This is a genomic window from Pseudomonas sp. PDM01, assembly GCF_014852325.1.
Lineage (GTDB): Bacteria > Pseudomonadota > Gammaproteobacteria > Pseudomonadales > Pseudomonadaceae > Aquipseudomonas > Aquipseudomonas migulae.
In genome coordinates, this window is the sequence record NZ_JACVBK010000002.1 from 54863 (window position 1) to 111754 (window position 56892).

The following is a 56892-nucleotide window of genomic DNA, read 5'->3' on the forward strand; positions in this document are numbered from 1 at the left end:
GTGATCAATCCTTGGGTCGAGAAGCTGCCGTCCGACGTGAATTTCGTGCGTATTCCTGCAATGTTCGGCGGCCCGTGGGACGCACACGGCCAGATGTTCCTGACCCTGGAAGCCATGGGCGTCGAGAGCAAGGTTCACGCTGCGGTGTTCAACGCGATTCAGAAAGAACACAAAAAGCTGACCGATAAAAACGAAATGGCCGACTTCCTGGCGACTCAAGGCGTAGATAAGGACAAGTTCCTGGCGACCTTCGATTCCTTCGCCATTAAAGGCCAAATCAACAAAGCCAAAGAACTGGCCAAGAAATATGAAATCTCCGGCGTTCCAACCATGATCGTCAACGGCAAGTATCGCTTTGACGTGGGCTCTGCCGGCGGCGCCGAGCAAGCGCTGCAACTGGCCGACAAGCTGGTTGACCAAGAGCGAGCGACTATCAAGGCTGTTGCCCACTAAGCGCGAGGCCTGCCATGCGCCGCTGGGGTACTGAACGCGTCGTTGGCCTGCATGATCCGCAGGTCAACGAGCATCACCTGGAATCGACGGGCCTGCCCGCAGACAGCCGTCTGCGCTTGCTCAGCTTCAATATCCAGGTGGGTATCAGTACCGAGCGGTATCGGCATTACCTGACCCGGGGCTGGCAACACCTGTTGCCGCACACCGGGCGTGCCGACAATCTGCAAAAGATCGGCAATCTGCTGGGCGACTTCGATCTGGTTGCACTGCAGGAAGCCGATGGCGGCAGCCTGCGATCCGGCTACGTCAATCAAGTGGAACACCTGGCGCAACTCGGCGCCTTCCCCTACTGGTATCAACAACTCAATCGCAACCTCGGTCGTCTCGGCCAGCACAGCAATGGCGTGCTCAGCCGCCTGCGCCCATGGGCGATTGAAGATCACCCGCTGCCGGGGCCCAAAGGTCGCGGGGCGATCCTGGTGCGCTTCGGCGAAGGTCCGGAATCGCTGGTGGTGGTCATGATGCATCTGGCGCTGGGCGCACGCACCCGCAGCATGCAACTGGCTTACATCCGCGAGTTGATTGGCGGCTATAAACACCAGGTGCTGATGGGTGACATGAACACTCATGCCAGTGATCTGCTGCAAAACTCCCCGTTGCGCGACCTCGGCCTGCTGGCGCCGCAACTGGAAGCGACCTTCCCCAGCTGGCGCCCGCAGCGCTGCCTGGACCACATTCTGCTGAGCCCGACCCTGACGCTGGAAAAGGTCGAAGTGCTGGCTCAACCCATTTCCGATCACCTGCCGGTCGCGGTAGAAATTCGTCTGCCGGGTTCGCTCACGGCCGATGCATTCCCCGCGTTGAGTCCTGCCCCTCGCGGAACCCCTGAATGAGCGACGAAGCACAGCGCTGGAAAGAGAAATACCTCAAAAGCATCGAACAACAGGAAAAACTCGAGCGTCGCTGGGACGCCCGGCTCGACTTGCTGCGTCGGGGGTTGGTGCGCAGTACGCTGGCGGCCGAGGGCACTGACCGCGCTGTTGACCAGTGCATGAAAGAAATGCGCGAGGTCATCCGCACCAATGACATGGATGCGGGCCTGGCGGCGCTGCTTCCGCGACTGGAAAAAGCCGTACTCGACTCCGAACAGCGTCGTGAAACCCGAGTCAATCAGACCAGTGCCGCGCTGACCTCGCTGGTTGCGCAACTGCAAACGTTGCCGTTGCCCCGGGAAGTGAGCCGGCCACTCAAGAACTTTGCCAAAACCCTGGACGGACGCGTCAGCCAGGCGCGCGAGATCCCGTTGCTGCTCAGCGAACTGAGCGGCCTGCAAGGCAAAGCCTTGAATCAGCTGGAGACCCCGACAGAACCCGGTCGTCCGGGCTTGCTGCAACGACTGTTCGGCAGTCGTGAAGCGGATGAAGCCACTCCGGAAGCTGCGGCTCCGCAGGCCCAGGCGTCCGCTCCAGCGCCTGTAGAAGCCATTGTTGCTTTGCCTGCCGAGTCGCCGCGAGTCGCCGTCGAATCCGCGCCAGTCGCCGCTGAGCCACCAGTAACCGCGCCTGACACGCCCGTGGCCGCCCCCGAGCCGCCGGCGATCGAGACGCCGACAGACACCCCGCCGCCTGCCGTCGTGGCGTTTGTCCCGCCAGTTGTTGAGCCTCAGCCAGCGCCCGAGGTGGAAATACCGGCCCAGCCGCAGGCTCAACAACCGGAACAACCCGCACCCGCCGCGATGACACCGGTTGTCGAGGCTCAACCGCCTGGCAATCCCGACGAACTCACCCCGGTGGTGCCTCTCGACAGCCTGCCCCTGCCCTCGGCCGTGGCCCAGGCGCTGGCCGCCGTCGATCCGGAACAACCTGAACACGATATTCTCTACGCCCTTCCGGACTCGCCCGAGCCGTCCTACAGCTCGGTGGCCAAGCACATCGAAGACACGCTACTGGGCCTGCTCGACGACCTGTCGCTCCCCGAACGTCATCGCCCACAAGCCGAAGCGATGCGTGATCGCCTGCAAAACGGTTTGAATTGGTACGAACTGCTGCCGATCCTCGACGATCTGGCAACTTTGATGTTGGCGATCAACAACAGCGGACAGCACGAGTTCGAAGTTTATTTACAGCAACTCAACGAACGCCTCGAGTCGTTCCAGAGCAACTTGCAAGCCGCCAGCGATGGCCATGCCGACAACCAATCTGCCGCACGGCAAATGGACACGCAGATCCGCGAACAAGTCGATGGCTTGCAGAGCAGCATGCAGGAAGCCGCCGACCTGGACGACCTCAAGCATGTGCTGGAGAACCACCTCGAAGGCCTGTTGGGCACCATGGACCAACACCAGAAGCAGCGCGACGAACGCGAACAGGAAGTGGCCGCCCGCCTGAAAGGCCTGGCCGAACGGGTGGCGCACATGGAGCAGGAAGCCCAGGGTTATCGCGAACATCTCGAAGAGCAGCGCCAGAAAGCCTTGATCGACCCGCTGACCGGGCTGCCGAACCGGGCGGCCTGGAGCGAGCGTCTCGACCACGAAATCCATCAGTGGCAGCAGCACGGCAACACCCTTCTGCTGGCCATGCTCGACCTCGACCATTTCAAACGCATCAACGATAACTATGGTCATCTGGCGGGCGACAAAGTGCTGAAAATCATCGCCACGGTGTTGCGCAAGCGCCTGCGCGGGACAGATTTCATTGCACGCTTTGGCGGAGAAGAATTTGTCCTGTTAATGCCCGGCACAGTGCCGGCCGTCGGCGCAAAGCTGTTGGAAAGCTTGCGAGCGGCGGTAGAAGCCTGCCCGTTCCATTTCAAAAGCGAGCCGGTGACCATCACCATTTCCATGGGACTGACAGCGTTCAAACCCGGCGAACACAGCGATCTGGTGCTTAAAAGAGCCGATCAGGCGCTGTATCGCGCAAAACATGCCGGGCGTAACCGAGTGGAACTGGGCTGACAGCCAATTGTTCCATTTTGTTTAAAAGCTCGCGCCGACCATTCTCGCGCAAGGCAGTACGTTACACTGTTGCATTACTGTCTTGCGCGTACTGTCTCTACCATGAAATTTCTCACCCTCTTCGTGTCGCTGATCCTGTTGGCCGGCTGTGCCAGCGGACCTCGGTTCGACACCAGCCATCCTTCGGCCAATCACGACAGCCGCGTTCAATTCGTGGTGGTGCATTACACCTCGGCATCGCTGGAACGCTCGTTGCAGCTGCTGACCCACGGCGAAGTCAGCAGCCATTACCTGATCGGCGACGACAAAAACGCCACTATCTATAAGTTGATGGACGAAAACCAACGGGCATGGCACGCCGGAGAGAGTGAGTGGCAGGGTCGGACCTGGCTGAATTCCAGCTCCATCGGCATTGAAATCGTCAACCCAGGATTCAAGGAACTCCCGACCGGAGGGCGTTACTGGTATCCCTACAGCGAAGCTCAGGTCCAGTCCTTGATCGTCTTGCTAAAAGACATCAGCAAACGTCACGCCATCAACCCTCACAGCATTATCGGCCATAGCGACATCGCGCCATTCCGCAAGCTGGACCCGGGGCCGCTTTTCCCCTGGAAGCGCCTGGCCGCCGAAGGCCTTGGTGTTTGGCCAGACGAGCAGGCCGTGGCGCGGCAACAAGTGCAGTTCGACTCGAAACTGCCGAGCGTCAGCTGGTTTCAGGCACAGTTGGCCCGCCTCGGTTACGCCACGCCGCAAACCGGCGAGCTGGATGTGGCAACGCGTCACGTGATCGGCGCCTTTCAAATGCATTTCCGGCCGTCGCGCTTCGACGGCATGCCGGATGCGCAGACAGCTGCACTTCTCCAGGTGTTGAATCAGACAAAATAATGACGCCCGCCCGACGGTGCGGGCTTTTTCCCAATCAGCAGCTATAACTCATTGGTAATTCTTCGGATATTCCCATATGCCTGCTGCTCGAGAGACGCTTCGTAGCTGGTTCTATCGCCCATGGTTTTTGGCGATGCTGGCGGCCGCCCTGAGCAGCGTGTTGCTATTGGCGCTCAGCCTGTTCGTGGCCATTCATCAGATTGAGCAAAACGAAAGTCTGGAAATGAACGCGCAAGGCGAACGATTTCTTTCGCGCCTGGAGCAGTTGTTCGGGCAACTGCGCGAAGGCCTTGATGATCTGGAGGCCCAACCGCTGCGAACCTGCGACAAAGACATGATCGCCACTTTGCAGCAGGTCACCTTCAATTACCGCTTCGTTTACGAGGCCGCGTATATGGATGCCTCGAAGATCTGCTCCAACCGACCGAGCCAGGAAGGACTGTCGCTGACACGAGCACCGGACATTCAAGACCCCACTTACAGTTATTGGCTGAACACCACCACCGAACCTGATGAAAACCGCGCCGCGCTCATGCTCGGACGGGGCAACTTCCGAGTCGCGACCTCTCGCGGACATTTGACCGACATGGTCGACCTGTCGCCGGGCAGCAGTCTTTTGGTGATACTCGACAACGGCACCCGCGCGATTCCGGTGCTGGGCTCCCCGCAAGCCTGGCCACCGACCGTGCCTTGGCCACCGAAAAGCAGCGAAGCCTTGCAAGTCACCCCGACTCGCTTGATTTACCTCATGCCGACCAAAAGCCCCGAATACCAATTGGTGCTGATCACCCCGCGCACCGCCGTGAATGTGCCCACCGCCTGGTGGTGGCTGGTGCCGGCCAGCCTGGCATTGGGAATACTGGTGGGCTTCATGGTGTTTCTGCTGGTGCGTCAGCGGCAGTCGCTGGACGCCGAATTGACCGGTGCGATACGACGTGGCGAGTTGCAGGTGTTGTATCAACCGATCTTCGACCTCGACAGCCGCAACTGCGTCGGAGCCGAAGCCTTGCTGCGCTGGCGCCGGCCGGATGGCACCCTGACCAGCCCCGACCTGTTCATTCCGATGGCGGAGAACACCGGGCAGATCCGGCAGATGACCGACTTCGTCCTGCAACGCCTGCTGGAGCAATTGGGGCAGTTGTTGCGGGCCAATCCGCAGCTGTACATCTCGGTCAACCTCGCAGCGTGCGATGTCATGGTGCCGCGAATCGGTCAGGTGATGGCGCGCCTGCTGACCTTGCACCGGGTCGCGGCCAAGCAGATTGCCTTTGAGGTGACCGAGCGGGGATTGATTGACGTGGTGGTGGCCCGGGAAAACCTGCAGGCCTTGCGCGATGTCGGGCATCAGGTGTTGATCGATGACTTTGGCACCGGCTATTGCAGCCTCGCCTATCTGCAAACCCTGCCGGTGGACTGCCTGAAAATCGACAAGGCGTTCATCGATGCGCTGGGGCATGACGCCGCCAGCAGTGGCGTGGCGCCGCATATCATTCACATGGCCCAGTCGCTGCACTTGAAGGTGATTGCCGAAGGCATCGAACATGAAGCCCAGGCCGCATTCTTGAGCAGTGAAGGGGTGAAGTTCGGTCAGGGCTGGTTGTTCGCCCATGCATTGAGCGCCGTACAGTTCATCGAGCTGATTACCCGGGGTCGGCGACTGGCCGGCCGACGCCTGGATGACGAAGCGTAAACGCGCGTTAAACCGCCAACGCCATGTAGAACTGCGTGCCCTGCCCCGGCCGCGAATAAACCCCCATCCGCCCACCGTGCAACTGCACGATTTCCTTGCACAACGCCAGGCCGAGCCCCGCGCCACCCTTCTTGCGCCCGACCTGCACAAAAGGCTCGAAGATTCGCCCCTGCTGGCCGTAGGCGATGCCCTCGCCATTGTCCTCGACGCTGATGATCACCCGCTCCCCATGACGCCGCGCCTGCAAGCGTATCTGGCCGTCAGGGCCGGTATGGCGCAAGGCGTTGTCGATCAGGTTGTCGAGCACACGGTCCAGTTGCGGTTGATCGGCCTGCAACCACGGTAACGGACCTTGCACCTCCACCAGCAGGTTGATGCCCTTCTCTTGCGCTGTATCAGCGAACCGCGACCGGGCCCGCTCGAGCAGCTCCTCGATGGAACACGGCGCCAGCGAGAGTTTCTGCAGACCGTTCTGGTAGCGGGAGAAGTTCAGCAAGTCGTTGATCAGTTGCATCAAACGCTGCATCTCTTCATTGACGGTGTCCAGCAGGTCCGCTTCTCGCGAGTCCTGCGCAAAGTGCGTGCGCTCCCGAAACAGGCCGAATGCCATGTGCATCCCGGTGACCGGCGTTCGCAGCTCATGAGACGCACGCAACACAAACTCGCTGCGCACTCGCTCGAAAGCACGCTGCTCGGTGACGTCATGCAACACCATTACCGCGCCCAGAATCTGGGCCTGGGTATGACTGACCGGCGTCAGGCTGTACGTGAGCAACCGCGACTCGCCATCGACCTCGATACTCAGGTCCTCCGGCGCCCGCTCCAACGTGCCGCCACGCAGCACCAGTTGCAGCTGTTGATCCAGCTCGGGGCGTTCGAGCGCGGCACCCAGCCCCTGACCAAGACGATCGGTGTCCCAACCCAACTGGCGCTGCGCCACCGGGTTGAGGTGTTCCAGATGGCCGTCGCGGTCGATCATCAGCAGCCCGTCATCAATGCTGTCGAGCACCGCCTGCAAACGCTGCTGGCCGGCGAGCAATTCGTCGATATTAGTGGCCTGATGCTGACGCAAAGCCTCGGCCATGATCCCGAAACGCTTGGTCAGCAGATTCATTTCCACTGCCGAGGAAATCGGCAGGGTTACCTCGAAATTGCCTTGGCCGATGTTATCGGCGGCCTGGGCCAACGCCTCGATCGGTTCACCGAAACGACGTGCGATCGCATGAGCAGTGATGAAACCGATGATCAGCACCGCCAACCCGACCAGACCGAGCAGGCCGGCAATCAGCAGCGCTCGCTCCCGCGCCTGACGTTGCGTTTCATTGATGGTATCCAGCGCTCGCTTTTGCTCGGTAATCAGCCCGTTGCGCAACACGTTGAGTTTTTCGGCGAGGTCTTCGTTGCCACTCAGTACATGGGACGGATCGTGTGCCTGGTCCAGCGCCTGAAGAAACCGCAGGTAATCGTCCTTGGCCTGCCTGAAACCGTGTTGGCCGCTCTCTTGATTCTGCTCATGGGCGATGCCTTCATCCACCAACTGAAGATAATGCAGCCTGGACGTTTCAAACGCCGCTGGATCCGATTTTTCGCCCAGCATGAGGATCAGTTGATCGCCCAGGGTCTGGCGCATCTTCAGGCCCAGGTCCAGGGTGACGAAATTGTTGCGAATCAGCGCTTCCTGGGTTCCCGCCATCTGCATCACGCTGACCAGACCGAGCAAAAGCCCCAGCAGCGCCACGGTGATCAAGGCGGAAATACTCAGAAAAAGCCGAGTACGCAACTTCATCGCCAGTTTCATCGCGCAGGGCTCACAAGTTGTACTGCTTGCGTTTGCGGTAGAGCGTCGAAGCGTCGATGCCGAGCGTCTTGGCGGCCTGATCCAGGGTGTCGGCGGTGGCGAGGACCGCACCGATGTGGGCCTTCTCCAGTTCATCCAGGCTCAGCGCAGCGCCGATGCGTGGCGCATTGTTGACGGGGGTTTCGGCCATGCCCAAGTGGCTGATTTCAACCCGTTCCTGTGGACAAATAATGCTTGCTCGCTCGACCACGTTGCGCAGCTCGCGGATGTTCCCGGGCCAGCGATAGCTGAGCAGCGCTTCACGGGCTTCTTCACTGAAAACCCGCGCCGGACGCGCGTATTCCTTGACGAACCGGGCCAGAAAACGCTCAGCCAGGTTCAGAATATCTTCCCGCCGTTCGCGCAGCGGTGGCAGGTGCAAGGTGATGACGTTCAGGCGATAGAGCAAATCTTCACGGAAGCGGCCGTCGCGGACCATGTCTTCAAGATTGAGGTTGGTCGCCGCGAGGATGCGCACATCGGCGCGGCGGGTGACCGGATCGCCGACGCGTTCATATTCTTTGTCCTGGATGAAACGCAGTAATTTAGGCTGCAACGTCAGGGGAAAATCGCCGATCTCGTCGAGAAACAGCGTTCCGCCGTCAGCCTGGTTCACTCGCCCGAGCGTGCTTTCACTGGCGCCGGTGAACGCGCCACGGCTGTGACCGAACAGCTCGCTTTCCATCAGTTCGGCGGTCAGCGATGGGCAGTTGATGGTGACGCAGGATTTTTTCGCACGCTTGCTCCAGCCGTGAATGGCCTGGGACAGTTCACCCTTGCCGGTACCGGACTCGCCGAGGATCAGGATGTTGGCATCCGTGCTGGCCACCTGGCGGGCGGTTTCAAGCACCACTTTCATCGCCGGGCTGTGGGAATCCAGACCGTCCTTGGGTTTGCGCACTTCACCTTCCAGCGCCTCCAGACGGGCCGACAGTTGCCGCACTTCCAGTTGCTTGGCGGTGGCAAGGCGCAATTGATCGGGGCTGCACGGCTTGACCAGATAATCAGCGGCGCCGGCCTGAATGGCATCCACCGCGGTGTCCACAGCCGAATGTGCGGTGACAATCACCACGCGCATCCACGGCGCCTGAATGCGCATCTGCGCCAACACGTCGAGGCCATTGTCCTCGCCGAGGCGCAAATCGAGGAAGCACAGGTCGAACACCTGGCGTTGCAGCAGCGCATCGGCCTGCGCCGCGCTGGTGGCGGTAGCGACGCTGTAGCCTTCATCTTCGAGGCAGTATCGGAACGTTCGCAGGATGGCGGATTCGTCATCCACCAGCAGAATGCGGCCTTGATGCTCAGTGGCTGATTCCATTTTCCTACGCTCCTTAAAGAATGATCTTGGTTTAGTCCCGGAATAATCGGGCAAGTTGCATGGTTGATTCTGGTCGATTCCGGCTACAGCAGGGTAGCTCGCCCCTCACCCTACGGCTAATCACCTGATTTTGTTGTTTTTTTATCAGATAGCCGGTTTTCAGTTGATTCCCCATCTTTCCTTGTGACATCCGCGCCCTCCCCGCAATTCAAAAAAAATGAAAGTTCCTACAAATCCATCGTGCATTACGCACGACTGTGGAAGAGCCATCGTGCAGGATGCGTCCGGCATGAATTTCATAGAAATCATAACTAGCTGATTTTATTGATATTTATCGTCGTTAAAAGCTGGCATGCAGGCTGCAACAACCTGATTAACCAGGGCATTCAGAAACGAGGCCCATAACAAGATCACTACAGAGTGGGAGGAGCTTCAGGATGAATCGCCAACGTGCCGCCCAATTGCGTATCTCGCCACTGCATATCCAGCAAGGCCTGTTTGCTGTTCTGGCGCTTTTGATCACCTTGATCGGCGGCCAGCAGTTTCAGCGTTGGGAGCAGAGCCAGCAGCAAGAAGCGCCACGCGTGTCGATTCAGCATCCGACCCAAACCCACTTCAGCGCCGTCAGCAGCAGCTTCGCTGACAGCGCCCCGACGCGAATGATGGATGTCGACCAGGCTCAGCCTGCGGACGAGCTGACACGTCAGGAGCGTTGGGTGTTCTAGACACACGAACTTGGCGCGCTCGCGGCGCCGGGAAACGCACCACAAGTAGCCTCTCTAAATAGAAGCGTAAGGAGAATCACCATGTTGAGCTGGGCAATCACATTCTTGATCATTGCCATCATCGCTGCAGTACTGGGCTTCGGTGGTATCGCGGGCACCGCCACGGGTATCGCCAAGATTCTCTTTGTCGTGTTCCTGGTGATGTTCATTGCTTCGTTCTTCTTTGGCCGTCGCGGTCGAGGTTGAAGATGAGCGTTTCACCCAAAACGTTGGCAGCCGCCCTGCTCCGGGGCGGCAGTGCCATCGCGATGGCGGCCAGGCACGGCGAAGAAAACAACTGAAGAATGATCCGGGCTGGTACCGAATTTGTCACACGAAAGAAGCAACATTGCTTCTCTCCAATGCGCTACCTGAGGAAGGTAGACGCATGACCAAGGGGTCGGGACGTTCTGCCTGTTTCAGGGGCGGAGTGACCTACGGGTACAGGGAGTACCTGCGAAAGGGCCGGGTCAGGAAAAAGCTGCGACGCAAGTTCGTCGTCCCTCCGTGGCTCGACGGGCTTGCGAAGAGCTTGCGCGCAACGCTTTGAAATAGAGCGATCCATCCGGTTTCGCTGTTCCAACCTCTCATTCGCACGACTATTCACCGGAAAATACTTTTCCCGGTGTTTCTTTCGTGACCGTACATCGAGAAAAAACCGCCTTATTTTGCAGCGATTTCTCACCTCTGATTGTCGGATTTTTCTGAAATCCCCCTCCCGCACCACTGATCAAAAAACACCCAGCCTGCCCGGAGATGGCCGGTTCACGGCACATATGCCTGCCGAAATGTCATATTCGAACCGTTTGCGACGTCGCTTTCAGTGAAAAAACCTCATGCCGATTCGGCATAGGGTAGGCGTTTACGGCATTAGACGTCGCATCCTTGCATCGGAATAGTTGCGCCTTTTTTCGCCTGCCAGAGAGCCATAAATACTCGCTCCGGGGCACCTTATACGGGGGCAGATGCACAAGACTTTTTCGCCAAAAGCGTTCCAGTTCCCGCATCTGCCTGAGTCAAACGCAAGTAAGGGTAAAGATATGAAGAAGGCAAAGCTTAGCCTCGCCTGGCAGATCCTAATCGGTCTGGTATTGGGGATTGCAATCGGTGCGCTGCTCAACCATTTCAGTGCCGAGAAGGCTTGGTGGATCAGCAACGTTCTGCAACCAGCAGGCGATATCTTTATCCGTCTGATCAAGATGATCGTGATCCCGATCGTGATCTCGTCGTTGATCGTCGGTATTGCGGGCGTCGGTGACGCGAAGAAACTCGGCAGCATCGGCCTCAAGACGATCATCTACTTCGAAGTCGTCACCACCATCGCCATCGTCGTTGGCCTGCTGCTCGCCAACCTGTTCCACCCGGGTGCCGGCATCGACATGAGCACCCTGGGTACCGTGGATATTTCCAAGTACCAAGCGACCGCCGCCGAGGTACAGCATGAACACGCGTTCATCGAAACCATCCTCAACCTGATCCCATCCAACATCTTCGCGGCCATGGCCCGCGGCGAAATGCTGCCGATCATCTTCTTCTCGGTGCTGTTCGGTCTCGGTTTGTCGAGCCTGAAGCCCGAGTTGCGCGACCCACTGGTAACGATGTTCCAGGGCGTGTCGGAAAGCATGTTCAAGGTCACCCACATGATCATGAACTACGCCCCGATCGGCGTATTCGCACTGATCGCGGTGACCGTAGCCAACTTCGGCTTCGCGTCCCTGCTGCCGCTGGCCAAACTGGTAATCCTGGTTTACGTCGCCATCGCCTTCTTCGCCTTCGTGGTGCTGGGCCTGATCGCTCGCCTGTTCGGTTTCTCGGTGATCAAGCTGATGCGCATCTTCAAGGATGAGCTGGTACTGGCCTACTCCACCGCCTCCTCCGAAACCGTGCTGCCGCGCGTGATCGAGAAGATGGAAGCCTACGGCGCGCCGAAGGCCATCTGCAGCTTCGTGGTGCCAACCGGTTACTCGTTCAACCTTGACGGTTCGACCTTGTATCAAAGCATCGCGGCAATCTTCATTGCCCAGCTCTACGGCATCGACCTGTCGATCAGCCAGCAATTGCTGCTGGTACTGACCCTGATGGTCACCTCCAAAGGCATCGCCGGCGTTCCGGGCGTGTCCTTCGTGGTGCTGCTGGCAACCTTGGGCAGCGTGGGCATCCCGCTGGAAGGCCTGGCGTTCATCGCCGGTGTCGACCGCATCATGGACATGGCGCGTACTGCTCTGAACGTGATCGGCAATGCCCTGGCCGTGTTGGTCATCGCCCGTTGGGAAGGCATGTACGACGACGCCAAGGGCCAGCGCTACTGGAACTCCCTGCCGCACTGGCGCAGCAAGGAAAAGCTGCCGGTCGGCGAAGTGTCCAACAACTGACCCTGTAGGAGCCGGCTTGCCGGCGATGAACGATAACGTGGTGTGACTGACACACCGCGGCGTCTCGATCGCCGGCAAGCCGGCTCCTACAGGACGCAGTTGCACGTACATTATGTGTACGACGCAATTGCACAAACGAACCCCGGAGAAATCCGGGGTTTGTCGTTTCTGGCTACCCCGCTATCATTCGCCGCATTCTTCGGGGGATTTACTGATGCTCAATGGCCTTTGGCTTGGCTTCTTCATTGTGGCGGCCGTGTCGGCGCTGGCGCAGTGGCTGATCGGCGGGAATGCCGGGATCTTCGCGGCGATGGTGGAAAGCATTTTCGCCATGGCCAAGTTGTCGGTCGAGGTCATGGTCCTGCTGTTCGGCACCCTCACCCTCTGGCTCGGTTTTCTGCGGATCGCCGAAAAAGCCGGGATCGTCGAGTGGCTGGCCAGAGCACTGGGCCCGTTGTTCCTGCGCCTGATGCCGGAAGTGCCGGCCGGTCACCCCGCCATCGGCCTGATCACCCTGAACTTCGCCGCCAACGGCCTGGGCCTGGACAACGCCGCCACGCCGATCGGCCTTAAAGCCATGAAGGCGCTGCAAGAGCTCAACCCCAGCGACACCATTGCCAGCAACGCGCAGATCCTGTTCCTGGTGCTCAACGCCTCCTCCCTGACCCTGTTGCCGGTGACGATCTTCATGTACCGCGCGCAGCAAGGCGCGCCGGATCCGACGCTGGTGTTCCTGCCGATCCTGCTGGCCACCAGTTGCTCGACCATCGTCGGCTTCCTGGCTGTCGCGTTCATGCAACGCCTGCGCGTGTGGGACCCGGTGGTGCTGGCCTATATGATTCCCGGCGCCCTGATCCTTGGTAGTTTCATGGCGTTGCTGGCAACGCTCTCGGCCACCGCGCTAGCCAGTTTGTCGTCGATCCTCGGCAATCTGACGCTCTTCGGGATAATCATGCTGTTCCTGGTGATCGGCGCGCTACGCAAAGTGAAGGTCTACGAGGCCTTCGTCGAAGGTGCGAAAGAAGGCTTCGACGTGGCGAAGAATCTGCTGCCGTATCTGGTGGCGATGCTCTGTGCCGTCGGTGTACTACGGGCGTCCGGCGCGCTGGATTTCGGCCTCGACGGGATTCGGCACCTGGTGGAATGGGCCGGTTGGGACACGCGTTTCGTCGACGCGCTGCCGACGGCGATGGTCAAGCCGTTCTCCGGCAGCGCCGCGCGGGCGATGCTGATCGAAACCATGAAGACGTCCGGGGTAGACAGCTTCCCTGCCTTGGTAGCGGCGACGATTCAGGGCAGTACGGAAACGACGTTCTATGTGCTGGCCGTGTACTTCGGCGCGGTGGGGATTCAGCGGGCACGGCATGCGGTGGGGTGTGCGTTGCTGGCGGAGCTGGCCGGGGTGCTCGGCGCCATTGGCGTCTGCTACTGGTTCTTCGGGTGAGTTTGGGATTTTTCGCTGGCAAGCCAGCTCCTACAGGATTGTGGCGTTCACGCACCATGCGTACAACACCGAACCTGTAGGAGCTGGCTTGCCGGCGATAAGGTCCGCAGGACCTTCAGGGCCTAACTGGCGGCGCGACTTTCTGTCCTTGCTCAACCGCCCAGTCCACCAACTGCGCCGTCAGCTGATCACTCGCCAGGCCAAACCCGGCCACCACCGCCGGCACCTTCACATCGCTCAGCGGCTGACGCACTTCGAAGCGCCGGCTGGCGAGAATGCGCTGGTCGTAACCACGTACCAGCAACGCATCCAGACGCACAACAACACTCGCCGCGGTGCCTTGGTATTCAGTCTGGAACGCTTGCAAACTCCCGCCCAACTCCAGATCCGCCTGGAAATTGCTGTCATCGGTGCTCAACAACGGCACCCGGCCATCGCGCTGGAAACCATCGAGCAGACGATTGCGCAGCAGCACCGGCGCCGGATCGCTCCAGCGTGAAGCCTTGTAGCTGCTGATCAGGTCGCCTTGCGGTATCACGGCGATTTGCGGACTGTTCAACGCCTCGCTGGCCTGCGGTTTGGTGAGGCGCAGTGACCAGCGTTGCGCCGTGCCATAACTGCCCGAAACGCTGCCCTGGACCGAGGGCAACCGATAGACGTCGGACGGTTCGGACTTCGGCAGGATCGAGCAGGCGCCGGTCAGCGCAAAAACGCCGAGGAGGGCGATGTGAGTCAGCTTCATGGCGTGAACTCCTTGTTCTTGTCATTGCCCAGCAAGTAACCGCTCGGGTTGGCTTCCAGGCGCTGGGAGATGGCGCGCAACGAGGTCAGGGTGTCGCGCAACTCACGTACAGCCGGGGCCAGGCCATTGAGGCCTTGCATGCCGCTGTTGAGCGAATCCTGGTTGTTGGTGAGCAACTTGTTGATGGTCGCGCTGCTTTGTTCCAGCGACTTCATGGCTTGCTCGGCGCTGCCGAACATCTGCTTGCCCTGATCGGTAAGCAGGCCGTTGGCGTTGCGCATCAGGGCGGCGGTCTGTTCCAGCGTCGCTGTCGCTTGTTTACCGATGGCAGAGAGTTGCTGCATCGCCTGACGGATGTCACCGCGCTGATCGGCGATGGTGCCGGTGGTTTGTTCCAGGTGCTCGAGGGTCTTGCTGATGCGCTCGACGTTCTCCGACGAAAACATCTGATTGGCGTTGTGCATCAACACGTTCACGCCGGCCATCAAGTCGTTGCTGTCGTTGAGCAAACGGGCGATGGGCGAGGGCGAGGCCACAATCGTCGGCAAGTTGCCGTCGTGGCCCTTGAGCGTCGGGCTCTGCGGCGTGCCGCCACTGAGCTGGATGATCGAGGTCCCGGTGATCCCGGTCAGCGCCAGTTTGGCCTGGGTGTCTTCCTTGATCGGCGTATCGCCGCCGAGGCGAATCCGCGCCAGCACGCGACGCGGGTCTTTCGGGTCCAGGCGCAAGCTCACCACATCGCCGACCTTGATCCCGCTGTACTGCACGGCGCTGCCCTTGGACAGGCCGCTGACCGCCTCGTTGAAGACGATCTCGTAATCCTTGAACTCGGTGTCGACACTGGACTTGGCCAGCCACAGGCCGAAGAGCAGGGCGCTTGCCACCACAATCACAGTGAACAGGCCGATCAATATGTGATGGGCTCGGGTTTCCATGTCAGACCTCGTTAAGCTGTTGAGCGGCTGACAGCGCCGCGCGGCCGCGAGGGCCATGGAAGTATTCGTGAATCCACGCGTCGTCGGTTTCCGACACCTTGTCGATGGCGTCCGCCACCAACACTTTCTTCTGCGCCAGCACCGCCACGCGGTCGGTGATGGTGTAGAGCGTGTCGAGGTCGTGGGTCACCAGAAACACACTCAGCCCTAACGCGTCGCGCAGGGTCAGGATCAATTGATCGAAGGCTGCCGCGCCAATCGGATCGAGGCCGGCGGTGGGCTCGTCGAGGAACAGGATGTCCGGGTCCAGCGCCAGCGCCCGGGCCAGCGCCGCGCGCTTGATCATGCCGCCGGACAGCGAAGCGGGGTACTTGTCCGCCGCCGACAGCGGCAACCCGGCCAACGCCAGTTTCACCGCCGCCAGGTGTTCGGCATCGTTGCGGCTCAGCCCGGCGTGTTCGATCAGGGGCAGGGCGACGTTCTCGGTCACGGTCAGCGAAGAGAACAGCGCGCCTTTCTGAAACAGCACACCGAAGCGCCGTTCGACCATCGAGCGCTCGTGTTCGGACAGGGTCGGCAGGTTTTTACCAAACACTTTCACCACGCCTTCGCTGGGCTGGCGCAGGCCGACAATGCTGCGCAACAGCACCGACTTGCCACTGCCGGAACCGCCGACCACCGCGAGGATTTCGCCCTTGTACAAATCCAGGTCGAGGTTCTCGTGCACGCTCTGGCGACCGAAGCGATTGCACAGCCCACGGACCTCTATCACCGCCTCGGAGGGCGCTCGGGGTAGACGACTCACCAGCCCATCTCCATGAAAAACAGCGCGGCCACAGCGTCGAGCACGATCACCACGAAAATCGACTGCACCACGCTCGACGTGGTGTGCGCCCCGACGGACTCGGCGCTGCCGCTGACCTTGAAGCCTTCAAGGCAACCAATGGCGGCGATCAGGAAGGCGAAGATCGGCGCTTTGACGATGCCGACCAGAAAGTGCTGAACGCCGATGTCGGTTTGCAGCAGCGACAAGAACATCGCCGGCGAGATATCCAGCGCCACGGCGCAGACCACGCCACCGCCGACAATCCCCGAGAGCATCGCCACAAAGGTCAGCATCGGTAGCGCCACCAGCAGCGCCAGCACGCGTGGCACCACCAGCAACTCCATCGGGTCGAGACCCAAGGTGCGGATGGCGTCGATTTCTTCGTTGGCTTTCATCGAGCCGATCTGCGCGGTAAACGCACTGGCGGTGCGCCCGGCCATCAGGATTGCGGTCAGCAATACGCCGAATTCACGCAGGAAGGAGAACGCCACCAGGTCCACGGTGAAGATGCTCGCACCGAAACTCGCCAGCACCGTCGCGCCGAGAAACGCCACCACCGCACCCACCAGGAAGGTCAGCAGGGCAACGATGGGGGCAGCGTCGAGGCCGGTCTGTTCGATGTGCGCGACCATAGGCGTGATGCGCCAGCGCTTCGGGCGGAACAGCCCACGGGCGATGGTTTCCAGAATCAGACCGACGAAGCCCAGCAGCTGCAGGGTGTCTTGCCAGACGGCATCCACTGCGCGGCCGATACGGGTCAGCAACTGAATGCCGACGCTGATTTCCGCTTCCTTGATCGGTACGCAGAAATCGGTCATCGAGCAATAAACGGTCTGCAACAACGCACGATCGGCGACAGACAAGGTGCAATCAGGATGCTCAGCGGATTTGCCAAGACGGTCCGAACCGAGCAATTCCACCAGCAGCGATGCGCCGGCGGTGTCGAGCGCGCCGAGGCCATTGAGGTCGATGTGGGTTTTGTCGTCGTATTGGCCGCGAAGCTTTTCGCTCAGGTCCTTGAGTTCGGCGTAATGGGCAAGCGTCCAGTCACCCGTCACCCGCAACTGAGCGGGGGAGTGAGCGGCGTCCAGTTGGGCATTGCCGGCCATTGTGCTGCTGGTCATAAGCTCCGTGCTTGTTCGGCTGTTACGCAAAGCTACGTAATAGCACGAACCGCATTACTTTTCTTTGGTCGGTGTGCTGTCCGTGATCTTGAAGCGCAACACGCCGATCAACTGGCCGTCTTCGGTCAGCACCCGAACCTGCCACTTGCCCGCCGGGTTACCGGGGAAGTTCTGCTTGTGGGTCCAGGCGCGATAGCCTTCCTTGCGCCCGCCGTGGATGTCCAGGGCGATACGGTCGACCTCTTTGCCGTTGAACTGCCACACATGGTAAATGCGCTCGTCGAGACCGCGCGGAGCGTTGATCGCGGTGTAGGCGTACAGGCCATCGCCACGGATCTGCTCGGCACTGACCTCTTCCAGACTCTTGCCCGGCGTGCGGTCCTGCATTTGCGTACTGATCGCCACATCGGTCATCCACAGCGTAGCCGGCGGCACCCACGAGCGCAGCACCCAACCCACGCCGCCGATGCCAACGGTGATGCTCAGGATTGCCAGTGCGTTACGCACGGTGCGAATGGGGAAGATCGACGCCAGGCTCGGGAACGACAGTACGACGGCGGTGCCCAGCGCCAGTTTGAAACTCTGGGAGGTGGTCAGGTGCAGGATGACGGGCAGGGCGGTCAGCAGCGCGGCAAACAGCGTCAGCGTATGCAACGCCAGGAACGCCCAGCGCCGGGGCGCCAGCCACTTGTAGTAGAGCGGATCAGTGATGGAAATAAGCGCGGCGATGCCCAGCAGCCCGGTGAAGAACAACTGGCCGCTGTTCCAGGTGGTGGTTATGAAAAAGAACGGCAGGACGAAAAACAGGCTTTCCTGGTGAATCATCTGCGTGGCGTAGCGCAGCAACGGCTGGGGAATTTCCCGTTTGAAGATTCGGGTGAAGAGCTTGGTGAGGCTGTTTTCCAGCATCAGCCAGATCCAGCTCAACACCATGATGATGGTGATCCACGTCGCCAGGCCTTGCTGACGATCCACCAGCATGAAGCTGCCGACCCCGGAAATGAAACCGCCGAGCGCAATGACCCCGGGATAGCGCTTCATCAGTTCGAGGATGCGCTGTACGAACAAGGTCAGGGTAGGCATTCGGCGGTTCACAGTAGTCGTAGGAAAAAACCCCAACAGGGTACCGCCCGGGGGGCGGTGTGGCGAGGGTCAACCGTATTCACGGATACACGCCGAACTGTAGGAGCCGGCTTGCCGGCGATGGACGTAAGGGCGCCGGGTTTATCCAGTAAACACGCGTTATCGTTAACGATCATCGCCGGCAAGCCGGCTCCTACAGGGGGCCTCGGTGTTTGCGGTGGATGCGCCACGCCAACAGCCCGAGCACCATCAAAGCGAACGCCCCGGCAATTGCCCACAGCACCTGGTCATAACTCATCAACGGCTTCTCGATACGCAGATAACCCGGTTGCAGGAGCAATTCACGCATGGCCTTGTTGGCTTTTTCCAGCGTAACCCCCTGGAGCTCCTTGGCCGGGTCGGCGAAGCGACCGTCTTCGTAGTCGCTCAACGCGCTCCAGTAGTAATCGGCCAACGCGCTGTTGCCTTGCACGGCCCAGGCCTGGCGCGCGATGGCGGCCTGCTTGAGGCGGTTGAAGGTGGCGGCGTCCAGGCCGTCCTTGAGTAACCCGGCCTTCAACTCATCCAGCACCTGTTCCGCCGCTGTCACATCGTCGCGCTCAAGGTCGGCGTTGAGGCTCATGAAACCCACGCCGCCAAACACTTCGCGCTCGGCGGAAGGGCCGTAGGACAGACCATGGGCGAGGCGCATCTGGCGATAGAGTGCCCAATCCAGATAATCCTTGAGCAGGTCGAAGGTTTCATCGTGCTGATCCGCCAGCACGGGCTCCGGCACCAGCCAGTGCAACTTGGCACCCGCGCCGACGATACCGTGACTCAGCGTGCGTTCATGGGCTGCGCTGGCGTTGATTTCCGGCAGCGGCGGGTGATCGGTAGGGTCAACCGCATCAAGCTCGCCCCAGGCCCGCTCCAGATAACCCGGCAGCAAGCGGTCGAGGTCGCCGACCACGATCAGGGTCATGTTATTGGGCGCGTACCAGGCCTTGCGTACCTTCTCCAGTTGTTCGCGGGTCAGGTAATCGACCTCGGCCCGCTCCGGGCACTTAAGGCCCAGTTCCACGGCCAGTTGATTGCTCGCGGTGTGGCCCAGGTCCTGACGATCCAGCCACCGTTGCAGGTGCGAGTAGTGGCCTCCGTCTTCGCGCTCGACCACTTTCTTGGCAGCGTTGATCGCGTTGTCGTCGATTCGGGTCTGGGTCAACAGCGCCAACAGCAGGTCGAGGACCTTGCGCTGGTTTTTCGCCGGGGCCTCGATGACGAACGTGGTGTCGGCGTTGCTGGTGTAGGCGTTCCACTCGCCGCCCAGCGCCTGCATGCGCTCTTCCAGACCACCTTCGCCGGTGGCGTCGATGCCACTGAACAGCAAGTGTTCGAGCAGGTGCGGAAGCTCCTTGTCGGCGCAGTTGAAATCATCGATGCCGACGCCGACCACCAGGCGAATCGCCACATGCCCGCGCTCGGTGCCGGGCTTGAGCAGCAATTGCAGGCCGTTGGGCAGCGTATAGCCCTCGACCTGGAAGCGGTCCAGGGCAAAGGAGGGGAATGATCCGAGCAACAGGCAGGCGAACAACAAACAACGCATAGCGAGTTTCCATACGGCCAATTGGAGATCCGTGTTGTCCTTCAGGCCGCCATCGCGAGCAGGCTCGCTCCCACAGTGGATCGTCGGTCTCACTTAAATCAACTGTGGGAGCGAGCCTGCTCGCGATGGCGGCGTGAAGGCTGAATACATGTTACTGACTGACCACACTGCCAGACGTTCAAGGCGAATGTGTGATGTCAGCCAAATCATCTACAGCGAGCGCACCGGTGTCAGACGTTTCCAGCACCACGTAAGCACTGCTGCAAAACAGAGAATTCAGACGCTTCATGTCGGCGATCAGCTCCAGGTGCAGCGAGCTGGTCTCGATACTCTGCACAATCTTACGTTGCAACCGGCTGACGTGAGCATGGGCCAGGCGGCGTTCCTGTGCACGAAAGCGACGCTTCTCCCGCAGCAGTTGGCGGGCACTTTCCTTGTCGGCGCTGAGGAACACCGACAACCCCAGGCGCAAATTGGAAATCAGCTGGCTGTGCAGCCCCGCCAATTCGTCCAGGCCGACCTCGGAAAAAGACCGGCGCTGCGAGGTTTTCTGTTGCTGCACCTTGCGCAACATGCGCTCGATCAGGTCGCTGGCGAGTTTGAGGTTGATCGCCAGTTCAATGATTTCCGCCCAACGCCGACTGTCTTGCTCACTGAGGTCTTCACGGGGCATTTGCGCCAGATAGAGCTTGATCGAGTTGTAGAGCGCATCCACATCATCGGTCAGGCGACGCATTTCCTGGGTGACGGCAGTTTGCTTGCCGCGCAGCACGTCGAGCATGGCTTCAAGCATGCTGTCGATCAGATCGCCGATGCGCAGGGTTTCCCGGACGGCGTTGGCCAGCGCTAGGCTGGGGGTCACCAGCGCCGTCGGATCAAGGTGCCGTGGTTTGGCCGTGCCGTTGATTTCCGGGCGCTCCGGCAAGAGCCATGCGCACAGCCTGGCCATTATCCCGACCGTCGGCAGCAAGATCAGGCAGCGAGCCGTGTTGTAGAGCAGGTGGAAGCCGATGACCATTTCCTGGGGGCTGAAGTCGAGGCTGTCGATCCAGTGCACCAACGGGTCGAGCACCGGAATGATCAGCAACAGGCCAATCAGCTTGTACAGCAGGCTCCCGAGCGCCACCTGACGGCCCGCGGCGTTCTGCATGCTGGTGCTCATGAACGCCAGAATGCCGCTGCCAATATTGGCGCCGATCACCAGGCCGATGGCCACCGGCAAGCTGATCACGCTGGCGCCTGCCAGGGTCGCGGTCAGCAGGACGGCGGCCAGGCTGGAGTAGGAAACCATCGCGAACAGGGCGCCGACCAAGGCGTCGAGCAGGATGTCGCCGGTCAGCGAGGCGAAGATGACCTTGACCCCTTGCGCCTGGGTGATCGGCGCCGCCGCTTCGACGATCAGTTGCAGGGCCAGAATGATCAGGCCCAGACCGATGGCCACCCGGCCCATCTGGCCGAGCCGCGTCTGTTTGCGCGACAGGAAGAAAATCACCCCGAGAAAAATCAGCAGCGGTGACAGCCATGACAAATCGAACGTCAGCACCCGCGCCATCAACGCCGTACCCACGTCGGCGCCGAGCATGGTCGCCAGCGCAGGCATCAGCGCCATCAGGCCCTGGCCGACAAAGGAGGTGACGAGCATGGCGGTGGCGTTGCTGCTCTGGACCATGGCGGTCACGACTATGCCGGCGATGAACGCCAGCCAGCGCTTGGACATGTTCTGGCCGATCACATGACGCAGGTTGGAACCGTAGACCCGCAGGATGCCGGTTCGGACGATGTGCGTGCCCCAGATCAACAAGGCCACGGCAGATAACAAATTGAGCAGGGTGAGCATAAGGGCCCCCTGTGGTGGTAGCGCCCCAAAGGAGCAAGTTGACGGTGCCGCGCGACTTTCTACGTTGTGTACTTAAGCTGTAGTTGGCTAACGGTCTGCGCGCCAGCATCGCATAGCTAAAGAGGTGATTGAAACAAAACTGTCATGAAAACAGGGCCTGGCGGCCGCACAAAAAAAATGTGGGAGCGAGCCTGCTCGCGATGAGGCCGTCACATTCAACATTGATGTTGACTGACTGGCCGCTATCGCGAGCAGGCTCGCTCCCACAGGTTTTACATTCGGCTTACTGCCCAGGAATATCCTTGCGCAGTTTCACCGGATCCTGCTGTTTCTTCTTCTTCGCAATCGCGGTGCGCATCTTGATGTTGATCGCTTCCACGGCCAGCGAGAACGCCATGGCGAAGTAGACGTAGCCTTTTGGCACGTGCACATCGAAGGATTCGGCAATCAGCACGGTACCGACGATCAGCAGGAACGCCAGCGCCAGCATCTTCAGCGACGGGTGCTTGTCGATGAACGAGCTGATGGTGCCGGAAGCCAGCATCATCACCAGCACAGCCACAACAATCGCCGCGACCATGACCGGTACGTGGGAGACCATGCCGACGGCGGTGATCACCGAGTCCAGCGAGAACACGATGTCGATGATCGCGATCTGGACGATGGTGTAGAAGAAGTTGCCGCCCTTGCCACCCGGCTCCTCGTTGGATTCGTCTTCACCTTCCAGCGCGTGGTACATCTCTTGCGAGCTCTTCCACAACAGGAACAGACCACCGAAGAACAGGATCAGGTCTCGCCCGGAAATGCCCTGGCCGAACACTTCGAACAAGTCTGCGGTGAGGCGCATGACCCAGGTGATCGACAGCAGCAACAGAATCCGCGTGACCATGGCCAGCGCCAGGCCGAAGATTCGGGTGCGCGCCTGCATGTGCTTGGGCATGCGGCTGACCAGGATCGAAATCATGATGATGTTATCGATACCCAGGACGATTTCCAGGGCGGTCAGGGTAAAGAAGGCAACCCAGATTTCAGGGTTGGTCAGCCATTCCATGTGTATTCCTTTGAGCGAGTGTTAAACCACAAAGGGCCCGGGCTTCAAACAACGAAGCCTGGACCCCCAGTGGTGAGTCTTGGGCTTATAGAGTGCTGAACAGCGGAAAAATCCCCATCAGCAATGCTGCAACCAGTATGCACATGCACACCAGCACTGCCCATTTCAGGGTAAAGCGCTGATGGTCACCGAAGTCGATACCGGCCAGGGCCACCAACAAATAGGTCGATGGCACCAGCGGGCTCAGCAAGTGGACGGGCTGACCGACGATCGAGGCACGTGCCATTTCAACCGCGGTTATACCGTAATGACTGGCCGCTTCGGCAAGTACTGGTAACACGCCGTAATAAAATGCGTCGTTCGACATGAAGAACGTGAACGGCATGCTCACCAGCGCGGTGATCACGGCCAGGTACGGGCCGAGGAAATCCGGGATGACCGCCAACAGGCTCTTCGACATCGCATCGACCATGCCGGTGCCCGACAGGATACCGGTGAAGATGCCTGCCGCGAAGATCAAACCGACCACTGCCAGCACGCTGCCGGCGTGGGCCGCAACGCGATCCTTCTGCTGTTGCAGGCAAGGATAGTTAACGATCATGGCAATACTGAACGCCACCATGAACAACACCGGCAACGGCAGCAGGCCTGCGATCAGGGTGCACATCAGTGCGAACGTCAGGGCACCGTTGAACCAGATCAGCTTTGGACGACGGGCGTCCGGGAACTGCGAAACGCTGATTTCGCTGTGGTCGATTTCATCGCCCACCAGGTGCAGCTCACCCAGACGCGCACGTTCACGTTTGCCGTAGAAGTAAGCGATGGCCAGGATGGCCAGGACACCGGCACCCATCGCCGGAATCATCGGTACGAAGATCGCCGACGGGTCCACATGCAACGCACTGGCTGCACGGGCAGTCGGACCGCCCCAGGGCGTCATGTTCATCACGCCACCGGCGAGGATGATCAGGCCAGCCATAATCCGCGGGCTCATGCCGATGCGGCTGTAGAGCGGCAGCATGGCGGCCACGCAGATCATGTAAGTGGTCGCGCCGTCACCATCGAGGGAGACGACGAGCGCCAGTACGGCGGTGCCGACCGAAACTTTCAACGGGTCGCCCTTGACCAGTTTGAGGATCTTGCGCACGGCCGGGTCGAACAGGCCGGAGTCGATCATCAGGGCGAAGTAGAGGATGGCGAACATCAGCATCACGCCGGTCGGCGCAAGCTTGGTGATGCCTTCGAGCATCATCGGGCCGATCTTCGGCGCAAAACCGCCGAACAGGGCGAAGACGATTGGAATGATGATCAGGGCGATCAGCGCGGACAGGCGCTTGGTCATGATCAGGAACATGAACGTGATGACCATGGCGAAGCCAAGGAAAGTCAGCATGGGAATACTCCAGGCGTAGCGCGGCTAGGGAATGGGCAAACCGGGTAGGTCAGCGCAGAACGGGAAGCACGAGGCGTACGGGCGGAGTTGCGGCGAAGCGGCGGGTATCAAAGGACATCAGGGTCACCATTGTTGTTGTTAAATGGGCTGTGCGAGCGATAAAACACTGGCATTGGCCGACCGGTCTGTTGCCGGTAGTGGGGGCGATCCTAATCGGGGAAGCTTTCACCCAGCTTTCGCCGATGAAAGCATTGACCGGATGTGCGACCGGTCGTCGGACGGGGGCTAGGCTTTAAACCGCGTCGACACGATCGCGAGCAGGCTCGCTCCCACATTGATCTCGGTCGCCCCCCATTCTGTATTCACTGAAGATCTAATGTGGGAGCGAGCCTGCTCGCGATAGCGTCGGTGCATACGCATCAGGAGGAAACAGCATGGCAAACATTCACACAGGCGGCTGCCACTGCGGACAACTGCGCTATCAATTCAGCGGACCTTTGAGAGACATCGCCCACTGCCACTGCTCAATCTGCCGACGAGTCAGCGGCGGGATCGTGACCACCTGGATCACCGTGCCCGCATCGACCTTTGAATGGCTGAAAGGCACACCGGCGCAGTACGCCTCGTCATCCAGTTGCGTACGATATTTCTGCCCGAACTGTGGGGCGCAACTCGCGCTGGTGACACACCTCAGTCCCGAAAGCATCGACCTGACCATCGCCACGCTCGATCATCCCGAGCAGGCTCCGGCCGAGCGGCACATCTGGACCGACAGCCGTCTGCCCTGGCTGCATCTGGACGAATACCTGCCGGGCGAAGCCGAAGAAACACTCTGATCAAAAAATAGACAGGTCCAGCGGCCGGATCGCCCCCATCCAGATGGCATGTTCGGTGTGGTCGAGCAGATCGTCGCCGGTGTCCGGGTGCAGGAACACCACCAACCCCTTGCGGTTGAGCGCCAGCCACGGCAATACGTCGCCGATGAGTTCCGGCCCGAATGCCAGTTGGCAACTCCAGTCCGGGTGCGGGCCGACCGGACGTTCGTGCACCCGCCCCATTTTCAGCGGGAACAGCTGCGCCGCCCGCTCACACAAGGCTCGCGCCTGGTCGATGGTGCTGGCGTCGAAATACACGTGGGCGTGGTAACCCTTGATCTGTTGCATCTGAAACCCTCTGAATCCCTGTCGAACCCTAACCGTCTCCCACAGGTCAAATGCTATACACCCAGGAAACGGAGCCCAGCCATGAAAAATGCCGAAACCCCGGTGGTAAAAGTGGTGCTTTATGGTGCCATGAGTAGCCTGGGCAGTGCGCTGATGGCTGAGATGCTGCGGCGGCAACACGAAGTGATCGCCATCCTCGATGACTTGACGGCACTCGCGCCACGTCCGGGTTTACGCACCAAGACGGGCGACCTGTTTGAGGCCGAGCGCGTCAAACAAAGCGTCGCGGGCTGTTCGGCCGTCATCTGTCTATTAGACGCACCAGGCTTGCCGTTCAACAGCGAACACGTTGAAAAAACCATTGTTCCAGGCCCGGTCGAACAGGTGCTCGCCGTCGATGCGCTGATAGCCGGCATGCAGGCTGCCGGCATTGCCCGACTGTTTCTGGTGGGGGATTTCGAGGTGTTGGACGATCCGGAGATCGAGGATCAACTGCAACGCCACGCCGCCGAAGAAATCCGCGAATCCCTGCAAAGCAGTAAGTTGCACTGGACGCTGGTGAATGCACCGCGTGGCATCCCGGGGCTGACGATCGAGCATTTCAGCCACGCCAGCAGCAGCCTGGAACCGGGGCTGGCCGAACCGCTGGATCGCTTGAAACGTGTCGCGATAGGGATCGCCGATGAATTGCACTTCAATCTTCACGTGGGTGAACACGTGAATTTCGTGGCGACTTCAGAGTAGTGAACGCTCGGGCCGCGTCCGGACGACCTTTTTGCTTTCACACCGCAATCGAAGGCAAAGGCAGGCCATTCAGCGATTGCGCACTGCTGGCCTGCTCGGCCATCAACCAATCCACAAACTGTTGAATCAACACCCCACGCCGTTTGCGTTGGGGCAGGACCACGTAATAGCCCTGCCGGGACATCACCGTTTCAGAAATTGGCCGACACAACAAACCTTGCGCCAGCAAGTTATCCACAAGGTGCCGCCAGCCAATCGCCACGCCCTGGCCGCCAATCGCCGCTTGAATCAACAGCGTGTAATTGTCGAATCGCAACTGCCCGGGCGCTGGCGCCGAAGTAATCCCCAACTCGCGGAACACGCCACTCCAGTCGAACCAGTTGCTGCTGTTTTCGCCACGCAGGTGCAGCAGCGGAAATTCCAGCAGCCCCTGGGGCGGCAAGGGCAGGGGACGGTCCTTCAATAGCAGCGGACTGCACACCGGGAACACTTCTTCGCTGAACAGCCAATGGCTTTCACCCTGTTTAAAACGCCCGTCACCAAACAGCACGGCAACATCGATATCGGTGCGCAGCATGTTGAGACTGCGTTCGCTGGTGACCAGGCTAACGTCCACGTGAGGATTGGCCGCGTGAAAGCGGTGCAATCGGGGCATCAGCCAGTAAGCGGCAAAAGCAAAATCGGTGGCGACCTGCAACACTTCATGCTGTTGCTGTGCACTGATCGCACTTAACCCTGCGTCGATATTCTGCAAACCGAGCTGAACCTGCTCGAAAAGAATAGCCCCGGCCTCGGTCAATTCGATCCCGCGATAAATGCGATCGAACAGCCGTGTGGCGAGTTGATCTTCCAGCCGTTTGATCTGCTGACTGATGGCCGGTTGCGTGGTGCCGAGCTCTACCGCAGCGGCGGTGAAGCTGTGATGCCGGGCGGCCGCTTCGAAGGCGCGAAGCAAATCCAGAGACAAATCACCGAGGGCGTCATACATAAGCTGTGCTTATCCTAGTCATTGCCTGGCATGGGCTTTACCACAAATCACATGGACTCCATGCTCGATTGCAGCACTCTCGCATAAATATTCACTATGGAATGCCGCGATCACATGAAGCGCAAGAATATTCTTTTCATCATGGCCGATCAGATGGCCGCGCCAATGTTGCCGTTCTACGGCCCTTCGCCGATCAAATTGCCCAATCTCAGCCGCCTCGCAGCCGAAGGCGTGGTGTTCGACGCCGCTTATTGCAACAGCCCACTCTGCGCGCCGTCGCGTTTTACCCTGGTCAGCGGTCAGTTACCGAGCAAAATCGGCGCCTACGATAACGCGGCCGATTTCCCTGCCGACGTGCCGACCTACGCCCACTACCTGCGGCGCCTCGGTTATCGCACCGCGTTGTCCGGGAAAATGCACTTCTGCGGCCCGGACCAACTGCACGGTTACGAAGAACGCCTGACCAGCGACATTTACCCGGCCGACTACGGTTGGGCAGTGAACTGGGACGAACCGGACGTGCGTCCGACCTGGTATCACAACATGTCGTCGGTACTGCAGGCCGGGCCTTGCGTGCGTACCAATCAGCTGGATTTCGATGAAGAGGTGGTGTTCAAGGCCCAGCAATATCTGTTCGACCACATTCGTGAGGACGGCGACCAGCCGTTCTGCCTGACCGTGTCGATGACTCACCCACACGACCCGTACACCATTCCCAAGGCTTTCTGGGATCTGTACGACGACGCCGACATCCCATTGCCCGAAACCCCGGCACAAACCGAACTCGATCCGCACGCCCAGCGTTTGCTCAAGGTCTACGACCTGTGGGACAAGCCGCTGCCTGTGGATAAGATCCGCGATGCGCGCCGGGCTTATTTCGGTGCTTGCAGCTATATCGACAGCAACGTCGGCAAACTTCTGCAAACGCTCGAAGATACCGGGCTGATCAACGACACGATCATCGTGTTCTCCGGCGACCACGGCGACATGCTCGGCGAGCGTGGCCTCTGGTACAAAATGCATTGGTACGAGATGGCCGCACGAGTACCGTTATTGATCAGTTCACCCGGCCAGTTTGGCGCCGGACGGGTCAGCGCAGCGGTTTCCACCGCCGACCTGCTGCCGACGTTTGTCGAGTTGGCCGGTGGCGCTCTGGAACCGGGCTTGCCGCTGGATGGCCGGTCGCTGGTTCCGCACCTGCAAGGGCAGGGCGGTCACGACGAGGTCTTCGGCGAATACATGGCCGAAGGCACCATCAGTCCGCTGATGATGATTCGCCGCGGTGCCTATAAATTCATCTACAGCGAAGACGATCCGTGCCTGCTCTTCGACGTACACAACGACCCGCGTGAACAGGAAGAACTCAGCCAGTCTCCGCAACATCGGCTCCTGTTCGATGAATTTCTTGCCGAAGCACGGGCCAAATGGAACATCCCGGCGATACACCAACAGGTGCTCGCGAGCCAGCGTCGTCGGCGTTTCGTCGCCGAGGCACTGACCATCGGCAAGCTGAAGAGCTGGGATCACCAGCCACTGGTGGACGCCAGTCAGCAGTACATGCGCAACCACATCGACCTCGACGATCTGGAGCGTAAAGCACGTTATCCACAACCCTGCCAAAACCAATAATGTTAAGGGGAAGTCCATGCAAAAGTTATCCACAGTACTGACGGTCGGACTGCTGGCTCTGGGCAGTGCGTCGGCGTATGCCGATCAGAGCTGCGAGACGGTGAAAATGGCCGACCCTGGCTGGAGCGACATCGCCGCAACCAACGCCATCACAGGGTTTCTGCTGGACGGCATGGGCTACAAGCCCAAAGTCGACACCCTCGCGGTGCCGATTACCTTTGGCGGGTTGAAGGATGGCCAGGTCGACGTGTTTCTCGGCAACTGGATGCCGGCGCAGCAGGGTTTCTATGACAAGTTCGTGGCCACCGGCGACGTCACGCAACTGGCGAAGAACCTCGATGGCACCGAGTTCACCCTGGCGGTGCCGGATTACGTGTGGGACGCGGGTGTGCATAGCTTCGCCGACCTGAACAAATTCGCCGACAAGTTCGACAAGAAGATCTACGGCATCGGCTCCGGCGCCCCGGCGAACATCTCGCTGCAAGAAATCATCAAGAAGAACGACTTCGACATGGGCCAGTGGAAACTGGTCGAGTCCAGCGAACAGGCGATGCTGGCCGAAGTGTCTCGTGCGGTGAAGAAACAGAAATTCGTGACCTTCCTTGGCTGGACGCCACACCCGATGAACGTGCAGCTGAAAATGCATTATCTGAAGGGCGGCGAGAAATACTTCGGCGACACCGGCAGCGTCCATACCCTGACCCGCAAGGGTTACGCCGAAGCCTGTCCGAATGTGGGCAAGTTGCTGACCAACCTGAGTTTCACCCAGGAGATGGAAAACAGCATCATGGCGGATGTGGTGAACAAGAAGGTCAGCAATGCGGATGCGGCCAAGGCGTGGATCAAGGCCAATCCGGCGGTGCTGGATAAATGGCTGGAAGGCGTGAAGACCGCGGACGGCAAGGATGCGTTGCCGGCGGTGAAAGCCAAGCTCTAACCCTTTGGGTGGCTACCTGTAGGAGCCAGCTTGCTGGCTCCTACAAGGTGTTGTGCTGATACCCTTGCGCAAAATTTTCAACCGAGAGGACCCATGGCCTTCCCCAGCCGCCATTCACTCTTCCCCTTCCTCACGTGGTTGCCCCGGCAGACCCGCGCCAGCGTCGGCCGTGACCTGATCGTCGGCCTCAGCGGCGCCATTCTCGCGTTGCCGCAATCCATTGCCTACGCGCTGATCGCCGGTCTCCCACCGGAATACGGCTTGTACGCCGCCATCATCCCGGTGCTGATCGCCTGCCTCTGGGGTTCATCGTGGCATTTGATCTGTGGGCCTACGGCAGCGATCTCCATCGTCCTGTTCGCCAGTGTCAGTCCTCTGGCCGTCCCTGCGTCCAAGGACTACATCACGCTGATCCTGCTTCTGACGCTGCTCGCCGGCATTTTCCAGTGGCTACTGGGTTTGCTGCGGTTCGGCGCGCTGGTGAATTTTGTCTCGCACTCGGTGGTATTGGGCTTCACCCTCGGCGCCGCCGTGGTGATTGCCATCGGTCAAATGCCCAACCTGCTGGGGCTGGACTTGCCCAGCCAGGCCACCGCACTGGACAGCTTTTTGATGCTGCTGCAGCACCTCGATGCGGTGGATAAACCCTCGCTCGTGCTGGGGCTGGCAACAGTCGTCGTCGGCATAATCCTGAAAGGGTTGCTGCCTCGCTGGCCGACGCTGCTGATCACCCTGATCCTCGCCGGGCTGCTGGTTTGGCTGTGGCCATCGATGTTCGGCCACGTGAACCTGGTGAGCGCGTTTGTCGGGCGGCTGCCGCCCTTCAGCCCGTTGCCACTGGATCTGGACATGATTTTGCGATTGCTGCCCAGCGCAGTAGCGGTGGGGATGCTCGGACTGGTGACGAGCCTGTCGATTGCCCGTTCCTTGTCGGCGCGCTCGCAGCAATTGCTCGATGCCAATCAGGAAGTCCGCGCGCAGGGTTTATCGAACATGGTCGGTGCGTTTTTTTCCGGTTCGCTGTCAGCCGGTTCCTTCACCCGTTCCGGCCTCAGCTACGAAGCGGGCGCCTGTTCGCCAATGGCGGGGGTGTTTTCCGCTTTGTGGGTGGCGCTGTTTGCGATCTTCGGCGCCAACCTGATTGCGCATATTCCGATCCCGGCCATGGCTGGCAGCATCCTGCTGATCGCCTGGGGGTTGGTCGATCATCGCGGCATTCGTGCGTTGCTGCGGGTCAGCCGCGCCGAGTTCATGGTGATGGCGCTGACCTGTGTCGCCACGCTGTTGCTGGAATTGCAGACAGCGATCTATGCCGGCGTGCTCGCGTCGTTGTTTTTCTACCTCAAGCGCACCTCGCAACCACGGGTACAGCATTGGCGCGACGGCGATGAAGACATTCTGCGGGTCGGCGGTTCGATCTTTTTCGGCGCCAGCCATTACCTGCAAGTGCGCCTGCAACGCATGCACGGGGCGCGGGTGGTGATCGAGGCGCAGCAGATCAACTTCATCGACTATTCGGGGGTGGAAATGCTGCACCAGGAAGCGCGGCGACTACGCAAGCAGGACCGTAGCCTGACCTTGCGCGGGGCGAGACCGCCGGTGGTGGAGGAGTTGCGAAAGCTCGAAGGCGCGGAGAAATGCCCGATTCATTTCGAAGATTGAAACACACCCATCTCCGGACAATGACCGCGATCACGGCATACCAACCGACTGTAGGAGCCGGCTTGCTGGCGATTCAACGATAACGCGGTTTGCCTGATGTACCGCGGCGTCGCCATCGCCAGCAAGCCGGCTCCTACAGTGTGCGTAGTAAGAGTGTGTTTACGCCGCCAGTTGGCGGCGCAGTTCGGCCAGCACCGGCGCGGTGTCCGGGCGTACGCCGCGCCACAGCAAGAAGGCTTCTGCCGCTTGTTCGGCGAGCATCCCCAAACCATCCATCGACACGGCAGCGCCATGCGCCGTAGCCCAACGGCAGAACGAGGTCGGTTCCTTGCCGTACATCATGTCGTAGCAAACGGTCTTGCCCGGCTCGATCAGACTGCCCGCAATCGGCGGTACATCGCCCGACAAACTGGCCGATGTCGCGTTGATGATCAGGTCCACCGATTCCCGCAACCAGTCGAAACCACTGGCCGACACCGGCCCCAGATCCGCAAACAACTCAGCCAGCAGCTCGGCTTTTTCCACCGTGCGGTTGGCGATGATCACCGAGGCGGGTTGCTCGGCCAGCAGTGGCTCCAGCGCTCCGCGCACTGCGCCGCCGGCGCCGAGCAGCAGGATGCGTTTGCCCTTGAGGCTGAAACCGGCGTTGACCGTCAGGTCCCGCACCAGCCCGGCACCATCGGTGTTGTCACCCAGCAGCGTGCCATCGGCGAGCTTGCTCAGGGTGTTCACCGCGCCAGCCCGCTGCGCTCGCGCCGTCAAACTGTCGGCCAGACGGAACGCCTCTTCCTTGAACGGCACCGTCACGTTCGCCCCGCGACCTTCCAGGAAAAACTCCCGGGCAAAGTCGGAAAAATCGTCGAGCGGTGCCAGCGAAGTGCTGTAGTCCAGTTGCTGAGCGGTCTGCTCGGCGAACAGACGATGGATCAACGGCGACTTGCTGTGGCCAATCGGGTTACCGAATACGACGTAACGATCCATCAGAAATCCTCAGGCCTGGGCCAACCAGTCGCGGTCTTGCAGGAAGTACTCGGTCAGGCGTGCTTCTTCGCTGCCGGGCTCGGCTTTCCAGTCATAGCTCCAGCGAACTTGCGGCGGCAACGACATGAGGATCGACTCGGTACGCCCACCCGATTGCAGGCCGAACAGCGTGCCACGGTCGTAAACCAGGTTGAACTCGACGTATCGGCCACGGCGGAATTCCTGGAATTCGCGCTGTTTTGCAGTGAACGCATCATTTTTGCGGCGCTGCACGATCGGCAAGTAGGCGTCGATGTAAGCGTCACCGATGGCACGCATGAAAGCGAAGCTGGTGTCGAAATCCCACTCGTTCAAATCATCGAAGAACAGGCCGCCGATGCCGCGCGGTTCGTGGCGATGCTTGATGTGGAAATAGCTGTCGCACCAGGCTTTGTAGCGCGAATAGACGTCCGGACCGAACGGCGCGCAGGCCTGCTCGGCGACGCGGTGCCAGTGCACGCAGTCATCGATGTTGCCGTAATAAGGGGTCAGGTCGAAGCCGCCGCCGAACCACCAGACCGGTTCTTCGCCTTCTTTTTCGGCGATGAAAAAGCGCACGTTGGCGTGGGAAGTCGGCACATGCGGATTGTGCGGGTGAATCACCAGCGACACGCCCAGGGCTTCAAAGCCACGGCCGGCCAGTTCAGGTCGATGTGCGCTGGCGGACGGTGGGAGACCGCTGCCAAACACGTGGGAAAAGTTGACGCCGCCCTTTTCGATGACCGCGCCGTTCTCGATCACGCGGGTGCGACCGCCACCACCGGCAGGCCGGGTCCAGGCGTCTTCGACGAATTGCGTGCCGCCGTCTTCGGCTTCCAGGGCAGCGCAAATGCGGTCTTGCAGGTCGAGCAGGTAGGCTTTTACGGCCTCGGTGCGGGTCGTCATGTCTTCACCTTGAATCGGGCAAAACTACGCGGCGCTCCATGGGAGCGGGGGCCGGCGCAAATGGGCGCGTAGCATAACATTGCAGATGGACTCGCCACAGTTGACGGGGATCAAGCTTGGGAGTTCGATAGGGCGCTTGGCACTACACCTCTAGTAGCTGAAGACCTAAGGAGAGTTCTGATGGCAAAGCGTATCCAGTTCCGCGCCCATGGCGGCCCCGAAGTGCTCGAATATGTGGATTACCAACCTGCCGAGCCCGGCCCGCAGCAAGTGCGCGTGACCAACAAGGCCATCGGCCTGAACTTCATCGACACCTATTTCCGCAGCGGCCTCTATGCGCCGCCCGCCTTGCCGTCGGGCGTGGGTTCGGAAGGTGCAGGCGTGGTCGAGGCGGTGGGCAGCGAAGTCACCCGCTTCAAGGTCGGTGATCGCGTGGCGTACGGCAGCGGCCCATTGGGCGCCTACAGCGAGGTTCACGTATTGCCGGAAGCCAATCTGGTGCACCTGCCGGACGCGATCAGCTTCGAACAAGCCGCCGGGGTAATGCTCAAGGGCCTCACCGTGCAGTACCTGTTGCGTCAGACCTATGAACTCAAGGGTGGCGAAACCATTCTGTTTCACGCCGCTGCCGGGGGTGTCGGTTCGCTGGCCTGCCAATGGGCCAAGGCGCTGGGCGTGAAGTTGATCGGCACGGTCAGCTCGCCGGAGAAAGCCGCGTTGGCAAAGGCCAACGGTGCGTGGGCGACCATCGACTACAGCCACGAGAACGTCGCACAACGCGTACTGGAATTGACCGACGGCAAAAAAGTCCCGGTGGTGTACGACGGTGTCGGCAAAGACACCTGGCTGACTTCGCTGGATAGCACAGCGCCTCGGGGCCTGGTGGTGAGTTTTGGCAACGCTTCGGGCGCGGTGGACGGGGTAAACCTGGGGATTTTGTCGGCGAAGGGATCGTTGTACGTGACCCGGCCAACACTGGCGACTTATGCCAACAACGCTGAAAACCTGCAGCGGATGGCGGATGAGTTGTTTGAGATGATCATCAGCGGGAAGCTGAAGGTGGAGATCAGCCAGAAGTATTCACTGGCTGACGCGGCGAAGGCGCAGACCGAGTTGTCGGCACGGCGGACGACAGGTTCGACTGTTCTTTTGCCTTGAGGGCCTCTTCGCGGGCAAGTCGGATCGCCGCCCGCTCGCTCCTACAGTTTGTATGCGATCCCTGTAGGAGCGAGGCTTGCCCGCGAAGAACGATGACGCGGTCTCAACCCGGGCGAATGACGCTCCCGGTCGCCAGATCGCGAATCACGCTCGGATTCTTGCGCCCACCGAGGTTGCCGCCAAGAATCAAATCAAGCTGCCCGCGGAAATACTGCTCCACGCGAATCCGCGTCCGCGCCGCCGGCCGGCCCTGCGGGTTGGCCGAGGTTGACACCAACGGCCCGACCAATGCGCACAAATCCCGCACCAACGGGTGATTGCTGACCCGCAACGCCACCGTTTCGTGCACGCCGGTAATCCACTGCGGCAACTGATTCCGATGCGGCACCAGCCAGGTATTCGGCCCCGGCCAAGTGCTGGCCATGCGGTCCATCCACAGCTCAGGGAAGTCTTCGAACAGGAAGTCGAACTGGCGGATGTTGTCGGCGACCAGAATCAGGCCCTTGTCCACCGACCGGCCCTTTAGCATCAGCAGACGCTCGACCGCTTCTTCATCCCACGGGTCGCAACCCAGGCCCCAGACCGCCTCGGTTGGATAGGCAATCACCGCCCCTGCGCGAATGGCTTGCGCGGCTTGTTGCACACGCCAACTGTTGACCATGAAAAACTCTCCGGAATAAGGCTCTGCGCAGTTTACCGATGTTCCTTATAAAACCTAGCTCACCCGCGCAAACCAGCGCCCGCTTTCGCAGACCGCCCGGCCGTCCATTTCCAGTTCCGTCAGCGCCGCCAGCACTTTGGGCAGCGCCCAGCCGCTGGAGACGGACAACGCTTCACTGGTGTGCGGCGCCGCGTGCAGCAGCATCAACAGCGGATGAGCCACCGACGGAGCCTGCATGGCTAACGGCAACTGCTGCCAGCCGCGCAACGCTTCGAGGATATGTTCGATGGTTTCCACCAGCATCGCGCCGTCGCGAATCAGCTGATGACACCCCTTGGCGCCGGGATGATGGATCGATCCCGGAATCGCATACACCTCACGACCTTGTTCCGCCGCCAGCCTCGCGGTGATCAAGGAACCGCTGGCGACACTGGCCTCGACCACCAGCACGCCGAGGGACAAACCACTGATGATTCGATTGCGTCGCGGGAAGTTGCTGGCCGTAGGCCCGGCGTCCAGCGGGAACTCTGAAAGCACCGCGCTGCCCGACGCAATCATGGCATCGGCAAGCCTGCGGTTGCGCTGTGGATAAAACTTTTCAAGTCCCGTGCCAAGTACGCCGACCGTTTGCCCGCCCACGTCCAGAGCGGCTTGGTGCGCGGCGGCATCGATCCCCAGCGCCAGACCGCTGGTGATGACAAAACCGGCGCCAGCCAGACTGCGCGAAAACGCGGCGGCCGTGTCCATCCCCGGACGGGAAGCGCGACGACTGCCGACCATCGCCAATTGCGGTTTTTCCAGTATGCCCGGATCGCCCGCGACGAATAGCAGTGGCGGCGCGTCGCTGATTTCCGCCAGCAATGCCGGGTAGTCAGGCTGGTCCCACATCAGTAAATGCTGGCCGGGACGGTCTAGCCAGGCCAATGCGTGGCTGGCGCCGTCCCGGACATCATCGGCCCGGCGAGCCTCGGCGCAAGCAAACGGCAAGCCCAGCGAACGCCAGGCACTGGCCGGCGCGCTGATAGCTTTGGACGCCGAGCCGAAGGCTTCGAGCAGTTTCCTGAAACGCGCAGGACCGAGCTCCGGCAAACGATGCAGACGTAAACGGGCTTCCAGTTCCGCAGGGGAAACCGGTGTAACAGCAGGCAGCGACATGGATCATCCTTGATCGTTATGAGCCCCGTTCAAACGGGAATAAGCTGTGGATAACTCTGTTGGTAACTTGTGGAGCCTGCTTACGGATTTCGCACCTTGTCCATCACTGCCAAGGAGCGCGATGCGGTGAGCACCAATCCGTAACTGAGTTTGTCGTAGGTGCGGAACACCATCAGCAAACCGGCGCGTTCATCGGGAATTTTCAGAGGCTGGCCGGAGACCCGGTCACGCACGGTTTCGCCGGTTTTCATCACCACCAACACGTTGCCTTCGGCGAGACCGTCGCGTTGGCCCCGGTTCAGCGTCACGACATCCATCGCGCCGATCTGGGTAACCCCGCGCGGTACGTCAATGATCAGGCCGTTGATCGGGTTTTTTGGCGCACTGGGCATGAAGGTCGAGTTGATCGATCGTTCCTCGCCGCTGAACAAGCGATCGCCGAGGCGAACTTCCTGAGTGGTGCGTTGCAGTGCCAGCGTCGCGACATCACCCTCGGTAGCGACGATTTCACCACCGCCGATGTCGTCGGCATTGATCCCCAGGAACTCCTTGCTCTCGGGGTCGGTATAAACCTTGCCTTGGCGGAAGATGCCGTAGACCGGCTGGATCGGATCGAAATGGCCGCGGGCGAAAATCCGGTCGCCGGTGCCGCTGAGCACCCGTTCGGCATCGCCGGCGACGATGTAAGGCGCCTTGTCGAAATCCTCGACCTTGTCGACGATGCGGTTGCTCAGCAGAAAACTGTTGATCGACTGCAACGGAATGCTCGGGATGGCGTCGGCCACCGGCGAACTGTGCACCCGTGGCGAGAGCTTGATGGTGCCCCGGGAAGCCCCGCGATTGAGGGTCAGACGCGGCTGACCGTCAACGTAGACCAGCGACAGCAAATCGCCGGGGTAGATCAGATTGGGGTTCTGGATCTGCGGATTGGCCTGCCAGAGCTCGGGCCACTTCCACGGCTCACGGAGGAATTTCCCGGAGATGTCCCAGAGTGTGTCACCCGCCGCCACTGTGTATTGCTGTGGAAAACCTTCCTTGAGTTGCACTTGCCCATGCGCCAAACCGGCCGAGGCCAGAAGGAGCAAGGCGAGTAGTGATTTCCTCATGCGGTGAATCCCTTTATTATGTGCGTTCGCGTGAAACGCCAGAGCCCTCGTGGCTCGCTCCCGACTCTTTACCTAAAAGAAAAGGAGCTACGCTTCACAACGGTAGCCTGCATCTTCGGACCTGCCAGGCCATCGACCCGACTTTACCTCACACGTGCAGCAATCAAGCTTATGGCCATTTTAGACATCCTCGAATTCCCCGACTCGCGCCTGCGCACTATCGCCAAACCTGTGGCCGTAGTGGACGACGAAGTGCGTCAGTTGGTCGATGATATGTTTGAAACAATGTATGAAGCGCCAGGCATCGGCCTCGCCGCGACCCAGGTCAACGTGCACAAACGTATCGTCGTGATGGACCTCTCCGAAGACCGCACCGAACCGCGGGTGTTCATCAACCCCGAGTTCGAGCCCCTGACCGACGAGATGGAGCAATACCAGGAAGGCTGCCTCTCGGTGCCGGGCTTCTACGAAAACGTCGATCGCCCGCAGAAGGTCAAGGTCAAGGCCCTGGACCGCGACGGCCAGCCTTACGAACTGATCGCCGAAGGCCTGCTCGCCGTGTGCATCCAGCATGAATGCGACCACCTGAACGGCAAATTGTTCGTCGACTACCTGTCGAATCTCAAACGTGACCGAATCAAGAAGAAACTGGAAAAGCTCCATCGCCAGAACGCTTGATGCCCTCCTTTCAAAGGCTTGCTGCGGCAAGCCTTTTTCTTTTGCGACTGCTTTGTAAATGAGAGCTTCCCATGACTGAGCCACTGCGCATCGTCTTTGCCGGCACCCCGGAATTCGCCGCCGAACACCTCAAGGCCCTGCTCGACAGCCCTTACGAGATCGTCGCGGTCTACACCCAACCGGACCGTCCGGCGGGTCGCGGGCAAAAGCTGATGCCGAGCCCGGTCAAGCAGTTGGCACTGGAAAACAACATCCCGGTGCTGCAACCGCCAACCCTGCGCAACGAAGACGCTCAAGCCGAACTGGCCGCGCTGAAGCCGGATTTGCTGGTGGTGGTCGCCTACGGCCTGATCCTGCCGCAAGTGGTGCTGGATATTCCGCGCCTGGGTTGCATCAACAGCCACGCGTCGTTGCTGCCACGCTGGCGCGGTGCGGCGCCGATCCAGCGCGCCGTCGAAGCCGGCGACAGCGAAAGCGGCGTGACCGTCATGCGCATGGAACTGGGCCTCGACACCGGGCCGATGCTGCTCAAGGTCACCACGCCGATCAGCGCTGAAGACACCGGCGGCAGCCTCCACGACCGCCTGGCGGAACTCGGCCCACCGGCAGTGATTCAAGCCATTGCCGGCCTCGCCGCCGGCACTCTGGAAGGCGAAGTGCAGGACGACAGCCTCGCCACCTACGCACACAAATTGAACAAGGACGAAGCGCGCATCGACTGGACCCGCCCGGCCATTGAGCTGGAACGTCTGGTCCGCGCCTTCAATCCATGGCCGATCACCCACAGCACGTTGAATGGCGAAGCGCTGAAAGTGCTGGCCGCGAGCCTCGCCGAAGGCAAGGGCGCACCAGGTGAAATCCTCAGCGCCAGCAAAGACGGTCTGATCGTCGCCTGCGGTGAGCAGGCTCTGTGCCTGACCCGCCTGCAATTGCCCGGCGGCAAGGCGCTGAACTTCAGCGATTTGTTCAACAGCCGTCGTGAGAAATTCGCCGTCGGCACCGTGCTCGGTCAAACGGCGGACGCTCAATGAATCCACGTCTGGCCGCCGCCAAGGCACTTGCTGCAGTTCTCAACGGAAAAGCCTCACTCAACAGTTCGCTGCCGACACAAATGGACAAGGTCGAAGACCGCGATCGCGGCTTCACCCAGGACCTGGCGTTCGGCACCGCGCGCTGGCAGCCGCGTTTGTCGGCGCTCGCGGCCAAGTTGCTGCAGAAGCCGTTCAAGGCTGCCGACGCCGATGTCGAGGCGTTGCTGCTGGTCGGTCTCTATCAACTGCTTTACACCCGCGTCCCGGCGCATGCCGCCATCGGCGAAACCGTCGGTTGCGCCGACAAGCTGAAGAAGCCGTGGGCCAAAGCCTTGCTCAACGCCGTGTTGCGCCGCGCCCAACGTGAAAGCGAAGCGCTGCTGGCCGAGCTGGAACACGACCCGGTGGTGCGCACCGCCCACCCACGCTGGCTGCAAAAATCCCTGAAAGCGTTTTGGCCTGAGCAGTGGGAAGCCATTTGCGCGGCAAACAACGCGCATCCGCCGATGATTTTGCGGGTCAACCGTCGCCATCACACTCGCGATGCGTACTTGGGTCTGCTGACCGAAGCGGGCATCGCCGCCACGGCGTGCGTTTACAGCCGGGACGGCATCATTCTCGACGCCGCCGCCGACGTACGCAGCCTGCCGGGCTTCGCCGAAGGCTGGATCAGCGTGCAGGACGAAGCGGCGCAACTGGCCGCCGACCTGCTCGACCTGGCGCCGGGCCAGCGAGTACTCGACGCCTGCTGCGCACCGGGCGGCAAGACCTGCCACATCCTCGAAGCCGAACCCGCACTCGCGGGCGTCGTCGCCGTGGATCTGGAAGCCAAGCGTCTGGTGCGTGTGCGAGAAAACCTCGCACGCCTGGGCCTGAGCGCCGAACTGATCGCCGCCGACGGCCGCGACACGGCCACCTGGTGGGATGGCAAACCGTTCCAACGCATCCTGCTCGATGCGCCATGCTCGGCCACCGGCGTGATCCGTCGTCACCCGGACATCAAGCTGACTCGCCAACCGGATGACATCGCCGCGCTGGCAGTGCTGCAAGGCGAGTTGCTGGATGCCATGTGGATAACTCTGGAGGTGGGCGGGATTCTGCTTTACGCCACCTGTTCCACGTTACCAACCGAGAACACCGAAGTCATCGAAGCCTTCCTCGCCCGCACGCCGGGCGCCCGTGAGCTGGACCTCGCCACCACGGCCGGCATCAAGCAGCCCCACGGTCGCCAGCTGCTGGCACAGGAAGGCGGCCACGACGGGTTCTATTACGCCAAGCTGATCAAGATCGCCGCCGCGCGCGGTTAACCGGTTTTAAGGGAGTGACTGGATGAAAATCATCATCCTCGGCGCAGGGCAGGTCGGCGGTTCGCTGGCGGAACACTTGGCCAGCGAGGCCAACGACATCACTGTGGTCGACACCGATGGCGAACGCCTGCGCGACCTCGGCGACCGGCTGGACATCCGCACCGTGCAAGGCCGCGGCTCGCTGCCGACGGTGCTGCGCCAGGCCGGCGCGGACGATGCCGACATGCTGGTGGCGGTGACCAACAGTGACGAAACCAACATGGTCGCCTGCCAAGTCGCCCACACCCTGTTCCACACCCCGACGAAAATCGCCCGCGTCCGCGAAGCGGCGTATCTCACGCGCTCCGAGCTGTTCGATAACGAAGCGATTCCGGTGGATGTGCTGATCAGCCCGGAACAAGTGGTCACCAACTACATCAAGCGCCTGATCCAGCATCCGGGTGCGTTGCAGGTGATCGATTTCGCCGAAGGCAAAGCGCAGCTGGTCGCGGTGAAGGCGTACTACGGCGGACCGCTGGTGGGTCAGCAACTGCGTCAGTTGCGTGAACACATGCCGAATGTCGAAACCCGCGTAGCGGCAATTTTCCGCCGTGACCGGCCGATCCTGCCTCAGGGCGATACGGTGATCGAGGCGGACGACGAAGTATTTTTCATCGCCGCCAAGGCGAATATTCGCGCAGTGATGAGCGAAATGCGCCGCCTCGATGAGAGCTACAAGCGCATCGTCATCGCCGGGGGCGGGCAGATCGGTGAGCGTCTGGCCGAGGCCATCGAAAGTCGTTATCAGGTGAAGATCATCGAGATGAACCCGGCCCGCTGCCGCCATCTCTCGGACACCCTCGACAGCACCGTGGTCTTGCAGGGCAGTGCCTCCGACCGCGATTTGCTGATGGAAGAGAACATCGCCGACGCCGACATCTTCCTGGCGCTGACCAACGATGACGAAGCCAACATCATGTCGTCGCTGCTGGCCAAGCGCCTGGGCGCGAAGAAGGTGATGACGATCATCAACAACCCGGCTTACGTCGACTTGATCCAGGGTGGCGACATCGACATCGCCATCAGCCCGCAACTGGCGACCATCGGCACCTTGCTGGCCCACGTGCGGCGCGGCGACATCGTCAGCGTGCATTCATTGCGCCGTGGTGCGGCGGAGGCCATCGAGGCGATTGCCCATGGCGATGCGAAGTCGAGCAAAGTGATTGGCAAGGCCATCGAGAACATCGGTTTGCCGCCGGGCACCACGATTGGCGCGATCATTCGTGATGAAGAAGTGATCATTGCCCACGATGACACGGTGATCGCGGCGGGCGACCATGTGATTCTGTTCCTTGTGGACAAGAAGCATATTCGGGATGTGGAGAAGTTGTTCCATGTGGGGCTCAGCTTCTTCTGATCCGAAGGCCTCTTCGCGGGCAAGCCTCGCTCCTACAGGGATATGCATGTTACCTGTAGGAGCGAGGCTTGCCCGCGAAGGCGATTCCGAAGCTCCCCCAAAAACCGAGGTGCACCATGATCGAATCCCTGGAAAAAATGCTCGCCAAGGGTGTGGATAACTCATTGCTGCGCTTCGGCCTCGGCAAGGGTTATCTGGATCTTGGGGAAAACGCCAAGGCTGCCGAGCATTTCCAGCGTTGCGTCGAATTCGACCCTAAGTATTCAGCGGCCTGGAAGCTGTTGGGCAAGGCTCATCTGGCGCTGGCGGACTATCCGGCCGCGCGTCAGGCGTGGGAGCAGGGTCTGGAAGCTGCTCGTGCTCACGGCGACAAGCAGGCGGAGAAGGAGATGACGGTGTTCCTGAAGAAACTTGAGCGCCAGGCGCACTGATCAGAGGTAGCGCAGGCCGATACCGTCAGCGTCTACCAGCACCACTTCCATGCGAACCCGCGGCGCGCCTGTGGGTAAATCCTGTACCTGACCATAGACCACCGCCCCCTTGGGCAACGCCGACAAGCCCGGATGCTTGACGTAGACGCCCGTGGTCGAGAGATTTCGGGTCTGGCCAAGGCATTCGCCGAAGCTTTCGTGACTGATCTTGATGCGAAACGATTTGCGGTGTTCGGACATCTTCTGCGCCCTTTTTATGAACAGTTGTGGATAACTTGTAGGAGCGAAGCTTGCTCGCGAAGGCGATATCACATCCAACATCAATGTTGAATGTAATGGCCTCTTCGCGAGCAAGCTTCGCTCCTACAGGTTCAAGTTATCCACAGATCATGCCAATCAACTCAATACCAGCGCTCTTCACCCGGCGGCCGCTTCTTGAAGCGCTTCATGCTCCACATGTACTGGCTCGGATACGCCCGCACATAACGCTCGACCACCTTGCTCATGGCTGCGCAGGACGTCTCGGTATCAGTGCTGTACATGGCCTCTGGCGCCGCTTCGAGGATCACTTTGTAGCCCGAACCGTCCGGCAGCCGCAGGGCGTGCAGGAACACGCCGACCGCTTTGCCGCCTGCCAACATGTTCGGCACAAACTTGCTGGTCAGTGCCTGAGTAGCGAAGAACGGCACGAAGATCCCGGCGGATTCGGCCGGTTCCGGGTCAGCGGGAATGCCCACTGCACCACCTTTGCGCACTTCCTTGATGACGCTGAGGATGCCTTCCTTGGTAGAGGCGGCGACCCTGTTACCCAGTTGCACTCGCTGCTTGCGCAGCAATTCATCCACAGCCTTGAGCTTCGGCGGACGATAGAAAATGATCGGTTTGCACTGGCTGCAATAGAAGTGGTTCAACACTTCCCAGTTGCCGAGGTGGCTGGTGATGCCGACCACACCTTTGCCGGAGGCGAGGGCGTCTTTCAAGACGTCGAGCCCTTCGACTTCGCGTACCAGATCGATGGAACGCTGCGCCGGCCAGATCCACGCGCAGGCACTTTCGGTCAGTGATTTGCCGATGTCTTTCAGGCTCTGGCCGACCAGACGCTCGCGCTCGGCAGGGTCCATCTCCGGAAAACACTTGGCCAGATTGATCCGCACCACGTCGCGGGAACGGTTAGGGGTTTTCCACATTACCCAGCCGATGGCCGAGCCAACCGTCTGCACTGCTCGCCAGGGAAGTAGGGCAAACAGCCGCAGAGCGCCTACCAGCAAGGCGCCTTTCAACTTATCCACAGGTCACTCCTGATCTTGTGCTGTGCGCGAGGCGGCTATTCTAACCGCCGATCGACAAGGTCGCGTAGCGATCGCAATCCTTGGTGTGATCCATGACCATCCCCGAAGCCTGCATCAGCGCGTAGCAAATGGTCGGGCCGACGAAGGTGAAGCCGGCCTTTTTCAGGCCTTTGCTCATCTCCACGGCGACTGGCGTGACCGCCGGGACTTCAGTGCGATCCTTGAAATGATTGATCACAGGCTTACCGCCGACGAAAGACCAGAGAAACTCGACCGGGTCTTCAAGCGCCAGCCACGCCTGGGCATTGCGCCGGGCGGCGTTGAGTTTGAGGCGATTGCGGATGATCCCGGGATCGAGCATCAATTCATCGATTTCGGCGTCGCTCATTTGCGCCACGCGCTGTACATCGAAGCCGAACAGCACCTCTCGATATCGCTCGCGTTTGCGCAACACGGTGATCCAGGAAAGGCCGGCCTGGAACCCTTCGAGCAAAAGCAACTCGAACAATCCCTGCGCATCGCGTAGCGGCGTGCCCCACTCCTGGTCGTGATAAGCCATGTACAGCGGATCTTCGGAACACCAAAAGCAGCGTGGCATAAGGCTCCAGGGGGCGTGCGCAGCAATGAATCGGGTATACTCCCGCTCTTTAAATCGCAGCCCAAGAAACAGGTGAATTTCGTGAGCCAGCCTACGCCAGCCGTGCGTACCTTCCAAGACTTGATCCTCGCCCTCCAGCAATACTGGGCCGAGCAAGGTTGCGTGGTACTTCAGCCCTACGATATGGAAGTAGGCGCCGGGACTTTCCACACAGCCACGTTTCTGCGCGCCATCGGCCCGGAAACCTGGAACGCCGCTTATGTGCAGCCCAGTCGTCGCCCGACTGACGGCCGCTACGGCGAAAACCCGAACCGTCTGCAGCACTACTATCAGTTCCAGGTGGTTCTGAAGCCGAACCCGGACAACTTCCAGGAACTGTACCTGGGCTCCCTCAAGCATGTCGGCCTGGACCCGCTGGTCCACGACATTCGCTTCGTCGAAGACAACTGGGAATCGCCGACCCTGGGCGCCTGGGGTCTGGGCTGGGAAGTCTGGCTCAACGGCATGGAAGTGACGCAGTTCACTTACTTCCAGCAGGCGGGCGGCATCGAGTGCTACCCGGTGACCGGTGAGATCACTTACGGCCTCGAGCGTCTGGCCATGTACCTGCAAGGCGTGGACTCGGTCTATGACCTGGTCTGGGCTGACGGTCCGTTCGGCAAAGTGACCTACGGCGACGTGTTCCACCAGAACGAAGTGGAGCAATCGACCTACAACTTCGAACACGCCAACGTCGAGAAACTGTTCGAACTGTTCGACTTCTACGAAAGCGAAGCCAAGCGCCTGATCGAACTCGACCAGCCGCTGCCGTTGCCGAGCTACGAAATGGTGTTGAAGGCGTCCCATACCTTCAACCTGCTGGATGCGCGCCGGGCGATCTCGGTGACTGCGCGTCAGCAATACATCCTGCGTGTGCGCACCCTGGCGCGTTCCGTTGCGCAAGCCTACCTGCTGGCTCGCGCCAAGCTGGGCTTCCCGATGGCGACCCCGGACCTGCGTGACGAAGTACTGGCCAAGCTGGAGGCTGCACAATGAGTGCTCAAGATTTCCTGGTTGAACTGGGCACCGAAGAACTGCCACCCAAGGCCCTGAACACCTTGGCCGAAGCATTCCTGGCCGGTATCGACAAAGGCCTGCAAGCCGCTGGCCTGAACTACGAGACCAAAACCGTCTACGCCGCGCCGCGTCGTCTGGCTGTGCTGATCACCGCGCTGGCTACCCAGCAACCGGATCGCAGCATCAACCTCGACGGCCCGCCACGTCAGGCGGCGTTCGATGCCGAAGGAAACCCGACTCAAGCGGCACTGGGTTTCGCCAAGAAGTGCGGCGTCGAGCTGAGCGAAATCGATCAGAGCGGTCCGAAACTGCGTTACAGCCAGAGCATCGCCGGCAAGCCGACCGCGAGCCTGCTGCCGACCATCGTCGAAGACTCCCTGAATGACCTGCCGATCCCGAAGCGCATGCGCTGGGGTGCGCGCAAGGAAGAATTCGTTCGTCCGACCCAATGGCTGGTCATGCTGCTCGGTGACCAGGTCATCGATTGCACGATCCTCGCCCAGAAGGCCGGTCGCGACTCCCGTGGTCACCGCTTCCATCACCCGGAAAGCGTACGCATCACCTCGCCGGCCAACTACCTGACCGACTTGCGTGCCGCTTACGTTCTGGCCGACGCCAACGAGCGTCGCGCGATTATCAGCAAGCGCACCGAAGAACTGGCGACGATGCAGGAAGGCACGGCGATCGTTCCGCCAGCCCTGCTCGACGAAGTGACCGCGCTGGTTGAATGGCCGGTGCCGCTGGTGTGCTCGTTCGAAGAGCGTTTCCTCGACGTGCCGCAAGAAGCGCTGATCACCACCATGCAGGACAACCAGAAGTATTTCTGCCTGCTGGATGCCGACGGCAAGTTGCTGCCACGTTTCATTACCGTGGCCAACATCGAAAGCAAAGACCCGCAGCAAATCATCGCCGGTAACGAGAAAGTGGTTCGCCCACGCCTGACCGACGCCGAGTTCTTCTTCAAGCAAGACAAGAAGCAGAAACTCGAAGACTTCAACCTGCGCCTGCAAAACGTGGTGTTCCAGGAAAAACTCGGCAGCGTCTACGACAAGGCCGAGCGCGTTTCCAAGCTTGCTGCGTTCATCGCGCAACGCATTGGCGGCAACGCGGCATGGGCTTCCCGTGCCGGCCTGCTGTCCAAGTGCGACCTGGCGACCGAGATGGTCGGTGAGTTCCCGGAGATGCAAGGCGTCGCCGGTTACTACTACGCCCTGAACGATGGCGAGCCGGAAGAAGTCGCGCTGGCGCTGAACGAGCAATACATGCCGCGCGGTGCCGGTGCTGAACTGCCGACCACCCTGACCGGTGCGGCCGTGGCCATCGCCGACAAACTCGACACGCTGGTCGGCATCTTCGGGATCGGCATGCTGCCAACCGGTAGCAAAGACCCGTATGCCCTGCGCCGTGCTGCGCTGGGCGTATTGCGCATCCTGATCGACAAGAAGCTCGACCTCGACCTGAACGACGCCGTGGCCTTTGCCGTGAATGCGTTCGGCGCCAAGGTCAAGGCTGCTGGCCTGGCCGACTCGGTACTGGAATTCGTGTTCGACCGTCTGCGTGCCCGTTACGAAGATGAAGGCGTGGACGTGGCGACTTACCTGTCGGTTCGTGCCCTGAAGCCAGGTTCTGCGCTGGACTTCGATCAGCGCGTACAAGCGGTGGAAGCGTTCCGCAAATTGCCTGAAGCGGCGGCCCTCGCTGCAGTGAACAAGCGCGTTTCGAACTTGCTGAGCAAGGTCGAAGGTTCTGTTCCTACAGTCGTTGAAGCCAAGTACTTCGACAACGCCAACGAATTCTCCCTGTACTCGGCGATTCAACAGGCAGACCAGGCGGTTCAACCGATGGCAGCTGCGCGTCAGTACAGCGAGTCGCTGGCACGTCTGGCAGCCTTGCGCGAGCCTGTGGATGCTTTCTTCGAAGCCGTCATGGTCAACGCTGAAGATGCCAAGGTCCGTGCCAACCGCTATGCGCTGCTGGCGCGTCTGCGTGGCTTGTTCCTCGGCGTCGCCGATATTTCGTTGCTGGGGTAAGACTGTTTGAAACTGCTGATTCTCGATCGGGACGGGGTGATCAATTACGACTCCGACGCTTACATCAAGTCGGTGGAGGAGTGGAAACCGCTCCCCGGTTCGATCGAAGCCATCGCGCAGTTGAGCAAAGCCGGCTGGACGGTAGCAGTCGCTACCAACCAGTCCGGCATCGCTCGCGGCTATTACGACCTCGCCACCCTGGACGCCATGCACGAGCGCTTGCGCTCGTTGGTCGCGGAGCAGGGCGGTGAAGTCGGGCTGATCGTCTATTGCCCGCACGGGCCGGACGAAGGCTGCGATTGCCGCAAGCCAAAACCCGGGATGCTGAAAACCATCGCCACGCATTACAACGTATCGCTGACTAATCTATGGTTCGTCGGCGACAGTCTTGGTGACCTGGAAGCCGCCAAAGCCGTCGATTCTCAGCCAGTTTTGGTAAAGACCGGGAAAGGCGAAAAGACTTTGGGCAAAACCCTACCGGTAGGCACTTTGATTTTTGACGATCTCGCGGCGATTGCCGCAGAACTTATCCACAATTAGAGCGTTTTCGAGATTCCTGACCAAGGATTGATCGGGAGTGCGCTTTATATAGACGGGCAGAGCCCGCACGGTAAACGTCGCCATGTCGATATTGCAGGCCATCAGAACCTTCCTCTTTTACCTGCTGCTGGGCACCAGCTCCTTGCTTTGGTGCAGCCTGAGCTTTTTTATCGCGCCTTTTCTGCCGTTCAAGGCGCGCTATCGTTTTATCAACGTGTACTGGTGCCGATGCGCCTTGTGGCTGAGCAAAGTCTTTCTGGGCATCAGCTACGAAGTGAAAGGTGCCGAGAACGTGCCTGACCAGCCCTGCGTGATTCAGTCGAACCACCAGAGCACCTGGGAGACGTTCTTCCTCTCGGCCTATTTCGAGCCGTTGAGCCAGGTACTGAAGCGTTCATTGCTGTTTGTACCGTTCTTCGGTTGGGCCATGGCCATGCTGCGGCCGATCGCCATCGATCGCGACAACCCGAAGGCCGCGCTCAAACATGTAGCGAAGCAGGGCGATGAACTGCTGAAGGATGGCGTCTGGGTACTGATATTCCCTGAAGGAACGCGGGTCCCTTACGGCACCATCGGAAAATTCTCACGAGGTGGTACGGCGTTAGCCGTCAACGCCGAACTTCCGGTGCTGCCGATTGCGCACAATGCCGGCAAATTCTGGCCGAAAACCGGTTGGGCCAAGAAGCAGGGCGTCATCACTGTGATCATCGGCGAGCCGATGTACGCCGAAGGCAGTGGCCCCCGCGCGATTGCCAACCTCAATGACCGGGTTCAGGCCTGGAACGAGCAGATGCAACGGGAAATGGGCTCGCTCCCACCCGCTCCGCAAGCACCGGCTGCCAATGATCAGATGGCTGTCTGAGATTCTGTGGATAACCTGTGTACCGTTTTGCTGAAAAGTAACGTATTTAGTTTGTAGGCTTATGATTTATATACATATTTCTTAAGCTCATAAAATATGGAAAAAGGTGCATAAGTTTTTTTCGGACGTAAAAAAACCGGCTGATATAGCCGGTTTTTTTATGCCTGCGAATTGAGCAGCGAGGCTTAGCTGATAATCGGAGCACGCCAGTCATCAGAACCGGAAGTACCACAGGCTTCGTGAGTCCAGGTGATTTTTCGATAGGTGAAATACACATCTTCGAGATGCGTAAAGTGGGCCATATTGGGATCCTGGCAGCTTGGCATTCTTGTCTGCACATCGACGATCACTGCGTCTTCCAGCTCGATGCTGAAGTAATGTTCCTGTTTCCCCGCCGACGAAGTCCGATACCAAGCGATATGGCAGCTATTCAACACTTCTCCGCTCGTTAACGCGTTAAAAATCAACGGTGATGATTTATCAAATACCTTTGAGATCATCAGCGGCTTATGCACACGCTGGCCCGTTGGCTGACCCGATTGGGGATCTCTCGGAATGATAATTTGGTGACTGAATGCCTGGACCAGGATTTGGTCTTCGTGCCCCTCCTGATAGACGTTACCAACCGACTCCGGAGTAAATGTCCCGGCAGTAATCATCCCTTGCCGATTTCCATTTATAACTAAATACGCGGGTGTTGGCATAACTGCATTCCCTGTTCGATATCCCAAAAATGATAGCTCCCGTCAGTCATACACTTGACGAAGAGGCTGTAGGATAAAGAGCACTCGGGATAGCGTATGTAGGACTTATCTGTGAGGATCCGAGGCAAAACGCCTGCGTTCCATACGATTTGGCACCGCCGCTGAAGGGCGAAATAGCGTAATAAAAAAGGCCAGCGCAATGCGCTGGCCTTTTTATTGTTGGCAGAACCGCTGGATCAGAAGTCCAGGTTAGAAACCGCCAAGGCATTGCTTTCGATGAAGTCACGACGAGGTTCGACCGCATCACCCATCAGGGTGTTGAAGATCTGGTCCGCGCCAATGGCGTCTTCGATGGTCACTTTGAGCATCCGGCGCTGGCTTGGGTCCATGGTGGTTTCCCACAGCTGATCCGGGTTCATCTCACCCAGACCTTTGTATCGCTGGATGGTGTGACGCTTGGTGCTTTCAGCCATCAGCCATTCAAGGGCTTCCTTGAACTCGGTGACCGGCTTCTTGCGTTCGCCACGCTGGATGTACGCGCCGTCGTCCAGCAGGGTGCTCAGCTGAGCGCCCAGGGATACGACAGTCCTGTAATCGTTGCTGCCGAAGAAGTCGCGGTTGAACGTGACGTAGTTCGACAGGCCGTGGGAGATCAGCTCGACCTCTGGCAGCCAGACGTTACGCTCACGGTCTTCACGCAGGCTGGCCTTGTAGACCAGGCCGGACTTCTCGACGGTGCGCAGACGGACTTCATACTTGGCCAGCCAATCCTGCATCGCTGCGTGATCGGACAGTTGCTCCATGCTCACCGCTGGCAGGTAGATGAAGTGCTCGGTCAGTTCCTGAGGGTACAGGCGCGACAGACGCTTGAGGGTCTTCATCACCAGACGGAAGTCGTTCACCAGACGCTCAAGGGCTTCGCCGGAGATACCCGGGGCTTCCTCGTTCAGGTGCAGGCTCGCATCTTCCAGGGCCGACTGCGTCATGTACTCTTCCATGGCGTCGTCGTCTTTGATGTATTGCTCTTGCTTGCCTTTCTTGACCTTGTACAGCGGTGGCTGAGCGATGTAGATGTAGCCACGCTCGATCAGCTCTGGCAGCTGACGGAAGAAGAACGTCAGCAGCAGCGTACGGATGTGCGAACCGTCGACGTCAGCATCGGTCATGATGATGATGTTGTGGTAGCGCAGCTTGTCGATGTTGTATTCGTCGCGACCGATACCGCAGCCCAGTGCGGTGATCAAGGTGCCTACTTCTTGCGAAGAGATCATCTTGTCGAAGCGCGCCTTCTCGACGTTGAGGATCTTGCCCTTCAACGGCAGGATGGCCTGGGTTTTACGGTTACGCCCCTGCTTGGCGGAGCCGCCAGCAGAGTCACCTTCCACGAGGTACAGTTCGGAAAGGGCAGGGTCTTTTTCCTGGCAGTCAGCCAGTTTGCCCGGCAGGCCGGCGATGTCCAGCGCGCCTTTGCGGCGGGTCATCTCACGGGCCTTACGTGCTGCTTCACGCGCACGTGCCGCGTCGATCATCTTGCCGACGACCAGTTTGGCTTCGTTCGGGTTTTCCAGCAGGAAGTCGGAGAAGTATTTGCCCATTTCCTGTTCGACCGCGGTCTTCACTTCGGAAGAAACCAGCTTGTCTTTGGTCTGGGAGCTGAACTTCGGATCCGGCACCTTCACCGAGATGATCGCGGTCAAGCCTTCACGGGCGTCATCACCGGTGGTGGCGACCTTGTGCTTCTTGGCCAGGCCTTCAGCTTCGATGTAGGTGTTCAGGTTACGCGTCAGTGCGGAACGGAAACCCACCAGGTGAGTACCGCCATCACGCTGCGGGATGTTGTTGGTGAAGCACAACAGGTTCTCGTTGAAGCTGTCGTTCCACTGCAGGGCGATTTCCACGCCGATGCCGTCTTCACGCTGGATGTTGAAGTGGAACACCTGGTTGACCGCAGTCTTGTTGGTGTTCAGGTATTCAACGAACGCACGCAAGCCGCCTTCGTACTTGAACAGCTCTTCCTTGCCGCTGCGCTCATCCTTGAGGACGATGCCGACACCGGAGTTGAGGAAGGACAGTTCACGAATCCGCTTGGCCAGGATGTCCCAGCTGAAGTGGATGTTCTTGAAGGTTTCAGCCGATGGCTTGAAGTGAATCTGGGTGCCCGTGGTTTCGCTCTCACCAACGATTTTCATCGGCTCTTGCGGGACGCCATGGACGTAAGTCTGTTCCCAGATCTTGCCGCTGCGGCGAACGGTCAGGACCAGTTCCTTGGACAGTGCGTTCACTACCGAAACACCTACACCGTGCAGACCGCCGGATACTTTGTAGGAGTTGTCGTCGAACTTACCGCCGGCGTGCAGCACGGTCATGATGACCTCGGCTGCCGAAACGCCTTCTTCTTTGTGTACGTCTACCGGGATGCCACGACCGTTGTCGCGAACGGTGATGGATTCGTCCGGGTGGATGATGATGCTGATGTCGTCGCAATGGCCGGCCAAAGCTTCGTCGATCGAGTTATCGACCACCTCGAACACCATGTGGTGCAGACCGCTGCCATCGTCGGTGTCACCAATGTACATACCGGGACGTTTGCGTACGGCATCCAGGCCTTTCAGCACTTTAATGCTCGTTGAGTCGTACGTATTTTCTTCGCTCAATGCCTTCACTCCCGATGGTCGTGGGTCTGGGTGATACGGCCCTGTTCCACGTGGAACAGAGCGACTGGCGTTTCCGTCTGCCAGCCTTCCCTCAATAATTCGTGATCTACACAGGTGATAAACACCTGGCAGCGTAAGTCTTCCAACAAGCGGCAAAGCGCGCGGCGGTGCTGCTCGTCCAGTTCGGACGGCAAGTCATCCACCAGATAAATACACTGGCCGCGTCGGGCCTGGCTGACCAGGTGCCCTTGGGCAATCCGCAATGCACAGACCACCAACTTCTGCTGACCGCGGGACAAGATGTCCGCGGCGTTATGTGCGCCCAATCTGAGGCGCAAATCAGCGCGTTGTGGTCCGGCCTGGGTATGACCCATCTGCTGGTCTCGCTGAACGGACCCAGCGAGCACTGCACTCAATTCGCGGTCTTTGTCCCAGCCTCGGTAATAGCTGAGCGTCAAACCTTCAAGCTCAACCAGTTCGCTCAAGGTCTGTTCAAAGACTGGTTTCAAGGCTTTGATATAGGCACGGCGGTATTCATCAATTTCAGCGCTGGCCTGGCACAGTTCCCTGTCCCAAACCGCTTGCGAAACGGCGTCAAGTGTACCATGCCGCAGCCAAGAGTTTCTCTGGCGCAGGGCCTTCTGCAAGCGCTGCCAGGTGGACATGAACCGCGGTTCCACGTGGAACACGCCCCAGTCGAGAAACTGCCGGCGAATCTTCGGTGCGCCTTCAAGCAGGCGGAAGCTATCAGGGTTGATCAGTTGCAGCGGCAGGATCTCCGCCAGCTGTGCCGCACTGCGCGCGTTCTGCCCGTCAATACGGATCTGGAACTCGCCTTGGCGGTCCCGTGATATCCCCAGTGCGCTGTGCCCGCCCTCAGCCAACTCAACCTGACCGAATACGGTGCAGGCCAATTGCTCGTACTGAATAACCGGCAAAAGGCGGGTACTACGAAACGAACGGGCAAGCCCCAGCAGGTGAATGGCTTCCAGAACACTGGTTTTGCCGCTGCCGTTGGCGCCGTAAAGAATGTTGATTCGGGGGGAGGGGGAGAAGGTCACCGGGTGCAGATTGCGCACCGCGGTGACCGAGACGCGACTTAATGACATCTAGCTTCTGCTGAGCATGATTACAGACGCATCGGCATGACAACGTAGGCCGAGTCATCATTGTCGGACTCTTGCACCAGCGCACTGCTGTTGGAGTCGGACAGGATCAGGCGAACCTGCTCAGTGGTCATCACGCCCAGCACGTCGAGCAAGTAGCTCACGTTGAAGCCGATTTCCAGATTGCCGCCGTTGTACTCAACGCCCACTTCTTCTTCCGCTTCTTCCTGCTCCGGGTTGTTGGCCTGGATCTTCAACTGACCGCTGGCCAGTTGCAGACGGATACCGCGGTACTTCTCGTTGGACAGAATCGCGGTACGGCTGAAAGCTTCACGCAACGCCTGACGATCGCCGAGCACCAGTTTGTCGCCGCCCTTCGGCAGAACACGCTCATAGTCCGGGAATTTACCGTCGACCAGTTTAGAGGTGAAGGTGAACTCGCCCGTGGTGGCGCGGATGTGATGCTGACCCAGGACGATGCTGACATTGCCGTCCGGCTCAGTCAGCAGGCGCGCCAGCTCAAGGATACCCTTGCGCGGCACGATGACCTGGTGGCGATCCGGCTGACCGATGTCGGCCTGCATCGAGCACATGGCCAGACGGTGACCGTCGGTGGCCACGGCCCGGATGATCCCGGCCGAGACTTCCAGCAGCATGCCGTTAAGGTAATAACGCACGTCCTGCTGGGCCATGGCAAAGCTGGTGCGTTCAATCAGACGACGCAGCTTGCTTTGCTCAAGGCTGCAAGTCAGCGAACCCGGGCCTTCTTCAACGGTCGGGAAATCGTTCGCCGGCAGGGTCGACAGGGTGAAGCGGCTACGGCCAGCCTTCACCACCAGCTTCTGCTCGTCGACCTTGATGTCGATCAGCGCGTCGTTCGGCAGGCTTTTGCAGATGTCCATCAGCTTGCGCGCAGGCACAGTGATGGAACCCGGGTCAGCCGGCTCTTCGAGTTGTACACGACCGACCAGCTCGACTTCCAGGTCGGTACCGGTCAGCGACAGTTGCTGGCCTTCGACAACCAGCAGCACGTTGGAGAGCACCGGCAAGGTCTGTCGGCGCTCGACGACGCCTGCGACCAGTTGCAGGGGTTTCAACAGGGCTTCGCGTTGAATGGTGAAATGCATGGTCTAGTCCCTTGCCTTAATAAGCTGCGCTGGTGTTCATCAAGTTGTCAGAGTACGCAGCAGGTTCTTGTAGTCCTCGCGGATGTCCGCGTCGGATTCCTTAAGTTCGTTGATCTTGCGGCAGGCGTGCAAAACAGTCGTGTGGTCGCGTCCGCCAAACACATCGCCGATTTCCGGCAGGCTGTGGTTAGTCAACTCTTTGGACAACGCCATGGCAACCTGACGCGGACGAGCGACCGAGCGTGAACGACGCTTGGACAGCAGGTCGGAAATCTTGATCTTGTAGTACTCGGCGACGGTGCGCTGAATGTTATCCACAGAGACCAGTTTGTCTTGCAGCGCCAACAGATCTTTCAGGGATTCGCGAATCAGCTCGATGGTGATATCGCGGCCCATGAAGTGCGAGTGGGCGATTACGCGTTTAAGCGCACCTTCCAGCTCACGGACGTTGGAGCGAATACGCTGGGCGATGAAGAACGCCGCGTCGTGGGGCAGATCGACTTTGGCCTGGTCGGCCTTTTTCATCAGGATCGCGACACGGGTTTCCAGCTCCGGCGGCTCGACGGCTACCGTCAGGCCCCAGCCGAAGCGGGATTTGAGGCGCTCTTCAAGGCCTTCGATTTCTTTAGGGTAGCGGTCACTGGTGAGAATGACCTGCTGGCCACCTTCGAGCAGGGCGTTGAAGGTGTGGAAAAACTCTTCCTGCGAACGTTCCTTGCGGGCGAAGAACTGAATGTCATCGATCAGCAATGCGTCCACCGAACGGTAGAAGCGCTTGAACTCGTTGATCGCGTTCAGTTGCAGAGCCTTGACCATATCGGCCACGAAACGCTCCGAATGCAGGTACACGACCTTGGCATTCGGGTTCTTCTTTAATAGATGGTTACCCACAGCGTGCATCAAGTGAGTTTTACCCAAGCCAACACCGCCATAAAGGAAGAGCGGGTTGTAACCGTGCTTGGGGTTGTCCGCCACCTGCCAGGCCGCAGCCCGGGCCAGTTGGTTGGACTTACCTTCGACGAAGTTCTCGAAGGTGAAAGTGCGGTTCAGGTAACTGGTGTGCTTGAGCGCACCTTCGACCTGCACCGTGCGCTGCTCGGAACGCACCGGGGCCTGTTGAGAACTGGCGCCGGCCATCGGATCGAAGCTGTCGCGCGATGGCTCTTCACTGACTTCGGCAACTTTCTGGGTCGAACGCTTGGTCGGTGTGGCCGTCGGGGCAGGTGCCGGAGCACTGACAGGCGCTTGAGCCGCCTGTGCCTGAGACGCGGCGGCAGCCAGTGGCGCATTCGGGGCAGCCCGTGGAGCCGAACTGCGTTTGCTGCCTATTAATAAGGAAAGCGCCGGCGCCATGCCGTTGCCATGCTCATCCAGCAGTTCAAGGACGCGGCCCAGGTACTTTTCGTTGACCCAGTCGAGAACAAAACGATTCGGTGCGTAGACACGCAACTCGTCGCCTTCGGCTTCGACCTGTAGTGGACGGATCCAAGTGTTGAATTGTTGGGCAGGCAGCTCATCGCGCAAAAGCTCCACGCACTGCTGCCAAAGTTCCACTGACACGGATATCCCCTAAGTTGAAAGCCGGTGAGGCAAAAACAAGCGGCCATTGTAGCGACCAGACGCCGACTTATCCACACGTAGGTGGGTTACTGACCAAGAAGAATCAACGTTTTATACGTAAAAAAGACGACCAGTGGTCTGTGCATAAGCTCTGTGGATAACCGCCCTTGAGGTCGTTGCACAAGTGGGGGCGAAACTCGGTGGATAACCTGCCTGTGGATAACAGCCCCTTTCACACACAGCTTATCCGACAGCGCAGCACAGGCTGACCACCGTTTTCCACCGTAGTTGTCATTCTCTGTACATCACGGGATAGAAGGCTTGAAGGTAGTTATCCACAGATGATCGGTGCCCTAGCTTTTATAAGCTTTACAGAAAAGCTTTAAATACTTTCCTTCTTTATTTTTATATTTGGCTGGAGGTGAAGACGAGCAAAACGTCTGGAGATCTATTTATAAGGAAACGTTGGTTGGAAATTGACCTAGAGGCTTGCTTTCTCTAGAATCCCCGGTCTCTTAAAACGGGGGCCATTCCGGCCCGTTGTGGACGAACCAGGTAACACGACAATGAAACGTACTTTCCAACCAAGCACTATCAAACGCGCTCGTACCCACGGTTTCCGTGCTCGCATGGCTACCAAGAACGGTCGTGCCGTTCTGTCGCGTCGTCGCGCCAAAGGTCGTGCGCGTCTGGCAGTTTGATAAGCCGGCACTGGAGGTGAGTCAGGACTTCAGTCGGGAAAAGCGTCTGCTTACTCCCCGGCATTTCAAGGCAGTCTTTGACTCCCCTACCGGCAAGGTTCCGGGGAAAAATCTCCTGCTCCTTGCGCGCAACAACGATCTTGATCACCCCCGTCTCGGGCTGGTTATCGGGAAAAAGAGCGTAAAGCTCTCCGTCGAGCGCAATCGCCTCAAACGTCTGATGCGCGAATCGTTCCGTCTGAACCAGGATTCACTGGTCGGCTGGGATATCGTTATCGTCGCGCGCAAAGGTTTGGGTGACGTAGAAAACCCCGAATTGATTCAGCATTTCGGCAAACTCTGGAAGCGTCTGGCACGCAGCACGCCGGTACCAGCAGTCAAAACCGAAACTGTAGGGGTAGACAGTCCCGATGCGTAAACTGGCA

General features: G+C 59.8%; 53 protein-coding genes (2 of these 53 only partly in view). 27 read left to right on the top strand and 26 right to left on the bottom strand.

Features of this window, described 5'->3' with window-relative positions:
* The 5 genes from dsbA to IB246_RS04840 form a co-directional block, all read left to right on the top strand.
* Positions 1 to 453, top strand: partial view of a thiol:disulfide interchange protein DsbA gene (dsbA, locus tag IB246_RS04820; RefSeq protein ID WP_008044707.1) — the 3' portion only. Its footprint begins 189 nt before the window's first position; only the last 453 of its 642 coding nucleotides appear in the window; its start codon lies beyond the left edge, outside the window; it ends in the stop codon at positions 451 to 453.
* 14 nt (positions 454 to 467) lie between these two features.
* A complete protein-coding gene (locus IB246_RS04825) occupies positions 468 to 1346 on the top strand; it encodes an endonuclease/exonuclease/phosphatase family protein (protein WP_008027651.1) in 879 nt (292 codons plus the stop codon).
* A complete protein-coding gene (locus IB246_RS04830; protein ID WP_008044708.1) occupies positions 1343 to 3406 on the top strand; it encodes a GGDEF domain-containing protein in 2064 nt (687 codons plus the stop codon). Before IB246_RS04825 ends, IB246_RS04830 begins: the two co-directional genes overlap by 4 nt.
* Positions 3407 to 3508: 102 nt before the next feature.
* A complete protein-coding gene (locus IB246_RS04835) occupies positions 3509 to 4291 on the top strand; it encodes an N-acetylmuramoyl-L-alanine amidase (protein ID WP_008044709.1) in 783 nt (260 codons plus the stop codon).
* 76 nt (positions 4292 to 4367) lie between these two features.
* The gene (locus IB246_RS04840) at positions 4368 to 5981 is read left to right on the top strand and encodes an EAL domain-containing protein (RefSeq protein WP_008044710.1); all 1614 of its coding nucleotides are present in this window, start codon (positions 4368 to 4370) and stop codon (positions 5979 to 5981) included.
* A gap of 7 nt (positions 5982 to 5988) precedes the next feature.
* Here the strand turns inward: IB246_RS04840 and IB246_RS04845 are convergent, their stop codons facing one another.
* Both IB246_RS04845 and algB read right to left on the bottom strand, forming a co-directional pair.
* On the bottom strand, positions 5989 to 7779 hold the full coding sequence (locus tag IB246_RS04845; RefSeq protein WP_008044711.1) for an ATP-binding protein: 1791 nt from the start codon (positions 7777 to 7779) through the stop codon (positions 5989 to 5991).
* A 10-nt stretch (positions 7780 to 7789) separates the two neighbouring features.
* Positions 7790 to 9136: a sigma-54-dependent response regulator transcription factor AlgB gene (algB, locus tag IB246_RS04850; protein WP_008044712.1), complete on the bottom strand. Its 1347-nt coding sequence runs from the start codon at positions 9134 to 9136 to the stop codon at positions 7790 to 7792.
* Between the two features lie 437 nt (positions 9137 to 9573).
* Here algB and IB246_RS04855 point away from each other — a divergent pair, with 437 nt between their 5' ends.
* The 4 genes from IB246_RS04855 (at position 9574) to IB246_RS04870 (ending at position 13716) form a co-directional block, all read left to right on the top strand.
* The gene (locus tag IB246_RS04855; protein ID WP_008044713.1) at positions 9574 to 9861 is read left to right on the top strand and encodes a hypothetical protein; all 288 of its coding nucleotides are present in this window, start codon (positions 9574 to 9576) and stop codon (positions 9859 to 9861) included.
* Between the two features lie 81 nt (positions 9862 to 9942).
* Positions 9943 to 10107, top strand: a complete 165-nt coding sequence (locus IB246_RS04860; protein WP_003177151.1) for a DUF1328 domain-containing protein — start codon at positions 9943 to 9945, stop codon at positions 10105 to 10107.
* An 833-nt stretch (positions 10108 to 10940) separates the two neighbouring features.
* Positions 10941 to 12272: a glutamate/aspartate:proton symporter GltP gene (gene gltP / locus IB246_RS04865; RefSeq protein WP_008044718.1), complete on the top strand. Its 1332-nt coding sequence runs from the start codon at positions 10941 to 10943 to the stop codon at positions 12270 to 12272.
* Positions 12273 to 12486: 214 nt separating this feature from the next.
* A complete protein-coding gene (locus IB246_RS04870) occupies positions 12487 to 13716 on the top strand; it encodes a nucleoside recognition domain-containing protein (protein WP_008027633.1) in 1230 nt (409 codons plus the stop codon).
* 115 nt (positions 13717 to 13831) lie between these two features.
* Here the strand turns inward: IB246_RS04870 and IB246_RS04875 are convergent, their stop codons facing one another.
* From IB246_RS04875 to IB246_RS04915, 9 genes are all read right to left on the bottom strand, one after another.
* The gene (locus IB246_RS04875; protein ID WP_008044720.1) at positions 13832 to 14458 is read right to left on the bottom strand and encodes an ABC-type transport auxiliary lipoprotein family protein; all 627 of its coding nucleotides are present in this window, start codon (positions 14456 to 14458) and stop codon (positions 13832 to 13834) included.
* Complete coding sequence (locus tag IB246_RS04880; RefSeq protein WP_008027629.1) at positions 14455 to 15393, bottom strand: MlaD family protein; 939 nt, start codon at positions 15391 to 15393, stop codon at positions 14455 to 14457. The genes IB246_RS04875 and IB246_RS04880 overlap by 4 nt, the downstream gene beginning before the upstream one ends.
* A 1-nt stretch (position 15394) precedes the next feature.
* Positions 15395 to 16198, bottom strand: coding sequence for an ABC transporter ATP-binding protein (locus tag IB246_RS04885; protein ID WP_008044731.1), 804 nt, complete (start codon positions 16196 to 16198; stop codon positions 15395 to 15397).
* On the bottom strand, positions 16195 to 17343 hold the full coding sequence (locus IB246_RS04890) for an ABC transporter permease (protein ID WP_032828683.1): 1149 nt from the start codon (positions 17341 to 17343) through the stop codon (positions 16195 to 16197). Before IB246_RS04890 ends, IB246_RS04885 begins: the two co-directional genes overlap by 4 nt.
* Positions 17344 to 17397: 54 nt before the next feature.
* Positions 17398 to 18426, bottom strand: a complete 1029-nt coding sequence (locus IB246_RS04895) for a DUF5924 family protein (protein ID WP_008044733.1) — start codon at positions 18424 to 18426, stop codon at positions 17398 to 17400.
* Positions 18427 to 18619: 193 nt separating this feature from the next.
* Positions 18620 to 20008 (bottom strand): M16 family metallopeptidase, encoded by a 1389-nt coding sequence (locus IB246_RS04900; protein WP_008044734.1) that lies wholly within the window; start codon positions 20006 to 20008, stop codon positions 18620 to 18622.
* A gap of 178 nt (positions 20009 to 20186) precedes the next feature.
* Positions 20187 to 21845, bottom strand: coding sequence for a Na/Pi cotransporter family protein (locus tag IB246_RS04905; protein ID WP_008044735.1), 1659 nt, complete (start codon positions 21843 to 21845; stop codon positions 20187 to 20189).
* A gap of 283 nt (positions 21846 to 22128) precedes the next feature.
* Entirely contained in the window at positions 22129 to 22896 is a 768-nt protein-coding gene (locus IB246_RS04910; protein ID WP_008044037.1) for a TerC family protein, read from the bottom strand.
* A gap of 85 nt (positions 22897 to 22981) precedes the next feature.
* Positions 22982 to 24289 carry a CitMHS family transporter gene (locus IB246_RS04915; protein WP_008027613.1) on the bottom strand — a complete coding sequence of 436 codons (1308 nt, stop codon included), beginning with the start codon at positions 24287 to 24289 and terminating at the stop codon, positions 22982 to 22984.
* Between the two features lie 434 nt (positions 24290 to 24723).
* Between IB246_RS04915 and IB246_RS04920 the strand changes: the two genes are divergently transcribed.
* Complete coding sequence (locus tag IB246_RS04920) at positions 24724 to 25125, top strand: GFA family protein (RefSeq protein WP_008044036.1); 402 nt, start codon at positions 24724 to 24726, stop codon at positions 25123 to 25125.
* Here the strand turns inward: IB246_RS04920 and IB246_RS04925 are convergent, their stop codons facing one another.
* Complete coding sequence (locus IB246_RS04925) at positions 25126 to 25452, bottom strand: DOPA 4,5-dioxygenase family protein (RefSeq protein ID WP_008044035.1); 327 nt, start codon at positions 25450 to 25452, stop codon at positions 25126 to 25128.
* An 81-nt stretch (positions 25453 to 25533) separates the two neighbouring features.
* Between IB246_RS04925 and IB246_RS04930 the strand changes: the two genes are divergently transcribed.
* Positions 25534 to 26196 (top strand): NAD(P)-dependent oxidoreductase, encoded by a 663-nt coding sequence (locus IB246_RS04930; protein WP_008044034.1) that lies wholly within the window; start codon positions 25534 to 25536, stop codon positions 26194 to 26196.
* 37 nt (positions 26197 to 26233) lie between these two features.
* Here the strand turns inward: IB246_RS04930 and IB246_RS04935 are convergent, their stop codons facing one another.
* Positions 26234 to 27184 carry a choline sulfate utilization transcriptional regulator gene (locus IB246_RS04935; protein WP_008044033.1) on the bottom strand — a complete coding sequence of 317 codons (951 nt, stop codon included), beginning with the start codon at positions 27182 to 27184 and terminating at the stop codon, positions 26234 to 26236.
* A gap of 114 nt (positions 27185 to 27298) precedes the next feature.
* Between IB246_RS04935 and betC the strand changes: the two genes are divergently transcribed.
* From betC to IB246_RS04950, 3 genes are all read left to right on the top strand, one after another.
* Positions 27299 to 28813, top strand: a complete 1515-nt coding sequence (betC, locus tag IB246_RS04940; protein WP_008044031.1) for a choline-sulfatase — start codon at positions 27299 to 27301, stop codon at positions 28811 to 28813.
* Between the two features lie 16 nt (positions 28814 to 28829).
* A complete protein-coding gene (choX, locus tag IB246_RS04945; RefSeq protein ID WP_008027600.1) occupies positions 28830 to 29750 on the top strand; it encodes a choline ABC transporter substrate-binding protein in 921 nt (306 codons plus the stop codon).
* Between the two features lie 93 nt (positions 29751 to 29843).
* A complete protein-coding gene (locus tag IB246_RS04950; protein WP_008044030.1) occupies positions 29844 to 31412 on the top strand; it encodes a SulP family inorganic anion transporter in 1569 nt (522 codons plus the stop codon).
* A gap of 159 nt (positions 31413 to 31571) precedes the next feature.
* Here the strand turns inward: IB246_RS04950 and aroE are convergent, their stop codons facing one another.
* Both aroE and hemF read right to left on the bottom strand, forming a co-directional pair.
* Positions 31572 to 32393 carry a shikimate dehydrogenase gene (gene aroE, locus IB246_RS04955; RefSeq protein ID WP_008044029.1) on the bottom strand — a complete coding sequence of 274 codons (822 nt, stop codon included), beginning with the start codon at positions 32391 to 32393 and terminating at the stop codon, positions 31572 to 31574.
* A gap of 9 nt (positions 32394 to 32402) precedes the next feature.
* Positions 32403 to 33317, bottom strand: coding sequence for an oxygen-dependent coproporphyrinogen oxidase (gene hemF, locus IB246_RS04960; RefSeq protein ID WP_008027593.1), 915 nt, complete (start codon positions 33315 to 33317; stop codon positions 32403 to 32405).
* A 180-nt stretch (positions 33318 to 33497) separates the two neighbouring features.
* On the opposite strand from hemF, the gene IB246_RS04965 reads away from it, so the two are divergent.
* Entirely contained in the window at positions 33498 to 34475 is a 978-nt protein-coding gene (locus IB246_RS04965; protein WP_008027591.1) for an NADPH:quinone reductase, read from the top strand.
* A 103-nt stretch (positions 34476 to 34578) separates the two neighbouring features.
* Here IB246_RS04965 and IB246_RS04970 read toward each other — a convergent pair whose 3' ends face one another.
* From IB246_RS04970 to IB246_RS04980, 3 genes are all read right to left on the bottom strand, one after another.
* Positions 34579 to 35136, bottom strand: a complete 558-nt coding sequence (locus IB246_RS04970) for an L-threonylcarbamoyladenylate synthase (protein ID WP_008041467.1) — start codon at positions 35134 to 35136, stop codon at positions 34579 to 34581.
* A 54-nt stretch (positions 35137 to 35190) separates the two neighbouring features.
* The gene (dprA, locus tag IB246_RS04975) at positions 35191 to 36291 is read right to left on the bottom strand and encodes a DNA-processing protein DprA (protein ID WP_008027588.1); all 1101 of its coding nucleotides are present in this window, start codon (positions 36289 to 36291) and stop codon (positions 35191 to 35193) included.
* An 80-nt stretch (positions 36292 to 36371) separates the two neighbouring features.
* Positions 36372 to 37397, bottom strand: coding sequence for a LysM peptidoglycan-binding domain-containing protein (locus IB246_RS04980; protein ID WP_008041466.1), 1026 nt, complete (start codon positions 37395 to 37397; stop codon positions 36372 to 36374).
* A 171-nt stretch (positions 37398 to 37568) separates the two neighbouring features.
* Between IB246_RS04980 and def the strand changes: the two genes are divergently transcribed.
* From def to IB246_RS05005, 5 genes are all read left to right on the top strand, one after another.
* Complete coding sequence (def, locus tag IB246_RS04985) at positions 37569 to 38075, top strand: peptide deformylase (protein ID WP_008027583.1); 507 nt, start codon at positions 37569 to 37571, stop codon at positions 38073 to 38075.
* Between the two features lie 71 nt (positions 38076 to 38146).
* On the top strand, positions 38147 to 39106 hold the full coding sequence (fmt, locus tag IB246_RS04990) for a methionyl-tRNA formyltransferase (protein ID WP_008027581.1): 960 nt from the start codon (positions 38147 to 38149) through the stop codon (positions 39104 to 39106).
* Positions 39103 to 40413: a 16S rRNA (cytosine(967)-C(5))-methyltransferase RsmB gene (gene rsmB / locus IB246_RS04995; protein ID WP_008041465.1), complete on the top strand. Its 1311-nt coding sequence runs from the start codon at positions 39103 to 39105 to the stop codon at positions 40411 to 40413. The genes fmt and rsmB overlap by 4 nt, the downstream gene beginning before the upstream one ends.
* A 22-nt stretch (positions 40414 to 40435) precedes the next feature.
* Positions 40436 to 41809 carry a Trk system potassium transporter TrkA gene (gene trkA / locus IB246_RS05000; RefSeq protein ID WP_008027578.1) on the top strand — a complete coding sequence of 458 codons (1374 nt, stop codon included), beginning with the start codon at positions 40436 to 40438 and terminating at the stop codon, positions 41807 to 41809.
* Positions 41810 to 41925: 116 nt separating this feature from the next.
* Positions 41926 to 42240 carry a tetratricopeptide repeat protein gene (locus IB246_RS05005; RefSeq protein WP_008027576.1) on the top strand — a complete coding sequence of 105 codons (315 nt, stop codon included), beginning with the start codon at positions 41926 to 41928 and terminating at the stop codon, positions 42238 to 42240.
* Here IB246_RS05005 and IB246_RS05010 read toward each other — a convergent pair whose 3' ends face one another.
* The 3 genes from IB246_RS05010 to tag all read right to left on the bottom strand — a co-directional run bounded on the left by IB246_RS05010 (position 42241) and on the right by tag (position 44127).
* Positions 42241 to 42480, bottom strand: a complete 240-nt coding sequence (locus IB246_RS05010) for a PilZ domain-containing protein (protein ID WP_008027574.1) — start codon at positions 42478 to 42480, stop codon at positions 42241 to 42243.
* A gap of 161 nt (positions 42481 to 42641) precedes the next feature.
* The gene (locus IB246_RS05015; protein ID WP_008027572.1) at positions 42642 to 43529 is read right to left on the bottom strand and encodes a lysophospholipid acyltransferase; all 888 of its coding nucleotides are present in this window, start codon (positions 43527 to 43529) and stop codon (positions 42642 to 42644) included.
* A 40-nt stretch (positions 43530 to 43569) separates the two neighbouring features.
* Complete coding sequence (gene tag, locus IB246_RS05020; RefSeq protein ID WP_008041464.1) at positions 43570 to 44127, bottom strand: DNA-3-methyladenine glycosylase I; 558 nt, start codon at positions 44125 to 44127, stop codon at positions 43570 to 43572.
* An 81-nt stretch (positions 44128 to 44208) separates the two neighbouring features.
* On the opposite strand from tag, the gene glyQ reads away from it, so the two are divergent.
* From glyQ to IB246_RS05040, 4 genes are all read left to right on the top strand, one after another.
* Positions 44209 to 45162, top strand: coding sequence for a glycine--tRNA ligase subunit alpha (glyQ, locus tag IB246_RS05025; protein ID WP_003213601.1), 954 nt, complete (start codon positions 44209 to 44211; stop codon positions 45160 to 45162).
* Complete coding sequence (gene glyS, locus IB246_RS05030; protein ID WP_008041461.1) at positions 45159 to 47213, top strand: glycine--tRNA ligase subunit beta; 2055 nt, start codon at positions 45159 to 45161, stop codon at positions 47211 to 47213. Before glyQ ends, glyS begins: the two co-directional genes overlap by 4 nt.
* 6 nt (positions 47214 to 47219) lie before the next feature.
* Complete coding sequence (gmhB, locus tag IB246_RS05035; RefSeq protein ID WP_008041459.1) at positions 47220 to 47753, top strand: D-glycero-beta-D-manno-heptose 1,7-bisphosphate 7-phosphatase; 534 nt, start codon at positions 47220 to 47222, stop codon at positions 47751 to 47753.
* A gap of 82 nt (positions 47754 to 47835) precedes the next feature.
* Entirely contained in the window at positions 47836 to 48615 is a 780-nt protein-coding gene (locus IB246_RS05040; RefSeq protein WP_008027562.1) for a lysophospholipid acyltransferase family protein, read from the top strand.
* A gap of 185 nt (positions 48616 to 48800) precedes the next feature.
* Here IB246_RS05040 and IB246_RS05045 read toward each other — a convergent pair whose 3' ends face one another.
* The 5 genes from IB246_RS05045 to dnaA all read right to left on the bottom strand — a co-directional run bounded on the left by IB246_RS05045 (position 48801) and on the right by dnaA (position 55766).
* On the bottom strand, positions 48801 to 49319 hold the full coding sequence (locus tag IB246_RS05045) for an Hcp family type VI secretion system effector (protein WP_032832632.1): 519 nt from the start codon (positions 49317 to 49319) through the stop codon (positions 48801 to 48803).
* A 236-nt stretch (positions 49320 to 49555) separates the two neighbouring features.
* Complete coding sequence (gene gyrB / locus IB246_RS05050; protein ID WP_008027559.1) at positions 49556 to 51973, bottom strand: DNA topoisomerase (ATP-hydrolyzing) subunit B; 2418 nt, start codon at positions 51971 to 51973, stop codon at positions 49556 to 49558.
* A 5-nt stretch (positions 51974 to 51978) separates the two neighbouring features.
* Positions 51979 to 53082 carry a DNA replication/repair protein RecF gene (gene recF / locus IB246_RS05055; protein WP_008041454.1) on the bottom strand — a complete coding sequence of 368 codons (1104 nt, stop codon included), beginning with the start codon at positions 53080 to 53082 and terminating at the stop codon, positions 51979 to 51981.
* A gap of 20 nt (positions 53083 to 53102) precedes the next feature.
* Positions 53103 to 54206, bottom strand: coding sequence for a DNA polymerase III subunit beta (gene dnaN, locus IB246_RS05060; RefSeq protein WP_008027555.1), 1104 nt, complete (start codon positions 54204 to 54206; stop codon positions 53103 to 53105).
* A 39-nt stretch (positions 54207 to 54245) separates the two neighbouring features.
* Positions 54246 to 55766, bottom strand: a complete 1521-nt coding sequence (dnaA, locus tag IB246_RS05065; RefSeq protein ID WP_008027554.1) for a chromosomal replication initiator protein DnaA — start codon at positions 55764 to 55766, stop codon at positions 54246 to 54248.
* Between the two features lie 566 nt (positions 55767 to 56332).
* Between dnaA and rpmH the strand changes: the two genes are divergently transcribed.
* The 3 genes in view from rpmH to yidD are tightly spaced (at most 16 nt apart) and all read left to right on the top strand, a layout consistent with a single transcriptional unit that may run on beyond the window.
* Positions 56333 to 56467, top strand: coding sequence for a 50S ribosomal protein L34 (gene rpmH, locus IB246_RS05070; RefSeq protein ID WP_003213577.1), 135 nt, complete (start codon positions 56333 to 56335; stop codon positions 56465 to 56467).
* A gap of 16 nt (positions 56468 to 56483) precedes the next feature.
* Positions 56484 to 56885, top strand: coding sequence for a ribonuclease P protein component (gene rnpA, locus IB246_RS05075; RefSeq protein ID WP_028620331.1), 402 nt, complete (start codon positions 56484 to 56486; stop codon positions 56883 to 56885).
* On the top strand, positions 56878 to 56892 hold the start of the coding sequence (gene yidD, locus IB246_RS05080; RefSeq protein WP_010207715.1) for a membrane protein insertion efficiency factor YidD. Its footprint extends 231 nt past the window's final position; only the first 15 of its 246 coding nucleotides appear in the window; it begins with the start codon at positions 56878 to 56880; the stop codon falls past the right edge of the window. Before rnpA ends, yidD begins: the two co-directional genes overlap by 8 nt.

Excerpts from the sequence above, each read along its gene's own strand:
- IB246_RS04825 (WP_008027651.1), top strand. The coding sequence starts at position 468 with ATGCGCCGCTGGGGTACTGAACGCGTCGTTGGCCTGCATGATCCGCAG.
- IB246_RS04830 (WP_008044708.1), top strand. The coding sequence starts at position 1,343 with ATGAGCGACGAAGCACAGCGCTGGAAAGAGAAATACCTCAAAAGCATC.
- IB246_RS04835 (WP_008044709.1), top strand. The coding sequence starts at position 3,509 with ATGAAATTTCTCACCCTCTTCGTGTCGCTGATCCTGTTGGCCGGCTGT.
- IB246_RS04840 (WP_008044710.1), top strand. The coding sequence starts at position 4,368 with ATGCCTGCTGCTCGAGAGACGCTTCGTAGCTGGTTCTATCGCCCATGG.
- IB246_RS04845 (WP_008044711.1), bottom strand. The coding sequence starts at position 7,779 with ATGAAACTGGCGATGAAGTTGCGTACTCGGCTTTTTCTGAGTATTTCC.
- algB (WP_008044712.1), bottom strand. The coding sequence starts at position 9,136 with ATGGAATCAGCCACTGAGCATCAAGGCCGCATTCTGCTGGTGGATGAC.
- IB246_RS04855 (WP_008044713.1), top strand. The coding sequence starts at position 9,574 with ATGAATCGCCAACGTGCCGCCCAATTGCGTATCTCGCCACTGCATATC.
- IB246_RS04860 (WP_003177151.1), top strand. The coding sequence starts at position 9,943 with ATGTTGAGCTGGGCAATCACATTCTTGATCATTGCCATCATCGCTGCA.
- gltP (WP_008044718.1), top strand. The coding sequence starts at position 10,941 with ATGAAGAAGGCAAAGCTTAGCCTCGCCTGGCAGATCCTAATCGGTCTG.
- IB246_RS04870 (WP_008027633.1), top strand. The coding sequence starts at position 12,487 with ATGCTCAATGGCCTTTGGCTTGGCTTCTTCATTGTGGCGGCCGTGTCG.
- IB246_RS04875 (WP_008044720.1), bottom strand. The coding sequence starts at position 14,458 with ATGAAGCTGACTCACATCGCCCTCCTCGGCGTTTTTGCGCTGACCGGC.
- IB246_RS04880 (WP_008027629.1), bottom strand. The coding sequence starts at position 15,393 with ATGGAAACCCGAGCCCATCACATATTGATCGGCCTGTTCACTGTGATT.
- IB246_RS04890 (WP_032828683.1), bottom strand. The coding sequence starts at position 17,343 with ATGACCAGCAGCACAATGGCCGGCAATGCCCAACTGGACGCCGCTCAC.
- IB246_RS04895 (WP_008044733.1), bottom strand. The coding sequence starts at position 18,426 with ATGCCTACCCTGACCTTGTTCGTACAGCGCATCCTCGAACTGATGAAG.
- IB246_RS04900 (WP_008044734.1), bottom strand. The coding sequence starts at position 20,008 with ATGCGTTGTTTGTTGTTCGCCTGCCTGTTGCTCGGATCATTCCCCTCC.
- IB246_RS04905 (WP_008044735.1), bottom strand. The coding sequence starts at position 21,845 with ATGCTCACCCTGCTCAATTTGTTATCTGCCGTGGCCTTGTTGATCTGG.
- IB246_RS04910 (WP_008044037.1), bottom strand. The coding sequence starts at position 22,896 with ATGGAATGGCTGACCAACCCTGAAATCTGGGTTGCCTTCTTTACCCTG.
- IB246_RS04915 (WP_008027613.1), bottom strand. The coding sequence starts at position 24,289 with ATGCTGACTTTCCTTGGCTTCGCCATGGTCATCACGTTCATGTTCCTG.
- IB246_RS04920 (WP_008044036.1), top strand. The coding sequence starts at position 24,724 with ATGGCAAACATTCACACAGGCGGCTGCCACTGCGGACAACTGCGCTAT.
- IB246_RS04925 (WP_008044035.1), bottom strand. The coding sequence starts at position 25,452 with ATGCAACAGATCAAGGGTTACCACGCCCACGTGTATTTCGACGCCAGC.
- IB246_RS04930 (WP_008044034.1), top strand. The coding sequence starts at position 25,534 with ATGAAAAATGCCGAAACCCCGGTGGTAAAAGTGGTGCTTTATGGTGCC.
- IB246_RS04935 (WP_008044033.1), bottom strand. The coding sequence starts at position 27,184 with ATGTATGACGCCCTCGGTGATTTGTCTCTGGATTTGCTTCGCGCCTTC.
- betC (WP_008044031.1), top strand. The coding sequence starts at position 27,299 with ATGAAGCGCAAGAATATTCTTTTCATCATGGCCGATCAGATGGCCGCG.
- choX (WP_008027600.1), top strand. The coding sequence starts at position 28,830 with ATGCAAAAGTTATCCACAGTACTGACGGTCGGACTGCTGGCTCTGGGC.
- IB246_RS04950 (WP_008044030.1), top strand. The coding sequence starts at position 29,844 with ATGGCCTTCCCCAGCCGCCATTCACTCTTCCCCTTCCTCACGTGGTTG.
- aroE (WP_008044029.1), bottom strand. The coding sequence starts at position 32,393 with ATGGATCGTTACGTCGTATTCGGTAACCCGATTGGCCACAGCAAGTCG.
- hemF (WP_008027593.1), bottom strand. The coding sequence starts at position 33,317 with ATGACGACCCGCACCGAGGCCGTAAAAGCCTACCTGCTCGACCTGCAA.
- IB246_RS04965 (WP_008027591.1), top strand. The coding sequence starts at position 33,498 with ATGGCAAAGCGTATCCAGTTCCGCGCCCATGGCGGCCCCGAAGTGCTC.
- IB246_RS04970 (WP_008041467.1), bottom strand. The coding sequence starts at position 35,136 with ATGGTCAACAGTTGGCGTGTGCAACAAGCCGCGCAAGCCATTCGCGCA.
- dprA (WP_008027588.1), bottom strand. The coding sequence starts at position 36,291 with ATGTCGCTGCCTGCTGTTACACCGGTTTCCCCTGCGGAACTGGAAGCC.
- IB246_RS04980 (WP_008041466.1), bottom strand. The coding sequence starts at position 37,397 with ATGAGGAAATCACTACTCGCCTTGCTCCTTCTGGCCTCGGCCGGTTTG.
- def (WP_008027583.1), top strand. The coding sequence starts at position 37,569 with ATGGCCATTTTAGACATCCTCGAATTCCCCGACTCGCGCCTGCGCACT.
- fmt (WP_008027581.1), top strand. The coding sequence starts at position 38,147 with ATGACTGAGCCACTGCGCATCGTCTTTGCCGGCACCCCGGAATTCGCC.
- rsmB (WP_008041465.1), top strand. The coding sequence starts at position 39,103 with ATGAATCCACGTCTGGCCGCCGCCAAGGCACTTGCTGCAGTTCTCAAC.
- trkA (WP_008027578.1), top strand. The coding sequence starts at position 40,436 with ATGAAAATCATCATCCTCGGCGCAGGGCAGGTCGGCGGTTCGCTGGCG.
- IB246_RS05005 (WP_008027576.1), top strand. The coding sequence starts at position 41,926 with ATGATCGAATCCCTGGAAAAAATGCTCGCCAAGGGTGTGGATAACTCA.
- IB246_RS05010 (WP_008027574.1), bottom strand. The coding sequence starts at position 42,480 with ATGTCCGAACACCGCAAATCGTTTCGCATCAAGATCAGTCACGAAAGC.
- tag (WP_008041464.1), bottom strand. The coding sequence starts at position 44,127 with ATGCCACGCTGCTTTTGGTGTTCCGAAGATCCGCTGTACATGGCTTAT.
- glyS (WP_008041461.1), top strand. The coding sequence starts at position 45,159 with ATGAGTGCTCAAGATTTCCTGGTTGAACTGGGCACCGAAGAACTGCCA.
- IB246_RS05040 (WP_008027562.1), top strand. The coding sequence starts at position 47,836 with ATGTCGATATTGCAGGCCATCAGAACCTTCCTCTTTTACCTGCTGCTG.
- IB246_RS05045 (WP_032832632.1), bottom strand. The coding sequence starts at position 49,319 with ATGCCAACACCCGCGTATTTAGTTATAAATGGAAATCGGCAAGGGATG.
- recF (WP_008041454.1), bottom strand. The coding sequence starts at position 53,082 with ATGTCATTAAGTCGCGTCTCGGTCACCGCGGTGCGCAATCTGCACCCG.
- dnaN (WP_008027555.1), bottom strand. The coding sequence starts at position 54,206 with ATGCATTTCACCATTCAACGCGAAGCCCTGTTGAAACCCCTGCAACTG.
- rpmH (WP_003213577.1), top strand. The coding sequence starts at position 56,333 with ATGAAACGTACTTTCCAACCAAGCACTATCAAACGCGCTCGTACCCAC.